At 32.7% G+C, this 57,671-nt stretch carries 47 protein-coding genes, 2 tRNA genes and 1 pseudogene; 31 read left to right on the top strand and 19 right to left on the bottom strand.

Annotated elements, in window-relative coordinates; genetic code table 11:
* Nucleotides 1–387: 387 nt before the first annotated feature.
* The 4 genes from mqo to HX088_RS07125 form a co-directional block, all read right to left on the bottom strand.
* A complete protein-coding gene (mqo, locus tag HX088_RS07140; RefSeq protein WP_188319642.1) occupies nucleotides 388–1,863 on the bottom strand; it encodes a malate dehydrogenase (quinone) in 1,476 nt (491 codons plus the stop codon).
* Nucleotides 1,864–1,983: 120 nt separating this feature from the next.
* Complete coding sequence (locus HX088_RS07135) at nucleotides 1,984–2,499, bottom strand: RDD family protein (RefSeq protein ID WP_188319643.1); 516 nt, start codon at nucleotides 2,497–2,499, stop codon at nucleotides 1,984–1,986.
* A gap of 81 nt (nucleotides 2,500–2,580) precedes the next feature.
* Entirely contained in the window at nucleotides 2,581–3,522 is a 942-nt protein-coding gene (locus tag HX088_RS07130) for a hypothetical protein (RefSeq protein ID WP_284584128.1), read from the bottom strand.
* Nucleotides 3,523–3,578: 56 nt separating this feature from the next.
* On the bottom strand, nucleotides 3,579–4,058 hold the full coding sequence (locus tag HX088_RS07125) for a hypothetical protein (RefSeq protein WP_225532499.1): 480 nt from the start codon (nucleotides 4,056–4,058) through the stop codon (nucleotides 3,579–3,581).
* Nucleotides 4,059–4,206: 148 nt separating this feature from the next.
* Between HX088_RS07125 and HX088_RS07120 the strand changes: the two genes are divergently transcribed.
* From HX088_RS07120 to leuB, 4 genes and pseudogenes are all read left to right on the top strand, one after another.
* Nucleotides 4,207–5,382 carry a 2-isopropylmalate synthase gene (locus HX088_RS07120; protein WP_286483775.1) on the top strand — a complete coding sequence of 392 codons (1,176 nt, stop codon included), beginning with the start codon at nucleotides 4,207–4,209 and terminating at the stop codon, nucleotides 5,380–5,382.
* A complete protein-coding gene (gene leuC, locus HX088_RS07115; protein WP_286483774.1) occupies nucleotides 5,379–6,770 on the top strand; it encodes a 3-isopropylmalate dehydratase large subunit in 1,392 nt (463 codons plus the stop codon). Before HX088_RS07120 ends, leuC begins: the two co-directional genes overlap by 4 nt.
* A 12-nt stretch (nucleotides 6,771–6,782) precedes the next feature.
* Nucleotides 6,783–7,385, top strand: a complete 603-nt coding sequence (gene leuD, locus HX088_RS07110) for a 3-isopropylmalate dehydratase small subunit (RefSeq protein WP_286483773.1) — start codon at nucleotides 6,783–6,785, stop codon at nucleotides 7,383–7,385.
* Nucleotides 7,372–8,496, top strand: a pseudogene (gene leuB, locus HX088_RS07105) (3-isopropylmalate dehydrogenase). Before leuD ends, leuB begins: the two are co-directional and overlap by 14 nt.
* A 432-nt stretch (nucleotides 8,497–8,928) precedes the next feature.
* Here the strand turns inward: leuB and groL are convergent.
* The 9 genes from groL to miaB form a co-directional block, all read right to left on the bottom strand.
* On the bottom strand, nucleotides 8,929–10,554 hold the full coding sequence (gene groL / locus HX088_RS07100; protein ID WP_188319648.1) for a chaperonin GroEL: 1,626 nt from the start codon (nucleotides 10,552–10,554) through the stop codon (nucleotides 8,929–8,931).
* Nucleotides 10,555–10,661: 107 nt separating this feature from the next.
* A complete protein-coding gene (locus HX088_RS07095) occupies nucleotides 10,662–10,940 on the bottom strand; it encodes a co-chaperone GroES (RefSeq protein ID WP_019975019.1) in 279 nt (92 codons plus the stop codon).
* A 154-nt stretch (nucleotides 10,941–11,094) separates the two neighbouring features.
* Nucleotides 11,095–13,341: a zinc-dependent metalloprotease gene (locus tag HX088_RS07090; RefSeq protein ID WP_284584124.1), complete on the bottom strand. Its 2,247-nt coding sequence runs from the start codon at nucleotides 13,339–13,341 to the stop codon at nucleotides 11,095–11,097.
* A 6-nt stretch (nucleotides 13,342–13,347) separates the two neighbouring features.
* Nucleotides 13,348–13,770 carry a hypothetical protein gene (locus HX088_RS07085; RefSeq protein WP_225542709.1) on the bottom strand — a complete coding sequence of 141 codons (423 nt, stop codon included), beginning with the start codon at nucleotides 13,768–13,770 and terminating at the stop codon, nucleotides 13,348–13,350.
* Nucleotides 13,771–13,877: 107 nt separating this feature from the next.
* Nucleotides 13,878–14,228: a preprotein translocase subunit SecG gene (secG, locus tag HX088_RS07080; protein ID WP_171623173.1), complete on the bottom strand. Its 351-nt coding sequence runs from the start codon at nucleotides 14,226–14,228 to the stop codon at nucleotides 13,878–13,880.
* Between the two features lie 4 nt (nucleotides 14,229–14,232).
* Nucleotides 14,233–15,390, bottom strand: a complete 1,158-nt coding sequence (locus HX088_RS07075) for a tetratricopeptide repeat protein (protein ID WP_286483772.1) — start codon at nucleotides 15,388–15,390, stop codon at nucleotides 14,233–14,235.
* A 23-nt stretch (nucleotides 15,391–15,413) separates the two neighbouring features.
* Entirely contained in the window at nucleotides 15,414–15,923 is a 510-nt protein-coding gene (locus HX088_RS07070; RefSeq protein ID WP_225540181.1) for an LptE family protein, read from the bottom strand.
* 1 nt (nucleotide 15,924) lies between these two features.
* A complete protein-coding gene (locus tag HX088_RS07065) occupies nucleotides 15,925–17,196 on the bottom strand; it encodes a sigma-54 interaction domain-containing protein (protein WP_286483771.1) in 1,272 nt (423 codons plus the stop codon).
* 186 nt (nucleotides 17,197–17,382) lie between these two features.
* Nucleotides 17,383–18,828 (bottom strand): tRNA (N6-isopentenyl adenosine(37)-C2)-methylthiotransferase MiaB, encoded by a 1,446-nt coding sequence (miaB, locus tag HX088_RS07060; protein ID WP_171623177.1) that lies wholly within the window; start codon nucleotides 18,826–18,828, stop codon nucleotides 17,383–17,385.
* A gap of 123 nt (nucleotides 18,829–18,951) precedes the next feature.
* On the opposite strand from miaB, the gene HX088_RS07055 reads away from it, so the two are divergent.
* The 7 genes from HX088_RS07055 (at nucleotide 18,952) to porN (ending at nucleotide 28,330) form a co-directional block, all read left to right on the top strand.
* Complete coding sequence (locus HX088_RS07055) at nucleotides 18,952–19,770, top strand: YciC family protein (RefSeq protein ID WP_284584120.1); 819 nt, start codon at nucleotides 18,952–18,954, stop codon at nucleotides 19,768–19,770.
* A gap of 85 nt (nucleotides 19,771–19,855) precedes the next feature.
* A complete protein-coding gene (topA, locus tag HX088_RS07050; protein ID WP_284584119.1) occupies nucleotides 19,856–22,390 on the top strand; it encodes a type I DNA topoisomerase in 2,535 nt (844 codons plus the stop codon).
* The gene (locus HX088_RS07045; RefSeq protein WP_286483770.1) at nucleotides 22,390–23,541 is read left to right on the top strand and encodes an arginase family protein; all 1,152 of its coding nucleotides are present in this window, start codon (nucleotides 22,390–22,392) and stop codon (nucleotides 23,539–23,541) included. The genes topA and HX088_RS07045 overlap by 1 nt, the downstream gene beginning before the upstream one ends.
* A gap of 107 nt (nucleotides 23,542–23,648) precedes the next feature.
* Nucleotides 23,649–25,088 (top strand): T9SS ring complex lipoprotein PorK/GldK, encoded by a 1,440-nt coding sequence (gene porK, locus HX088_RS07040; RefSeq protein ID WP_286483769.1) that lies wholly within the window; start codon nucleotides 23,649–23,651, stop codon nucleotides 25,086–25,088.
* 28 nt (nucleotides 25,089–25,116) lie between these two features.
* Complete coding sequence (porL, locus tag HX088_RS07035) at nucleotides 25,117–25,788, top strand: type IX secretion system motor protein PorL/GldL (RefSeq protein WP_286483768.1); 672 nt, start codon at nucleotides 25,117–25,119, stop codon at nucleotides 25,786–25,788.
* 51 nt (nucleotides 25,789–25,839) lie between these two features.
* Nucleotides 25,840–27,405, top strand: a complete 1,566-nt coding sequence (gene porM / locus HX088_RS07030; protein WP_286483767.1) for a type IX secretion system motor protein PorM/GldM — start codon at nucleotides 25,840–25,842, stop codon at nucleotides 27,403–27,405.
* 22 nt (nucleotides 27,406–27,427) lie between these two features.
* A complete protein-coding gene (porN, locus tag HX088_RS07025; protein WP_225532497.1) occupies nucleotides 27,428–28,330 on the top strand; it encodes a type IX secretion system ring subunit PorN/GldN in 903 nt (300 codons plus the stop codon).
* 250 nt (nucleotides 28,331–28,580) lie between these two features.
* Here porN and HX088_RS07020 read toward each other — a convergent pair whose 3' ends face one another.
* The gene (locus HX088_RS07020; RefSeq protein ID WP_225532496.1) at nucleotides 28,581–29,378 is read right to left on the bottom strand and encodes an endonuclease/exonuclease/phosphatase family protein; all 798 of its coding nucleotides are present in this window, start codon (nucleotides 29,376–29,378) and stop codon (nucleotides 28,581–28,583) included.
* A 329-nt stretch (nucleotides 29,379–29,707) separates the two neighbouring features.
* Between HX088_RS07020 and HX088_RS07015 the strand changes: the two genes are divergently transcribed.
* The 7 genes from HX088_RS07015 to HX088_RS06985 all read left to right on the top strand — a co-directional run bounded on the left by HX088_RS07015 (nucleotide 29,708) and on the right by HX088_RS06985 (nucleotide 34,792).
* Nucleotides 29,708–30,766: an NAD(P)/FAD-dependent oxidoreductase gene (locus HX088_RS07015; protein WP_286483766.1), complete on the top strand. Its 1,059-nt coding sequence runs from the start codon at nucleotides 29,708–29,710 to the stop codon at nucleotides 30,764–30,766.
* Between the two features lie 11 nt (nucleotides 30,767–30,777).
* Nucleotides 30,778–31,239, top strand: a complete 462-nt coding sequence (locus tag HX088_RS07010; RefSeq protein WP_286483764.1) for a hypothetical protein — start codon at nucleotides 30,778–30,780, stop codon at nucleotides 31,237–31,239.
* A gap of 44 nt (nucleotides 31,240–31,283) precedes the next feature.
* A complete protein-coding gene (locus tag HX088_RS07005) occupies nucleotides 31,284–33,200 on the top strand; it encodes an ABC-F family ATP-binding cassette domain-containing protein (RefSeq protein WP_286483763.1) in 1,917 nt (638 codons plus the stop codon).
* Nucleotides 33,201–33,287: 87 nt separating this feature from the next.
* Nucleotides 33,288–33,767 (top strand): DNA-deoxyinosine glycosylase, encoded by a 480-nt coding sequence (locus HX088_RS07000; RefSeq protein WP_286483762.1) that lies wholly within the window; start codon nucleotides 33,288–33,290, stop codon nucleotides 33,765–33,767.
* Nucleotides 33,768–33,934: 167 nt separating this feature from the next.
* Nucleotides 33,935–34,007 (top strand) — tRNA-Gly (locus tag HX088_RS06995).
* A gap of 24 nt (nucleotides 34,008–34,031) precedes the next feature.
* A tRNA-Leu gene (locus HX088_RS06990) sits at nucleotides 34,032–34,115 on the top strand.
* A 68-nt stretch (nucleotides 34,116–34,183) separates the two neighbouring features.
* A complete protein-coding gene (locus tag HX088_RS06985) occupies nucleotides 34,184–34,792 on the top strand; it encodes a DUF6331 family protein (RefSeq protein ID WP_286483761.1) in 609 nt (202 codons plus the stop codon).
* 52 nt (nucleotides 34,793–34,844) lie between these two features.
* Here HX088_RS06985 and rho read toward each other — a convergent pair whose 3' ends face one another.
* Nucleotides 34,845–36,500 carry a transcription termination factor Rho gene (gene rho / locus HX088_RS06980; RefSeq protein WP_286483760.1) on the bottom strand — a complete coding sequence of 552 codons (1,656 nt, stop codon included), beginning with the start codon at nucleotides 36,498–36,500 and terminating at the stop codon, nucleotides 34,845–34,847.
* A gap of 176 nt (nucleotides 36,501–36,676) precedes the next feature.
* Between rho and HX088_RS06975 the strand changes: the two genes are divergently transcribed.
* The 4 genes from HX088_RS06975 to prfA all read left to right on the top strand — a co-directional run bounded on the left by HX088_RS06975 (nucleotide 36,677) and on the right by prfA (nucleotide 42,290).
* Nucleotides 36,677–37,090, top strand: coding sequence for a DUF4293 domain-containing protein (locus tag HX088_RS06975; protein ID WP_171623190.1), 414 nt, complete (start codon nucleotides 36,677–36,679; stop codon nucleotides 37,088–37,090).
* Between the two features lie 259 nt (nucleotides 37,091–37,349).
* Entirely contained in the window at nucleotides 37,350–39,536 is a 2,187-nt protein-coding gene (locus tag HX088_RS06970) for a glutamine synthetase III family protein (protein WP_188319654.1), read from the top strand.
* Between the two features lie 189 nt (nucleotides 39,537–39,725).
* Nucleotides 39,726–41,090, top strand: a complete 1,365-nt coding sequence (locus HX088_RS06965) for a T9SS-dependent choice-of-anchor J family protein (RefSeq protein ID WP_260544340.1) — start codon at nucleotides 39,726–39,728, stop codon at nucleotides 41,088–41,090.
* Between the two features lie 108 nt (nucleotides 41,091–41,198).
* Nucleotides 41,199–42,290 carry a peptide chain release factor 1 gene (prfA, locus tag HX088_RS06960; protein WP_171623193.1) on the top strand — a complete coding sequence of 364 codons (1,092 nt, stop codon included), beginning with the start codon at nucleotides 41,199–41,201 and terminating at the stop codon, nucleotides 42,288–42,290.
* A 63-nt stretch (nucleotides 42,291–42,353) separates the two neighbouring features.
* On the opposite strand, the gene HX088_RS06955 is transcribed toward prfA, so the two are convergent.
* Nucleotides 42,354–42,881 (bottom strand): hypothetical protein, encoded by a 528-nt coding sequence (locus HX088_RS06955; protein ID WP_171623194.1) that lies wholly within the window; start codon nucleotides 42,879–42,881, stop codon nucleotides 42,354–42,356.
* Nucleotides 42,882–43,134: 253 nt separating this feature from the next.
* On the opposite strand from HX088_RS06955, the gene HX088_RS06950 reads away from it, so the two are divergent.
* Nucleotides 43,135–43,599, top strand: a complete 465-nt coding sequence (locus HX088_RS06950; RefSeq protein WP_284584109.1) for a Dps family protein — start codon at nucleotides 43,135–43,137, stop codon at nucleotides 43,597–43,599.
* Between the two features lie 108 nt (nucleotides 43,600–43,707).
* On the opposite strand, the gene HX088_RS06945 is transcribed toward HX088_RS06950, so the two are convergent.
* Together HX088_RS06945 and HX088_RS06940 are read right to left on the bottom strand one after the other, a co-directional pair.
* Complete coding sequence (locus HX088_RS06945) at nucleotides 43,708–44,034, bottom strand: YegP family protein (RefSeq protein WP_188319655.1); 327 nt, start codon at nucleotides 44,032–44,034, stop codon at nucleotides 43,708–43,710.
* A 122-nt stretch (nucleotides 44,035–44,156) separates the two neighbouring features.
* Nucleotides 44,157–46,106 (bottom strand): KUP/HAK/KT family potassium transporter, encoded by a 1,950-nt coding sequence (locus HX088_RS06940; RefSeq protein WP_286483758.1) that lies wholly within the window; start codon nucleotides 46,104–46,106, stop codon nucleotides 44,157–44,159.
* A gap of 325 nt (nucleotides 46,107–46,431) precedes the next feature.
* Here HX088_RS06940 and HX088_RS06935 point away from each other — a divergent pair, with 325 nt between their 5' ends.
* The 7 genes from HX088_RS06935 (at nucleotide 46,432) to HX088_RS06905 (ending at nucleotide 55,112) form a co-directional block, all read left to right on the top strand.
* Nucleotides 46,432–46,893 carry a MarR family winged helix-turn-helix transcriptional regulator gene (locus HX088_RS06935; RefSeq protein WP_171623198.1) on the top strand — a complete coding sequence of 154 codons (462 nt, stop codon included), beginning with the start codon at nucleotides 46,432–46,434 and terminating at the stop codon, nucleotides 46,891–46,893.
* Nucleotides 46,877–49,276, top strand: a complete 2,400-nt coding sequence (locus HX088_RS06930) for a 3-hydroxyacyl-CoA dehydrogenase/enoyl-CoA hydratase family protein (RefSeq protein ID WP_286483757.1) — start codon at nucleotides 46,877–46,879, stop codon at nucleotides 49,274–49,276. The genes HX088_RS06935 and HX088_RS06930 overlap by 17 nt, the downstream gene beginning before the upstream one ends.
* A 42-nt stretch (nucleotides 49,277–49,318) precedes the next feature.
* The gene (locus tag HX088_RS06925; protein WP_171623200.1) at nucleotides 49,319–49,663 is read left to right on the top strand and encodes a four helix bundle protein; all 345 of its coding nucleotides are present in this window, start codon (nucleotides 49,319–49,321) and stop codon (nucleotides 49,661–49,663) included.
* Nucleotides 49,664–49,691: 28 nt separating this feature from the next.
* Entirely contained in the window at nucleotides 49,692–50,873 is a 1,182-nt protein-coding gene (locus HX088_RS06920) for an acetyl-CoA C-acyltransferase (protein ID WP_225540059.1), read from the top strand.
* An 86-nt stretch (nucleotides 50,874–50,959) separates the two neighbouring features.
* Complete coding sequence (locus HX088_RS06915) at nucleotides 50,960–52,762, top strand: acyl-CoA dehydrogenase FadE (RefSeq protein ID WP_260544323.1); 1,803 nt, start codon at nucleotides 50,960–50,962, stop codon at nucleotides 52,760–52,762.
* A gap of 494 nt (nucleotides 52,763–53,256) precedes the next feature.
* On the top strand, nucleotides 53,257–53,937 hold the full coding sequence (locus HX088_RS06910; protein WP_225540061.1) for an SIR2 family NAD-dependent protein deacylase: 681 nt from the start codon (nucleotides 53,257–53,259) through the stop codon (nucleotides 53,935–53,937).
* 35 nt (nucleotides 53,938–53,972) lie between these two features.
* Nucleotides 53,973–55,112 (top strand): M28 family peptidase, encoded by a 1,140-nt coding sequence (locus tag HX088_RS06905; RefSeq protein ID WP_171623204.1) that lies wholly within the window; start codon nucleotides 53,973–53,975, stop codon nucleotides 55,110–55,112.
* Between the two features lie 281 nt (nucleotides 55,113–55,393).
* On the opposite strand, the gene HX088_RS06900 is transcribed toward HX088_RS06905, so the two are convergent.
* Nucleotides 55,394–56,482, bottom strand: coding sequence for a tyrosine-type recombinase/integrase (locus tag HX088_RS06900; protein ID WP_286483756.1), 1,089 nt, complete (start codon nucleotides 56,480–56,482; stop codon nucleotides 55,394–55,396).
* 344 nt (nucleotides 56,483–56,826) lie between these two features.
* On the opposite strand from HX088_RS06900, the gene HX088_RS06895 reads away from it, so the two are divergent.
* Nucleotides 56,827–57,408 carry an MliC family protein gene (locus HX088_RS06895; protein ID WP_165134129.1) on the top strand — a complete coding sequence of 194 codons (582 nt, stop codon included), beginning with the start codon at nucleotides 56,827–56,829 and terminating at the stop codon, nucleotides 57,406–57,408.
* The last annotated feature ends 263 nt before the right edge of the window (nucleotides 57,409–57,671 follow it).

Raw genomic sequence — 57,671 nt, 5'->3', positions numbered from 1 at the left:
CGATACAAAAATCACAGATTTTTACTCGAATTGACGAATAGTTGAGATTCTTCATTAAACTCACAGAATGACAGATTTATTAATGTCTTATGGTTATAACTTAAAACCCGCGTTAGGGATAGTAGTGGAAATCCTTTTGTTTGACAAAGGATTTTGTTTTTAGGTGCTATGTTACTCCAAACAAAAGATTGCAGCGGATAGCCCGACCGAGCGCTAAGGGATTCATATAATTTAATAGGATGCTAGTTGGCGAGGGAACGCCCAGAAAGAAATTATTTAAGTTTAATTGTTGTTGTAAAGTTTAATACAATATTGCTGAAACTAAATTATATAAAAAATCCTGATAATATAAATTACCAGGATTTGTATAGCGTGTAAGAAAAATTTTTATTCTAAAATTTTAAGAACTTTTGTTGTTCTAGCGCGAGAAGCTTCGATTAAATCGGCTTGACCTAAATCTTCACCGTAAGAAGGAATCATTGTTTTGATTGCGTCATTCCAATCGTTTTTCATTAAATCAGGGAAACATTGTTTCATTAAGTTTAGCATTGCACTTACTGAAGTAGATGCTCCTGGAGATGCGCCTAATAAGGCTGACATTGATCCGTCTTGAGAGGTTACGATTTCAGTACCAAATTTTAAAGTACCTTTTCCGTCTTGTTGCTCGATTACTTGAACACGTTGACCTGCAGTTTGCTCAAACCAATCATCTAATTTCGCTTCAGGTAAATATTCTTGTAAAGATTCAACCTTTTTAGCTTTTGATAACATCACTTGTTCGATCAAGTATTTTGTTAAGTCGATGTTGTTTAAACCACAATTCATCAAGAAACCTACATTACCTAAATTTACAGATTTAAATAAATCTAAGTTAGATCCGTATTTTAAGAATTTAGTTGAGAATGTGGCAAATGGACCAAATAACAAAGATTGTTTACCATCAATAACGCGTGTATCTAAGTGAGGAACAGACATTGGTGGTGCACCAATTTTTGCTTTTCCGTATACTTTTGCATGATGTTGTTTGATGACTTCTTCGTTTTGACATATCAACCATTGTCCACCAACAGGGAAACCACCAAATTTTTTCGATTCTGGAATTCCAGATTTTTGCAACAATAAAATTGCTCCTCCACCTGCACCAATAAACACAAAGTCTGCATTTACAGCTTTATTATTCCCCGATTTTAAATCTTTTACTTTTACTGCCCATTTACCGTTGCTAAGACGAGTTAAGTCTTTTACTTCATGTTCAGTTTCAAGTGTGATTTCGTTTTTGTTTTTTAAACCTTGGAAAATTTGACGAGTTAACTCACCAAAATTAACATCAGTTCCTAAATTCATGTGCGTTGCCGCAACTTTTTCAGATTCATTTCTACCATTTACAATCAACGGAGCCCATTCTTTGATTTTTGCAAAATCTTCAGAATATTCCATGTCTTTGAATAAAGGGTGTTGAGATAGTTTTTCGTAACGTTTTCTCAAGAAATTCACATCATCTTCTCCCCAAACAAAAGACATGTGTGGAGTTGGACGTAAGAATTTTTCTGGAGAAGAAACATAATTATTTTCAACTAAGTAAGACCAAAATTCTTTCGAAGTTTCAAATTGTTTTGCAATGTTAATTGCTTTGTCAATGTTTACATTACCATTTTTGTCAATAGGTGTATAATTCAATTCACAAAAAGCAGAATGACCTGTACCAGCATTATTGAAAGCGTCAGAACTTTCAAATCCAATTTTATCTAATTTTTCGAAAACAGAAATCTTAATAGCCGGATTTATTTTTTTAAGAAGTATGCTTAATGTAGCACTCATTATTCCAGCACCAATTAATACTACCTCTTGAGGTTGTTTTTCCATTTTTCAAAAATATATTTACGTTGCAAAGGTATTAATAAATAGCCTTTTTCACGAAATAATATGCAGTAAAAACAATGATTTATTACATAAATTATTGTTTTGAGATGATTTGAAATGAATTTACTTTATCATATTGCTTTCAGATTCTGTATTTCCAATAGTATCAATTATGTCTTCATAAGATAAATCTGCTTCGAAAGCCTTTTTATTAACAACTGTTGTATTCGAAATTTTGTCGTGCCAACCATTTTCTCCTAAAAAAGTAAGTACGTCAAAAGGAATAAGACGACATAGATTGCGGTTAAAATAATCTTTTGTAGTAGGTTCAGAACCATCAATCATTACAACTTTAGTGCCTGTAATTAGTTTTCCTAAAGAACGACCTTTGGTTAAAAATTCAGACAGAAAAATTAATAATATATAGAAAATTGCTGTAATAATTCTGTCGAGAAGTGGATTGATATTTTCTAACTGATATAGAATGTTGCTTTCTGGATTAATTAAGACTATAATTGTTGCGATTATACCAAAAAAAAGCATTGTTACTAAAATAATTGATACATAATCAATTATAAAGTTTAGAAAGCGAATTCCCTTGTTAGCTTTGTGTTCACCAACTTTGTAATCTTGATACATACTATTTTTTTTAATGTTAATTAGTTATAAATATATAATAATGAACGAATAATTAAAATTATTTTGAAGATATTATTTAACCTAAATTTTGTCTTCTATCCAGCGTCTAAGATTAATGTAATTGGTATTTCGTCTTAATAATTCTTGGCTGTCAGCATTTTTTAAAAATTGATCTAATTCTTTAAACGCTTTTACTTTTTCGTTTGGATACAAATCATTCAATTCAATAAAAAACAAACTAATTTTTCGCGTAATGATGTTACTGTTTTTCATTTTCTTGCAAAATTGATGTGTTTTATAGGAATAAGTATCCAAATCTTGATCATTGCCAGAATCATACAAATTCATCATGATTAAAACCAATGTATAAAAATGTAAATCTTCCTGAATACTCGCTTCACTACTGATAATTTTTTGACAATATTCGAACGAATGATCCCAATCGTTGTTTAGAAAATAATAGGCAGCGATTTTAAGGTAAAGTACCGAAATATGGTGATTATCGATTTTATGTTGATGTAATTTTATTTCTCGTAGAATATCTTTAATCAAAAAAGGACTGATATTTTCTTTTGGATTGATAAAAAAGTAATTCAATTTGCTATTGAATTTATTGATGAACCAAAGCGCTTCTACATTATCATTTTGAGGTAAAATCTCATAAGCTGATTCTAACTTATCAAACCAAAATTTAAATTCGTCTGAATTTTTTTTCAGGTACAAAATTTTTAATAGATAGCTGTTTCCTTTAATAAACCAAACGGGATGACTAAGAATACGGTCTTTTTTTTCGTAAAATAATTCCACCCATTTTTTAGAAAATTCATAAGCTGAATCTAAGTTTTGTGTTAACATCGACAACCATACATTTGCCTTGTAAAACCAAAGTTTTTCTTTGAATTTTAAGAGATTGAAATTAATATTTTGGGTTTCTGAATTGAAAAAGTTTTGAATTCTATTTATTTCTTCTTCATCTTTTGCATATCCATTTTCGAGTAGAATACTGTATAATTTAAGCGACAAATTTGATAATTTACTTGCTTGTAATTTCTGTAAACTTAACTCTTCAGATTGTTTAATTAATCAGCACGTCCGTAAATACTTCGAGTAATAAATTGAGATTCTATTATTTTTTCGAGTTCTAAAATATCGTATGCGATTGCTTTTTCATCAAAATCTAAGGCTTGTGATTTGGCTTTGTCTAACATTTTTAGACTTTGTTTATGTAATCCTTTTTGATATAAAATCGTTGCAAAATCAAACTGTTCACGTATTTGCATTCTTGAATTTTGCTGAGAAGGATTCATTCTCAAACTAATTAAAATTTGTTTATATAAATGAGCTTTTAGGTTTGATAATTGTTGTTTAGTTGTAATTTTTTTCTTTAAAATGATTGTTTCATCATATTCATTCAACTTATCTAATACATCAAATAATAACAAAAATTTTGCATCTGCATTTATCTGCAAACGATTAACGTAAAGCTTAAATTGACGTTTTTCGGAACGATTTAAAGACTTTATTAAACTAAATAGAGCATCTTTATTATAATTTGACATTGTAATTAATCTTAAGTTAAGTTGTTGAAAAGCAATATTTTATCACGAGTAAAACAGCTTTAAGAATTGTAAAAGGTATTCTGTTTTAGAAACTTAAAGTTAGCACATTTTTATTTTTACATTACAATAACAATCAAAACAAATTGCTATGAGTGCTGAAAAGATTCAAATTTTTGATACAACGTTAAGAGATGGAGAGCAAGTTCCTGGTTGCAAATTAAACAAAAAACAAAAGTTAGATATTGCTGCGAGATTAGACGAGTTAGGAGTAGATGTGATTGAAGCTGGTTTTCCAATTTCAAGTCCAGGAGATTTCGATGCTGTAAATGCAATATCGAAATTGGTAAAGAATGCAACTGTATGTGGTTTGACTCGCGCAAACAAAAAAGATATAGAGTCGGCAGCAAAGGCTTTGCAATTTGCTCAAAAACCAAGAATTCATACCGGAATTGGTACTTCGGATTCTCATATCATTCATAAATTTAATTCGAATCGTGAGGTAATCATAGAACGCGCTGTAGAAGCTGTTGCTTATGCAAAAACGTTTGTAGATGATGTAGAGTTTTATGCTGAAGATGCAGGACGTACAGACAATGTTTTTTTAGCACAAGTTTGTGAAGAAGTAATTAAAGCGGGTGCTACAGTGCTTAATATTCCAGATACAACCGGTTATTGTTTACCTTTTGAGTATGGAAATAAAATAAAATATTTGAAAGATCATGTTCAAGGAATTGATCGTGTGATTATTTCTTGTCACAATCATAATGATTTAGGTTTGGCTACTGCTAATGCGGTTGCGGGAGCAATAAATGGAGCACGTCAAATTGAATGTACAATTAATGGAATAGGTGAGCGTGCAGGAAATACAGCTTTAGAAGAAATCGTTATGATTTTTAAACAACACAAAGAACTTAATTTTTATACAGATATCAATACTCAAATGTTAACGGAGTTAAGTCAATTAACATCAGAAACTATGGGTATAATGGTTCAACCTAATAAGGCGATTGTAGGTTCAAATGCTTTTGCACATAGTTCTGGAATTCATCAAGATGGTGTAATTAAGAACCGTGAAACTTATGAAATTATTAATCCTGCAGATGTTGGTGTAAACGAATCATCTATTATTTTAACAGCTCGTAGTGGACGTTCAGCCTTAGCGTATCGTTTAAAAGATATTGGTTTTGAGACTTCTAAAAATGAATTAGATGTTTTATATGAACAGTTTTTAGCCATTGCAGATACTAAAAAAGAAGTAGTTCGCGAAGATTTACTTGGATTAATGCATCAATTTAACCAAACAACACAAAGAAAATTTGCATGAGAACATTATTTGATAAAGTGTGGGATGCACACGTTGTTAGCCAGGTGGAAGATGGACCACAAGTGATTTATATTGATAAACATTTGATTCATGAAGTAACAAGCCCACAGGCTTTTTCTGAATTGGAAGCGAGAAACATTCCAGTTTTTAGACCAGATCAAATTGTAGCAACCGCAGATCACAATGTGCCAACAATCGATCAAGATCAACCAATTCGAGATCCATTATCTAAACAACAATTAGAACAATTAGCCATTAATTGCGAAAAAAATAACATTACATTTTATGGTTTAGGACACCCTTATCAAGGAATTGTTCATATCATTTCACCAGAATTAGGAATTACACAACCTGGAATGAGCATGGTTTGTGGTGATAGTCATACTTCTACGCATGGTGCATTTGGAGCAATTGCATTCGGAATTGGAACCAGTCAAGTCGCACAGGTTTTTGCAAGTCAATGTTTGTTGATGAATAAACCAAAATCGATGCGAATTAAAGTCAATGGAAAATTAAATCCGAATGTTCAACCAAAAGATGTGATTTTATATATCATTTCTAAAGTTGGAACAAATACCGGAACAGGATATTTCTGTGAATATGCGGGAGATGTTTTTGAAAAGATGTCTATGGAAGGACGAATGACAGTATGTAATATGTCGATTGAAATGGGAGCTCGTGGAGGAATGATTGCACCTGATCAAACAACTTTTGATTATTTAAAAAACAAACCATTTGCACCGAAAGGAGAGGAATGGGAACAAAAAGTGGCGTATTGGAAAACCTTAGCAAGCGATGCAGATGCTGTTTTTGATGAAGAAATAGAATTTGATGCAGCTGATATTTTTCCAATGATTACGTTTGGAACGAATCCGGGAATGGGAATTTCGGTGAAAGATATGATTCCTTCGAAAGATTCATTAAACGAAAATGAAAAAGAATCGTTTGAAAAAGCATTGAAATATATGGGCTTCCAAGATAATCAATCGATCATCAATCATCCAATTGATTACGTATTTATCGGGAGTTGTACCAATGCGAGAATCGAAGATTTGCGTCAAGTTGCAGATTATGTAAAAGGAAAACAGCGCAATAAAAATGTAATAGCGTGGATTGTTCCAGGATCAAAACAAGTAGAAAAGCAAGCAATAGAAGAAGGTTTGGATAAAATTTTTGAAGCCTCTGGTTTCAAATTGAGAGAACCAGGTTGTTCGGCTTGTTTGGCGATGAACGATGATAAAGTTCCGGAAGGAAAATACTGTGTATCGACTTCGAATAGAAATTTTGAAGGTCGTCAAGGTCCTAATTCAAGAACATTATTAGCAAGTCCTTTGGTGGCAGCAGCAGCAGCAGCAGCAATTCACGGGAAAATTGTTGATATCAATTAAAATTAACACAAGATGGATTCAATCAATCAACTAAAATCATCGGCAGTACCGATTAAAATAGAAAATATAGATACCGATCAAATTATTCCAGCTCGTTTCTTGAAAGCGATTAGCAGAGAAGGTTTTGGAGATAATTTATTCAGAGATTGGAGATTTAATCAAGAGAATGAAAGAATTAATGATTTTCCATTAAATGATACAAAGTTTGAAGGGAAAATTTTAGTTGCTGGTAAAAATTTTGGTTGTGGAAGTAGTCGCGAACACGTAGCTTGGGCAATCAAGGATTATGGATTTGATGTTGTGATTAGTAGTTATTTCGCAGATATCTTTAAAGGAAATGCATTAAACAATGGGATTTTACCAATTGTTGTTTCGGATGAAGTTTTAAATCAAATCTTTGAAATCATCGACCAAAACCCTTCAACAGAATTTGAAATTGATTTAGAAAAACAAACCTTAAAAATTCAAGATCAAACCATCAACTTTGATGTTGATTCATATAAAAAAATCTGTTTATTAAATGGATATGATGACATTGATTTTTTAATCAGTCAAAAAGATAAAATAGAAACTTACGAACAAAACCATAAATCTTTACAACATGAAAACGCATAAAATAGCAGTACTTTCTGGAGATGGAATAGGAACAGAAGTGGTTTCGGAAACAATAAAAGTTCTGAATGTAGTTGAACAACTTTTTAAATATAATTTCGAATTTGAGGAAGCTTTAATTGGAGCTATAGCAATTGACGAAACAGGAAATCCTTTGCCTGACGAAACATTACAATTATGTAAAAATGCTGATGCAGTGTTGTTCGGTTCTATTGGAGATCCAAAATATGATAATAATCCGAACGCTAAAGTTCGTCCCGAACAAGGTTTGTTAAAGCTGAGAAAGGAACTTGGTTTATTTGCAAATATCCGACCGATCAAAGCTTACGAATCTTTGTTGGGGAAAAGCCCATTGAAACGATCATACATAGAAGGTACGGACATGGTTATTTTTCGTGAGTTGATTAATGGGATATATTTTGGTGAAAAATATACGGCTCAAGATGGTTCGCATGCGTATGATACCTGTTCGTATAACAGAAAAGACATCGAGCAAATTACGCATTTGGCTTTTCAGGAAGCCATGAAACGACGCAAGAAAGTTACATTAGTTGATAAAGCAAATGTGTTGGATACTTCTCGTTTATGGCGAAAAGTTGCGATGGATATTAGCCATGATTATCCTCAAGTTGAATTAGATTTTTTGTTTGTTGATAATGCTGCAATGTAACTAATCATCAATCCAAAACAATTTGATGTGATTTTGACTGAGAATATGTTTGGTGATATTATTTCAGACGAAGGAAGTGTGATTGGTGGAAGTATAGGTTTATTGCCTTCGGCTTCTATTGGGACAGAAAATGCATTGTTCGAGCCAATTCATGGATCATATCCACAAGCAAAAGGAAAAGGAATTGCAAATCCGATGGCTTCTATTTTGAGTGCAGCAATGATGTTGCGTTATTTAGGATTAGAAGAAGGTGCAAAAGCAATAGAAAATGCAGTTGAAAATGCAATTAATAATTTGATTGTAACTACAGATTTAGATGAAACGAGTGATTATTCCACTTCTGTTGTGTCAAATTATATTGTTAAGATATTATTGAGCGATCATGATCATCATTCATATTTCAATTTTGAAAATGTATTGATGGGAAAATCGACGATTATATAGTTTTTATTATTTATGACATAATGAAAAAGCCATTCAGAGTTCTGAATGGCTTTTTCTATGCGTTTATTTTTACATTACACTTCTCTTTCAGTATAAGTTAATTATGTATATTAAGAGAAACAGATAAGTTTTTTATGTAGTTATAAGCAGAGTTAAAGAGTTTAATCGACATAACCTTACTGTGTTTTAGGTTGCTAATAATAAGGTTAGGTAGATTGAATTAAAACCTGTGCAGCTTTTGTGCAACTCCTGCTTAGGTTTTAATAAGAAGTAGTGCAGTTTTTATTATAAATGTTATGATGGAATCAAATAAAGGTCTTGTTAAGGCTCTAAATTCTTAACAAGGTTACTTATTTTTTATAAGCAATATCAAAAAAAAACCTTGTCAAAGTATTACTATGACAAGGTTTTGATATTGTTATGAGTTGATGATTACATCATTCCTGGCATTCCACCACCCATTGGTGGCATAGCAGGCTCATCTTTTTTAATTTCTGTCACAACAGCTTCAGTAGTAATTAACATACCAGCAACAGAAGCAGCGTTTTCTAATGCAACACGAGCAACTTTAGTTGGATCAATTACTCCAGCTTCGATCATGTTTACATATTCGTCAGTTTTTGCATTGTATCCGAAATCGCCTGTTCCTTCTTTTACTTTTGCAACAACTACAGAACCTTCACCACCAGCATTGTGAACAATTTGGCGTAATGGTTCTTCGATAGCGCGCGTTACAATTTTAACACCTGTAGCTTCGTCAGCATTAGTTGTTTCGATTGATAAGTTAGCTAAAGCTCTAACAAAAGCAACACCACCACCAGCAACGATACCTTCTTCTACAGCAGCACGAGTTGCATGTAAAGCATCGTCTACACGGTCTTTGATTTCTTTCATTTCAACTTCAGAAGCAGCACCAACGTATAATACAGCAACACCTCCAGCTAATTTAGCTAAGCGTTCTTGTAATTTTTCGCGGTCATAATCAGAAGTTGTTGTTTCGATTTGAGCTTTGATTTGGTTTACACGAGTTTTAATTTGTTCTGCATCACCAGCACCGTTAACAACTGTTGTGTTGTCTTTGTCGATAACTACTCTTTCAGCAGTTCCTAACATTTCTAAAGTAGCCGTTTCTAACGTGATTCCTTGCTCTTCAGAAATAACTGTACCACCTGTTAAGATAGCGATATCTTGTAACATTGCTTTACGACGATCACCAAAACCTGGCGCTTTAACAGCAGCAATTTTTAATGAACCTCTTAAGCGGTTAACCACTAAAGTAGCTAAAGCTTGACCTTCTACTTCTTCAGAAATGATTAAAAATGGACGACCTGATTGAGCAACTGGCTCTAATAGAGGTAAGATTTCTTGTAGGTTAGAGATTTTTTTCTCACATAATAAAATGTAAGGATTCTCTAATTCAGCAATCATTTTATCTGCGTTTGTAACGAAGTAAGGCGATTGGTATCCACGGTCAAATTGCATACCTTCTACAACGTCAACATACGTTTCAGTTCCTTTTGCTTCTTCAACAGTGATAACACCTTCTTTTCCTACTTTAGAGAAAGCTTCTGCGATTAATGATCCGATTGTATCATCGTTATTTGCAGAGATAGAAGCAACTTGTTTGATTTTTTCTGAAGAATCACCAACTTCTTGTGATTGTTCTCTTAAGTTTGCAACGATTCCAGTAACAGCTTTGTCGATACCACGTTTCAAGTCCATTGGATTTGCACCAGCAGCAACGTTTTTCAAACCTTCGCGAACGATAGCTTGCGCTAAAACTGTAGCAGTAGTTGTACCGTCACCAGCAACGTCGTTAGTTTTAGAAGCTACTTCTTTTACCATTTGAGCACCTAAGTTTTCGATTGGATCTTCCAATTCGATTTCTTTCGCAACAGAAACTCCATCTTTTGTTACGTGTGGAGCACCGAAAGATTTTTCTAAAACTACGTTACGACCTTTTGGTCCTAAAGTTACTTTAACTGCATTTGCTAATGCATCAACACCTCTTTTTAAAGCGTCTCTTGATTCAATATCGAATTTAATATCTTTTGCCATTTTTTATAAGTTTTGTTGTCTTAAGTCTTAAGTCTTAAGTCGAATATGATTAAAAATTAAAAATAAGTTACTTTGTACTTAATACATTTTACTAATTACAACTAAATTTAGATGATAGCCAAAATATCAGCTTCACGCATAATTAAGTAGTCTTTACCTTCTAATTTTAATTCAGTTCCTGAATATTTTCCGTAAAGAACTTTGTCTCCAACTGCAACAGTCATTGGTTCATCTTTTTTACCATTACCAACTGCTACAACGATTCCTTCTTGTGGTTTTTCTTTTGCTGAATCTGGGATAATAATTCCTGATGCTGTTTTAGTTTCTGCAGGAGCAGGCTCAATAACCACTCGATCTGCTAATGGTTTAATGTTTAATTGTGACATATTTGTATTTTTATTTTAATAATTGATGGTTTTAATTCAACGAAAAACGTGCCAATAGATAATTTCTGCCATTATGGATAAGTTAATTTCATTCCTTAAAACAAAAATGCCAAGCTGTCAGACAACTTGGCATTTTAAGCAATTTTATATGCGATTATTTTTTAATAATAATTTTCTTTGAGAATTGCTCACTTCCAGTTTCGATAGAAACAATGTACACACCGTTTGGTAGATTAGTTAAATCTAATTGCTGAGTTTTAGCTGATTTTAAGTTATTTGTATAAACTGTTTTTCCAGTTAAATCTGCAACGGTAACTTTCGCTGATACAATTGATTTTGCAAAGTTAACATTAACAATACCATTTGATGGATTTGGAGAAATTGTAGCAAGGTCTTTTGTGTTAAGATCTAATGTTGCTAATTTGTCCGAAACTTCGAAATTCGCTGTATTTACAGCTAAGAATACATTATCAATTGCTTTGATCATAATGCGAGCTTCTTTTGTTAACTGGATATCCGAAGGAACTGTAAATTCGTATGTACCATTATTTGGTGTTGTTTCTGCTAAGACATAATCAAAGTTTTTACCACCATCTACAGATAATAAAATTTTCACATTTTGTGTGTCAATTCCATTTGCATCAGTTCCTGCTACATCCCAAGTAATAGTTGCTGGTAAATTATGTGTCCAATGATCTGTTTCAGATTGAGAAGTTACTTTAAATGGTCCAACATTTTTCACGTTTAAAGTAATATTTTCACGTGCTGTTTGTCCGCCTTTAGGATTATTATCTCTAACTAAAATAGAGAATCTTAACGAACGAGATACACTTGGAATTACTTCCCAAGTCATTGGTGTTGGATTTGTTTCAAAAGTTAACTTTCCTTCAACGATGGATTTTAAATTAGGGAAATATCTATAACTTTCTGTTGTAGGATTAAGTGATCTAAAAGTAGGTCCTGCTGTATTAGTTGATACTGGCGGTTGTGTTGCGATTTGAGTATCTATTTGTTCCCAGTTATACGTGATGGCATCTCCGTCTTGATCTGTAGCTTTAGCGTCTAATACAAATGCAGTAGAATGTGGTATACCGTACGATAGTTTATCGATTTGAATTACAGGTTCATTATTTCCTGAATCTGTGTTTACCGAACAACTTCCTGCTGCTGAAGTGATAAAAGTGTAGATGTTATTTACACTAACTGTTGAGAAATATGGATCACTATTGTTTTGTATATTAGGAGGACAAATACCTGCATAAGCCATAATTGTGCTTCCACTTCCAGGTTCTACAGCTGTTGCTCCAGAACGATTTCCACCACACGAATTATTGAAAGTATGAGGAGCACCAAATTGATGTCCCATTTCATGTGCTACATAATCAATATAAAAAGGATCGTTGATAGGAGAATTTAAACCAGTAACTCCACCAGCTTTATAAGAACCGCAAGGGCTTTTTAGATAGGCTACTCCGCCACCTCCAGTTGAAAAGACATGACCTACATCGTAATTCTCTACACCAATTTCTCTATCGATAACAGTTTGGTTTTGCCCCAACATAGTTGATCCGTTATTGTTTGTGTATTCATCGCTGGTGATAAAAACAATTTTATCATTGTTTTCTACCAATTCCATTGTTACACCAAATTCTCTTTCATAAACACCATTTACTCTGGTCATTGCTACATTCATAGCAGACATTACAGCAACTCTTTTTTCTTCTTCTGTTCCTCCTGCTAATCCAGCTCTATTAAAATGATATCTCGAGTATTCTATTGTCGTAGCAAGCGCTAAGCGGTATTTTCTTAATTTACCATCGTTTGCAATTTTATTTACAGGTAGATCATTTGTTATTTGATTGATCAAATTCTGTTGATATACATTATCTGTATGACAGACGAAGTTTGTGTTATCATCAACATTTTTTCTGCTGTAAGAAATATAAGTAGATAAATCTTCTGTGTATGCATCGATATAAGAAATTTCATTTCCTTTGTTTATCATTGCACTCAAACCATGATAAGGCGAATAACTAAATCGGATAGTAGATTTTCCGTCAACAGATTTTCCAACATACGATTTAATCATGTTATATTTTTCTTGTAGCTTAGGAGCCATGATTGATGATTCTTCTACAAGATATTTCGTCAATTCACCCGATTCATTCGGAATGTAAACTAAATTTGGTTGATTACTTCCCTTATTTGCTACAGAATTTAAATCGTTTACTAAACTGCTAACATCTAATTTAAATAATTTAAATTCTTTTGGAACAGTAGATCTTTCTACTAAATTGGTTGGTTGATAATTCTTATTCTTCAATTCTTGCCAGTGATTAACTTGTGCAAAAAGAGAAGTTCCTCCCATAAGTAGAGATAAGATAATAAATTTTGATTTCATAAATTTTTAATATTCAAGTGTTAAATAATTAATTTCTTTTGGAATTTCTATAAATAATAAGTTGACAGATTTGTCAGCTTCATCTTTAATTTTCTCTAATTTTAAAATGTTTTTTTTAGAAACATTTTTTAACTCTAAGATTTCATAACGTTCAATATCTGCTTTACAAATAACGGCTACATTTTTGGTTGTAAAGTCTATAATTTCTAAAGGCGAATTTCTTTCTCCAGGAACAATTAATGATTTTTGAAACGTGTCAAAATCTTTCATGTTTGTGAAAACGTTAATTTCATTTTTACAGCCATTTCTGTCAAAAGCAATTCTAAAAACATTTAATTCATCTTTAGAAATTGTTTTTAAAACCTTTTGTTGTCCGCAACCAATAAGAAAAATAGATATTAATATTATAAGAAAGTAATAGTGCTTCATATTGAATGTTTAAAACTAAATTAAGAATAATAATTTAATTTGAAGTAAAAAAAAAGCGAATCATTTATCTGATTCGCTTTTTGATCTATGTTTTTTCTAAAAAAAAATTACTTCACTGGTTGAGCTGGTAATTGATTTTGACTTGCTCCGTCTTGTGTTGGTTGCGTTGGTAAATTATTAGCTGGTGCCGTTACATTTGGTTTAATAGGTTTTATTGCATTTGGATTCTCGTGTGTAATTCCTGCTCCAATTATTAAAACAATAACAGCGATAAATAATCCCCAAGTTGTATTGTCTAAGAATTTATTTGTTCTTTGAACTCCAAACATTTGGCTTCCTCCTCCGCCACCAAAAGTAGAAGATAATCCACCTCCTTTAGGGTTTTGAGATAATACAATTAATACTAATAATATACATAAAATCATGATCATAATCATGAAAAACTGAAATAGTCCCATTTTATTATTTAGAGTTTTTTAAATTTTCAATTTCTTTAATTCGATTTGCAAATAAACTATTTTTTTCTGGATATTTCAAAATTAATATCTTATAAGCTTTAATTGCCTTATCATATTTTTTTTGCTCAATGTAAATTTGAGCCAAGGTTTCGGTCATCAAATCCGAATATTCTTCTGTGTTTTGAACAAAATTTGATGGGGTATTAGCTGGCGTAATATCTGTTTTTTTCATCGGAACGATTTTTGGATTTTTTTCCAAAAAGTCGTCAATCAACTTATATTTTATTTCTCGTTCAGCAATTTCTTGTTCTTCTTCAATCTCTTTTTGAGTTTTTGATTGAGAAGGAACTTTTTTTAACCAATCGGTAAAAGAAAACGTTGATTCTGAGTTATTATTATCTCCAATTTCAACTTTCTGATCATTTACTTCTGGTTTCGATTCTTCGATAACTTCAATTGTTTCAGCTAAAATTTCTACCTCATTTTTGACAGAATTATTTTCAATTAGTTCTATTTCAGAAGTTTGTTGTACAGCATTTGCAATATCATTTATTGAAGTTTTATCTTCTTTAGAAGTCGAAATTTCTACTACTTCGTTTGTGATTTCAGCGACTTCGTTTAGTTCATCTTCCGAAATAATATCAACCACATGATCTGTTCTCAATTCAGATTCTTCGGTATAATTTTCGATCATTTCATCAACAATATCTTCATTGACATCGTCGGAATTATCTTTAGAAATGATATTATTGACAAATTGCTCTCTGTTTTCTTCTATATTCTCATCAGTTACTTCGGTTGTATCGTTGTTTTGCTCAACAATTTTAGCTGTAGATTCATCTGAACTAACTTCAGAATTGATTTTATTTTCAACTAATTCTTCCTCTTTTTCGTCTTCAATAATCAAAGGGATTGTTTCTGTTTCTTTTTTTATTGGTTCAGAATTGATGTAATGATATAAATCGACACGATTACTACTTTGAATTGATGTTTTGTTTAAATAATCTTCAAAAGATGGATGATTTTCTTTTTTTAAACCATAAAGTAACAAAGCACGTAAAGTATAAAAATAAGGATATTTTTCCACTTCTTTTTTTAGAAGAGGAATGTCCGATTTCTCAACTTCGTACGGATGTGCTACTAAATATTCAATTCTAGTCATTGCTCAAATATAAGGTTATTTTTTTACCAATCCATCGCAATCGACGCAAAAACTTGGTCGCGAATATCATCAATAATTAAAGGAACAATTGACGATTCTACTGCACTTAGCATTGCGTTTCCGTCATATAATTGGAAAGCAGAAAATGTTCTGTCGTAGCTTTTTGATTCGTCTTTATTGTTGATGTATCGTACTTTTACATAAATCGTCAAACGGTTTTTCGCTGCAATATCATTCGATTGAATTGCTTCTGGAACAACGTCATATCCTGTAATTTCACCTTCGATAATTAAATCAGAATTTTCGTTCGAATTTAATTTTAATTTCGTTCTACTTCTGAAAATATCTTGAATAGCAATTGTTAAATCTTGACTTAACGTGGGATTTTGTTGCGGTGCATAATTCGGAAAAGTAGCGACATAAATTGTGTTCCAATCTGGTTGAATTGCAGCTCCTGAAAGCGAATATTTTATACAACCTGTTAAACTAAAAACAGCAAAAATGCTAAGAATAACTTGTTTTAATTTGTTCATATTACAAATGATATTGTTTGATTTTACGGTACAATGTACGCTCAGAAATTCCTAATTCGTCAGCCGCCATTTTGCGTTTACCTTTGTGTTTTTCTAATGCCAATTTGATCATTTCTTTTTCATTATCTTGTAAAGAAAGCGATTCTGGCTCCTCAATTGGACTTACATCATACACGTCGTTCGAATAATCGTATTGTGGTTGTTGATATGCAGGTGCTTTTGAAGCTGAATTTGTTGGAACTAAATTATAGTGATTTGGAACAAAATCTTCTTCCGTATCGCTTTGATCTTGGTAAACACGTTGAATCAATTCTTGTGTGTTGCCATTAAAATCATCGACATCTTTGTGTTTAATCAAATCTAAAGTTAATGCACGCAAATCGTTCAAATCTTTTTTCATATCCAATAAAACCTTGAACAATAATTCACGTTCCATAAAATCAGAAGAACTTCCGTCTTTTGATTTATTTGTAACCGTTAACATATTTGAATTATTAGGTAATAATTCGATGATTTTTTCTAACGAAATCACACGTTCTTTTTCTATGACCGAAACCTGTTCAGCAAAATTTCGTAATTGACGAACATTTCCTGGCCAAGAATAATTTGCAATATAATTTTGAGCTTCTGGCGATAGCTCGATGTGTGGCATTCTATATTTATTCGCAAAATCTGAAGCGAATTTTCGAAACAATAAATTAATATCTTCTTTGCGTTCGCGTAAAGCAGGAATATCAATTTGAACAGTATTTAATCGATAATATAAATCTTCTCGAAATTTTCCTTTTTCAACTGCTTCTTTTAGTTTTACATTGGTTGCTGCAACAACACGAACATTGGTTTTCTGCAATTCAGAAGAACCAACTTTCATAAATTCACCAGACTCTAAAATACGTAACAAACGTACTTGCGTTGCTAAAGGTAATTCACCAACTTCATCTAAGAAAATTGTTCCACCATCAGCAACTTCAAAGTACCCTTTTCTCGTTTGAGTAGCTCCAGTAAACGCTCCTTTTTCATGCCCAAATAATTCAGAATCGATTGTTCCTTCTGGAATTGCACCACAGTTTACAGCAATATAATTGTTGTGTTTTCGAGCAGACTGATTGTGAATAATTTTTGGAATAAACTCTTTACCAACACCACTTTCTCCGATTACAAGAACAGAAATGTCGGTAGGTGCAACCTGAACGGCCTTTTCTAAAGCGCGATTCAAGGCTACATTATTTCCAATGATTCCAAAACGTTGTTTGATTGTTTGTAAAGAATCCATGTTTTATTTTTTTAGGTTTTTGAAAAATGATCTATCAAATTTCAATTATTGTCTTATTAAAACCGTCATTTCGGGTAAAAATCTATTCTCGATACAATTTTTAATCATTTCATTAATAAAAATCACTCGAATTGACGAATTTTATTGTTGTATATAATTGACAGATTGATTGTTAAAAAGAATTAATTATCCTTCAATCATTTCACCAATTAAGGTTGCAGTTGTACAGCTATTTGCTTTTACGTTGACAAAATCTCCAACTTTAGTTCCTTCGACTTTAGGGAATACTAAAACTGCATTTTGGGTATTGCGTCCGTACCAGAAATTTTCGTCACGTTTAGAATTTCCTTCAATTAATACTTCATGTACTTTTCCTACATAAGCATTCATACGTTCAGCAGAATGTTTTTGTTGCATTTCGATGATTTCTTGTAATCGACGTTTTTTATCTTCTGGTAGAACATCATCTGGCATTTTTTTGTGTGCAGGTGTTCCTGGACGTTCAGAATAAGCGAACATATAACCGAAATCATATTTCACATATTCCATTAACGATAAAGTATCTTGATGTTCTTCCTCTGTTTCTCCACAGAAACCTGCAATCATATCATGAGATAAAGCACAATCTGGAACGATGCGTCGAATTTTATCAATTAATTCGAAATACTCTTCACGCGTGTGTTGACGATTCATACGTTCTAAAACAGTTGTAGAACCTGATTGAACAGGTAAGTGAATGTATTTACAAATATTCTTATGTTTCGCCATCATTTCTAATACGCCTTCTTCCATATCTTGTGGATTAGAAGTAGAAAAACGTAAACGAATGTTAGGAAATTGCGTTGCAACCATGTCTAATAATTGTGCAAAATCTACTGCTGTTGCTTTCTGAATGTCTGTTGCATTTTTGAAATCTTTTTTTGGACCTCCACCATACCATAAATATGAATCGACGTTTTGACCTAAAAGTGTGATTTCTTTGTATCCATTTTCTGCTAATTCTTTACACTCATTTAAGATAGAATGTGGATCACGAGATCGTTCACGACCACGAGTAAAAGGAACAACACAGAATGTACACATGTTATCGCAACCACGAGTAATCGTAACGAAAGCAGTTACGCCGTTTCCTCCTAAACGAACAGGAGAAATTTCTGCATACGTTTCTTCTTTTGATAATTGTACATTTACTGCATCACGACCATCTTCTACATCATTCAATAAATTTGGTAAATCACGGTATGCATCTGGTCCAACAACGATATCAACTAAATGTTCTTCTTCAAGAAATTTATGTTTTAATCGTTCTGCCATACAACCTAAAACACCAATTTTAAGACTTGGATTTTGTTTTTTGATGGCGTTCAAAGTTGCCAAACGTTTACGAACAGTTTGTTCTGCTTTCTCTCGAATAGAACATGTATTTAATAAGATTAAATCTGCTTCGTCAACTTTTTGTGTTGTTTGGTAACCTTCGTTATTTAGAATAGAGGCAACGATTTCACTATCTGAGAAATTCATTTGACATCCGTAACTTTCTAAGAATAATTTCTTTGTAGCATTACGTGTAGGAGCAGTCATCAAAGCTTCTCCTTGTCTTGCTTCATCTATATGTTTTTCTTCTGTATGCATTCTAAAATGGATATTTTATCGTGCAAAAATAATAAAACTATGTGACATATTGGCAGTAAATTTTTCTTTTGCATTTTATTAACATTTTGTAGATTTGAGAAAACGAAATACTTAAAAAAAAATATGGATAAGAGAGTACAAGATCGAATAGAAGAAAAGCTTCAGAATGGCTTTCAGCTAAAAGCTGGTCAAGTTGTTGAAAAAGCGGGCGATATTTTTAAAGGAATTGCAGGTTATGCGATTTTAGCGGTGTTAATTTATTTTATCACTTTGTGGATTTTGAATATGTTGGTAGGACTTGTTTTTCCTATTTCTATGGATGAAGAGGAGATTCAAGCAATTACAAGTAGTGGTGATCCAGAAGCTGTAATGGAAATGTACCAAGAAATTTTTTCGAGCACTTCTGCAATGGTGTCTATTTTCTTGACGAATATTTTATCAGCTGTTTTGTATCCAATATTATATAGTATTTATACAATGGCTTATAAATATGATTATAAAAAGAATCCAGAATTGAGTGATATTTTTATTCATTACAAAGATGGAAAGTTCTTGAATCTTTTTCTTGTTACATTAGTCGTTCAAATTGTAGGTAGTATTGGGTTAACGTTATGTTTAGTTCCAGGTTTTATTGTTTATACGATGTGGATGTTAGCAGTTCCATTAATTATTTTTGCATCAGCTGATGTAAAAGAAGCCTTAAATTATAGTATGAAGTTAGCTTTCAAAAACTTTGGAAGTTTCTTTGTTGTCTTATTATTAGGAATAGCAATTATAATTCTTGGTTTTATTTTATGTTGTGTAGGACTTATTCCAGCAATTCCATTTGTGTACGTGATGATGTATATACTGTATAGGGAAGTGGTTGGTTTTGACGATCAACAATCAGAAATAGAACAAATCGGAACAGATATTTATAAGGACAATCCTTATATGAAATAGATAAAATTATGGAGCAGTTGAAAATCATTTTTGGCTGCTTCATTTTTTTGTTATTAATTTTGCAGAAATTTTTTAAGAAAACAATATGTCTAAAAATCTCGTTATTGTTGAGTCCCCAGCAAAAGCTAAAACCATTCAAGGTTTTTTAGGTGATGATTTTATCGTGGAGTCAAGTTTTGGTCACGTAGTCGATTTACCAAAGAAAGGAATGGGAATCGAAATCGAGAATCATTATAAGCCAATCTACGAAGTAACACCTGATAAAAAGGATGTTGTAAGTAAACTAAAAAAATTGTCTTCTAAAGCCGAAACAATTTGGTTAGCATCCGATGAGGACCGTGAAGGAGAGGCTATTTCTTGGCACTTATATCACGTTCTTGGGTTAGAAAAAAAGGATACAAAACGTATTGTTTTTAATGAGATTACGAAAAAAGCTATCCAACGTGCAGTAGATAATCCACGTGAAATTGATGAGAATTTGGTAGATGCACAACAAGCTCGTCGTGTTTTGGATCGATTAGTTGGTTTTGAGATGTCACCAATTTTATGGAAAAAAATCAAACCAGGTTTATCAGCAGGACGTGTTCAATCGGTTTCTGTTCGATTGATTGTGGAGCGCGAAAAAGAAATTCAAAACTTTGTTCCAGTTTCATCATACAAATTCATCGCAATTTTCGAAACAAATGAAGGAAGAACATTAAAAGCAGTTTTAACAAAAGAATTTTCAACGTTAAAAGAAGCTGAAGATTTCTTAGCAACATGTGTTGGAGCAGATTTTAAAGTAAATGATTTACAGAAAAAACCTGCAAAACGTACGCCTTCAGCACCATTCACAACATCTACATTGCAACAAGAAGCTTCTCGTAAATTAGGTTTTTCTGTTTCGAGAACAATGCGTGTAGCGCAACAGTTGTATGAATCTGGGCATATTACCTATATGAGAACGGATAGTGTGAATTTATCTGATGATGCATTAACTGCAGTTAAAGCAGAGATAGAATCTGCTTACGGGAACAAATATGTTGAGATCAGAAAGTATAAAAATAAAAACTCTTCCGCACAAGAAGCGCACGAGGCAATTCGTCCTACGCATTTCGAAAATCATTCGATAAATGCAGACGATTCGATGCGTAAACTATACGAATTAATTTGGAAACGTACAGTTGCTTCTCAAATGGCAAATGCCGAATTAGAGCGAACAATCATTGATATTGATAACAACAAAAACAACTTTATTTTTCAAGCAAAAGGAGAAGTGATTGTTTTTGATGGTTTCTTAAAAGTCTATCAAGAATCGCATGATGACGAAGATACGGATGATGACAAAGTATTGTTGCCAAGCGTAAAAGTAAATGAGCAATTGAAAGCGGATGAAATTAACGGTACGGAACGATTTTCTCGTCCTGCTGCTCGTTATACAGAAGCATCTTTGGTAAAAAAATTAGAAGAATTAGGAATCGGTCGACCTTCAACTTATGCCCCAACAATCTCTACAATCCAAAATAGAGGTTACGTAGAAGTTGGTGAATTGGATGGACAAGAACGAATATACAATACGTTAACATTAGTTGATAATCAAATCAAAAAAGCACAACAAAAAGAAATTTTTGGTGCAGATCGTCGCAAATTAATCCCAACTGATATTGGAATTGTGGTAAATGATTTCTTGGTAGATTATTTTACAAACGTGTTGGATTATGATTTTACTGCTCGTGTTGAAAATAGTTTTGATGAGATTGCAGAAGGTAAATTGAATTGGACAAAAATGATTGATGAGTTTTATACAAAATTTCATCAAACGGTAGAAGATGTTCAAGAAAATGCAGATCGTGCAACAGGAGAACGAGAGTTGGGAATCGATCCAACTTCAGGTAAAAAAGTACATGCACGTATTGGGCGTTTTGGACCAATGATTCAGATAGGAGAAGCAGAGGATGAGGAAAAACCACGTTTTGCGAGTCTTCAAAAACATCAATCGATTCATAATATTACATTAGAAGAAGCATTAAAATTATTCGAATTACCAAAAACTTTGGGTGAGTATAAAGCGCACGAAGTTGAGGTGAATATTGGACGTTTCGGCCCTTACGTAAAGTTTGATGATAAATACATTTCGATTCCGAAAGAAGAAGATCCAATGGATTTATTATTTGAACGTGCGGTAGAACTAATCGAAGAAAAGTTAAAAGCCGATGCGCCGATTGCACAATACGAAGGATATGATGTAACAAAAGGTAAAGGACGTTTTGGACCATTTATCAAATGGAACGAATGGTTTATCAATGTTCCAAAAAAATACGATTTCGATCATTTATCACAAGCGGATATTATCGAATTGATTGAAGATAAAAAACGCAAAGAATCTGAGCGTGTTGTTCGCGAATGGGCAGAACAAGAAATTCGTTTAGAAAAAGCGCGTTGGGGACGTTTCAATTTAATTCAAGGAAAAATTAAAGTTGAATTACCAAAAGAAACAAATCCAGAAGCGTTGACTTTGGCTGAGGTAGAAAAATTGATAGAAGCAGCTAAACCTGTAAAGAAAACTGCTACAAAGAAAGCTCCAGCTAAAAAAGCAACTGCCAAGAAAACGACAACTAAAAAACCAACGACTAAAAAGTAATGTACAACGACTTTTTAAAACCCGTTTCTGAAGAATTACAAGATTTTGCGAAGTGTTGTAATTCTTTTGCGTTAGGTACATCAATTAAATTTCGTAAAGATGTTCTTGAAACAGCAGAAAATACGAATGATAAAATTGCAATAATTGGTGTGACTGAATCTCGTTCGAAACAAAAAGATTTGATCGAAGACGTAGATTTTAGCTTAATTCGAACTCAATTGTACGAATTACAAATGGGCAATTGGTCGATAGATTTGTACGATTTTGGTGATGTTAATTACTATGAAGATAAACATGAAACCGAGAAAGTTTTTAGAGAAGTAACAAAAGGATTGATCCAAGACGGATTTAGTGTAGTTATTTTGGGAGGAAACCCAAGTTTAGGATACCAGCAATATCGTGCTTATGATGAACTTGTTGATAAAATAAATTATTTAACTATTGATCACAAATTACGTTTAGGCAAAGATGAAGCTCAAACAACGGAGACTAATTATTTAACTAAAATTATTTCGAACGAACCTTTCAATTTATTGGATTATACAAATATTGGTTTTCAGACGTATTTCGTAGCGCAAGAAAAATTGGATTTGTTGGATCAGTTAAATTTTGAAGCTGTTCGTTTAGGAGTTATTTCAGAGAATCTAAAAGAAATAGAACCTTATTCAAGAGATATTCATGCCGCTTTGCTTAATCTTTCAAGTTTGCAAGGTTCAGATTTTTCTTCTTCAAAAAATATGACACCAAATGGTTTTACATCGCGCGAAATTTGTGCCTTAACAAGATATTTAGGCTTCAGCAATAAATTGACTTCTCTTTACGTTTGTGACTATATCGAGAACTATAAAAAACTAGATCATTTGCTTATTGCACAGATGATTTGGTATTTTATTGATGGAAAAAATCATCGCCCAGAGATAAAAAGTTTTGACGATACACAATATTTTGAGAAAATTTTTGTTCCTACAGAAGGATATAATTATATTTTTTATCGAAATACAGTAACTAATCAATTGTGGATTGAAGTTGACAACACAATTGATGGAGAACGAAAATTTGAAATTATTTCGTGTTCAGAAAAAGATTATGAACAGGCCTTGAATGGAGAAATACCAAATAGATGGTGGAAGTATTTCAAAAAATTTTATTAAAAATAAAGAATAATTGTAAAAATCAATTAATAAAATGCCTTAATTTGTAGCCTTATTAATTGAGAACTAAAAGTATAAAACCTGTATAAAAATAAATCTATAGCAGAATGAATAGAATTTTGGTAAGTGCATTGTTGCTATCTCTTTCTTTATCATCATGTAAAATGTTGAAAAACAGAGGGAGTAGTGATAGAAATGATGGACAGATAGTTTCGAAAACCTCTTCAGCCTGGACGCCAGTTCGTCCAAAAGGAATGGTGCCGATTCCGAGTGGATCGTTTGTTTTAGGACAAACAGATTATGATTTTACAAAAACAAATGACGCTCCAGTGAAAACTGTTACTGTTACAGGTTTTTTTATGGATGATACAGAAATTACAAATTCTGAGTATCAGATTTTTGTGAATTATGTAAAAGATTCTATCGCTCGTACCGCTTTAGCAAATAAGGCTGAAGCATTAGGGTTTGACCCAATGAATCCAGGTGCAGATGGTGATGGAATAGGTGCTTTTGCATATGTTTCTGGTTCCGAAGATGGAGAAGGAACACCATATGATGAGTATCTTAAAAATAGTAATACAGGTAGAGATGGATATTCATTGGACGCAAAAAAAATAAACTGGAAACAACGCCTAGAGTGGGATAAATACAAATATCCAGATGTAGATTACGCGGAGGTAATGGAAGGAATGTACTATCCACCAGAAGAACGTATGAATGGAGAGAGACGTATCGATACGCGTAAATTAAATTATTCATATGTAACAGTTGACCAAGCTGCTGCTGCGAAAAAACGTGGAACGTTTCGCGTAGATTTTAGAAAAGAATTTAGTTTAAATATTTATCCAGATACAACAGTTTGGGTAAGAGATTTCAACTACTCGTACAATGATCCAATGCACCAAGATTATTTCTGGCACAAAGCTTATGCAGATTATCCTGTAGTTGGAATTAATTGGAATCAGGCGACTGCTTTCTGTGATTTCCGCACAAGATATCACAATACAGCTTTAAATAATAAGAAGAAAAGAGGAAGCCAAGTGAAGGTAATTAGCTATCGTCTACCAACAGAAATTGAATGGGAATACGCAGCGAAAGGAGGTTTAGAAAACGCTCCATACCCTTGGGGAGGTCCTTACTTAACAGACGATAGAGGTTGTTATTTAGCGAACTTCAAACCAAAACGTGGAGATTATTTAGAAATCAACGACGGAAAGAAAACAGGTTATATGTACACAGCACCAATCAAAACTTTCAAAGCGAATGGATATGGTTTGTATGATATGGCGGGTAACGTAGCTGAATGGACAAGTTCACCTTATAACAGATCTTCTTACACCATGTCTTCAACACTTAATCCTTCAATTACAATGTCAGGAGAAGTAAATAGAAGCGTACGTGGTGGATCTTGGAAAGATGTCGGTTATTTATTAATGACTTCATCAAGAGATTGGGAACACAAAGATTCAGCTAGAAGTTTTATTGGCTTCCGTACAGTTCAATCTTTCCCAGAAGGATCAAAAGTAAATTACAGAAAAACTAAATAACCTATTAAAAAAAAATAAAAAGCATCATATGGCATTACAAGCTTCAAAACAAGAACGTCTTACAAATTTTTTGTATAATTTCTTTGCCGCAGTAGTAATTATCGGGGCATTATGTAAAATTACTCATACAAATTTAGGGCCAATTTCAGCCAATTTAATCTTAACCATTGGATTAGTAGCTGAAGCATTCGTTTTCTTTTATTCAGCATTTTTTGATAAACCTCAAGGTAGCTATGAATGGGAAAAAGCGTATCCAGAATTATTAAGTGGTGAGCCAGTAGAAAGAAAGACAGCTGCAGTTGCAACAGCAGGAAACAACTTAACAGCTGAATTAGATAAAGTTTTAGCTGATGCTAAATTAGACAAAGAAGTGTTTGAAAGATTACGTGGATCATTAGATAAATTTGGATCTGCAGTAAACGAATTAAATACAACGACAACAGCTGTAGCTTCTACAGAACAATACAGCAACGAAATTGCAAAAGCATCTAATAACATTAGCCAATTGAATGCAGTCTATGCTGAGCAAATTTTAAATAGCCAAAAACAAGTAGAATTAAATAAACAATTTATCGAAGAGATGCAAAAATCTTCAGGTAGTTCAGAGCAATTCTTAAAAGAAATGCAAGAGCTTTCTTCGAATATTAATGCATTGAACAAAGTATATGGAGGTATGCTTTCTGCAATGAAAAATAACTAATTCATTGATCCGATAAATTAAACTAATTATTCATTAATTCTATAAATTATTATGGCAGGAGGTAGACTAACCGGACGTCAGAAGATGATTAACCTGATGTATCTCGTGTTCATTGCAATGATGGCTTTGAACGTGGATCGTGAGGTTTTGAGATCGTTCGAAACGATAAATACTTCTTTAGAGTCAACAACGACTTTAACGAAAACAAATAACGATACCTTCTATGATCAAATTGATCTAAAAGTGAAGGATGATTCAACGTACGCAAAAACTCAAGCTCAAGCTGCTGAGGTAAAAAGACAAACAAATGAGTTTGTAGCTTACATTGATGGTTTGAAAAAAGAATTAAAAGGGTCTGATTATGTCTCAGGATCAGAAGAAACTGATTATAATGCTTTATCAAACACGGAACCAGTTGTATCTCTATTTTTTAAAGGAAAAGGAGGTGATTCTGGAAATGAGAAAGCCAAAGAATTCACAGGAAAAGTTGACGCATTCAGAAATTTCTTAATGACTTTTGCAAAACAAAGTCCAGATGCTAAAAATGCTGAAGCTCGTATCAACGAATTTTTTGGAACGAAATCAAAAACTAAAAAACAAACTTGGGTAGAGGAAAAGTTTAATGATCAACCAATGATTGCATCGTTAACAAATTTATCTAAGATGCAAATGGATGCTCGCACAGAAGAAGGTAACTTGGTAAGAGCATTATTATCTGGTAAATTAGAGGAGAAAATTGAATTGGATGCGTTCCAAGGTTTATTCTTATCTCCAGGAGTTGTTAAAGTTGGGGACGAAGCTGTTCTTAATGTTGTCTTAGGAGCTTATGATAATTCGATTAAAGGTTCTGTTTCTACAAGTGTTGGAAACGCAGAAGTAATAGATGGTAAAGCATCAATCAAATTAAATACAGGATCTGTAGGTATGCATCAATTAACTGGTAGCATTACTTATGTATCGAATGGGCAAACTAAAAAGGTTGATATCGCACCTTCAACATATCAAGTTGTTGCGCAAACTTTAGATAAAAAAGCTGCTGAAATCATTGAGAAAGATCCAACAGGAGGTTCTATTGTTGCCGATAATCTACGTGTTGTTTACCGTGGAGTATCCAACCCAATCTCTGCAACAATTAATGGAGCAAATGGACCAGTAAGTTTAAATGCTTCATCAGGTTCTGTTTCTGGAGCAGGAGCTAACAAATGGAATTACACGCCAGGTGGAGGAAGTGAAGTAACATTCACTGCTACAACGAAAGCAAGTTCAGGTAAAACATTATCTGTTCGTGAAACCTTCCGTATCAAACCAGTTCCACCAGCACGTGGTGTTATTTTAGGAAAAACGAGTCCAGCTATTCCAGATAATGGAATTGCAGCACAAACAATTCGTGTAGACTGGCCAGATTTCTTATTCCCAATTTCAGGAGAAGTAACATCATTTAATGTTCGTGTACCAGGTCAAGCTACAGTACGTGTTACAGGAAGTAAAATGTCAGGAGCCGCAGGTGCAATTTCGAAAGCGAAAAAAGGAGATATAATTGGTGTATTCGATATTAAATATCGTACTAATTCTGGTCAAACAGGAGAAGCATCATCAATTGCAATTCAAGTACAATAAACAAAAAAATAAAATTTAGCATATGAAATATCTTTTGTTTGGTTTAATGAGTTTTTTCTCAACCCTTACAATGGCGCAAAATGTTCTTAATGCTGTTTCACCAGAACAGTTGAGAAAAGACCGCGAAAATAGAACAAGAGTTGATGAAGCTGGAGATACTGTAAGTACGGCACAAGATCCAATGAAATATGGCTTTATCGAGGATAAAGATGTTTTATGGTCGAAAGTTGTATGGGAAGTCATTGATTTGAACGAGCGTCTAAATCAACCTTATTATAGATCTGGTGATGAATTAGTACAGAATTCAAAATCATTGTATGATGTTTTAGTTGACGGAGTTCGTACTAAAAAAATTAAAGAAGTATACGATGATGAGTACTTTCAGACTAAAATGAGTTTTGATCAAATCATGGCTCGTAACGAAAAGAAAGATACTCAACAGTATTACTATGATATGATTGCAGCAGGTGAAAATCCTGACGAAGCAGCTATTTTCAATTACAAAGTAAAATCTGATGATATTAAAATGGTGAAAACGAAAGGTCTTTGGTACATTGATCGTCGTTTAGGAGAATTAAAATATCGTTTGTTAGGATTAGCGATCATGGGACCAGATGCACAATCTTTGGGAACTGAATTTGCAGACGGAACGTATGTCGATTTATTTTGGATTTGGTATCCAGATGCACGTAATGTTTTGGTAAATGCAACTGTTTTCAATCCAAGCAACTCTAATTCCGCGATTACTTATGATGAGATGTTAAATGCAAGACGATTTAGTTCTGTTATTTACAAAGCGCAAACCATGTATGGAACGAAGATGATTGAGGATTATATTCCAAATGATTCGAAGGGACAATTAGAAGAACATCATAAAATTAGAAATTCTATTATTCAGGCAGAAGCCGATATGTGGAATTATTAATAAAATGTTATAAAACTAAAGCTCCAATCTCAAGATTGGAGCTTTTTTTATTTAAAATAGTTTAATTCCTCTACAATATTTTTTTCCAGAATTTAGTTATTCCCTAAAACCTAAAACCTAAAACCTAAAACCTAAAACCTAAAACCTAAAACCTAAAACCTAAAACCTAAAACCTAAAATCTAAAATCTAAAACCTAAAACCTAAAATCTAAAATCTAAAATCTAAAATCTAAAATCTAAAATCTAAAATTTAATTCGCATCACCTTTTTCAATTCCATCTCCTATTTTTTCTTCAACTTCTATTTTTTCTTCTTGATCTAACTTCATTTCTCCTGAATCATCATCACTTCTTAAAACGACTTTTAAGCCAATTGGGAAATGATCTGAACCAATATTATCTTCTCTAATCATTTCAATTAATCGAAATTGAGAGCTCAAGAAATAGTGATCTAAAGGCCAACGTAAAAACCAATGATGCGCATGAAAAGTATTGAACATTCCACGACCTCTTCGAGGATCTAAAAGTTGAGATGTCTTCAAAAACAGGCGGGTTGTTCTACTCCACGCAACATCATTTAAATCACCAAATACGATACATGCTTTTCCGTATTCTTTGGCTTGTTTTCCGATCATTAAAATTTCAGCATCTCTTTCAGTACTTTCTTCATTTTCTTGTGGAACAGGTGGTGTAGGATGCAAACCATACAAACGTACAATCTGATTATTATACTCGATGTCAACAATAATTGAAGGGATTTCAGTGCTAATTAAATAATTAATCTCTTGGTTTTTAATGGGTAATTTCGAGTAGAATAATAAACCATAAGTATTGTCTAAAGGAACTTCTATCTTATACTCATAATCATTTGTAGCTTCACGTATTTGATTCATCCATTCATTATTCGTTTCCAGAAGAAACACAATATCGGGATTTCGTTTTTTGATTAATTGAACTAAATTCTGGTATTTTGTATTGTCTTGCAAAACATTGTAGACTAATAAATTTAAAGGTTTTTCATTCGGTTTTAATTCAACTTGATTGATCATTTTTTTTCCAAAAGGCGAATAGGGAAGAATGACCCAAAGCAAATAAATTGCTGAAAAAATAAGACATACGAACAAACTAATCGTAGTCGAATTTTTCTCTACAAAAATGAATAGAAATGAAGTGAGAATAACTAAAATAAGCTTTTGAAAACGTGGGTAATCAAAAACTCTTACCGACCAATGATTATGTTTGAAAAAAGGAATAATTACCGAAATAAGAATAAGGCAAGAAAGAAAAATAAAGAGTATTTGCATAATATGGATGTTTTTTGTATAACAAGATAATAAAAATAGAAACATTATCTACCTTTGTTCTTAAATTTTATCAATTGAACAAAGTAGAGTATATTATCGTAGGACAAGGTGTTGCAGGAAGTTGTATGGCGATGAAATTATTGCAAGAAAATAAATCTTTTGTAGTGATTGACAATCATTTTCATAAAGCATCGGCAATTGCAGCAGGAATATTCAATCCGGTTGTGCTAAAACGTTTTTCAATTGTTTGGAATGCGACAAATCAAATTAATCGTTTGCGCGAAGTTTTTGGTCAGTTTGAAGAATTATTGAACGAAAAATACATCTACAATTTTCCAGTTTATCGTGTTTTTAATGATGAACAAGAGAAAAAAACATGGCTAAAAAAAGCAATGACTCATCCAGATTTAGTTGATTATTTAGCGACAGACACAGAGCAATTGAATGATTTTTCAGCAATCAATAACCCTATAGGTTCGGGAGAAGTTTTGCACACTGGTCGAGTTGATTTGACTAATCTTTTGAATGATTTCAAAAATTATTTGATTGAACAAAATCAATATATTGATGAAGAATTTGACTTTGAATCCTTGATTATGCACGATAATCACACGAACTATAAAAACATTGAAGCAAATAAGATTATTTTTGCCGAAGGTTACAATGTTTTAAATAATCCATATTTCAAAAATCTACCCGTTATTGGTGTGAAAGGAGAAGTGTTGAAAATAGAAACAAAAGCCACACTGCCTGAAGCTGTAGTAAAAGGAAAAGAATTTTTGATGCCTTTAGAAAATAATCAATATTTTGTTGGTGCAACCTACGATCGTGATCATGTCAATTACGAAAATACAGCAGAAGCCAAACAATATTTGGTGGATGGGGTTCAGAATTTTTTCAAAGAAGATTTTGAAGTTGTGGCACAGCACGCATCCATCCGACCAACAGTAGTCGATCGTCGCCCAATTATTGGTGCGCATCCAATATATCAGCAATTGATTTGTTTAAATGGAATGGGAACGCGTGGAACGATGCTGGCGCCAGTCATGGTCGATGAATTGTATGATTTTTTAGAGAACAATCAAACTATCGATAAAGAAGCCGATATTAAACGTTTTTATGATCGATTTTAAATTTTCTTCTGATGAACAACTTTAACATTAAAATATTCGTACTTCAACTCGTTGCAAGTATTTTGTTATTCTTAGGAATTCAACAATTTTATGTCTTGGCAGAATTAGATTTGATTGAATTAATTCATTCGATGGGAAAAGATAATTTTGCTTTTTTGGTACGTAAAAGTGATGAGTTTGGAATTAGTGAAAAGCTAAAACATTTGGCGATAATGAAATCGATTTTGAGTTTCGTAGGAATAGTTTTAGGTTATATTGTAGCATCTATTATTAACCATAAACGTAATTACGATTGGAAAATTTCAGTTGTAATTGTAGCAGTGTGTTTCTTTGTTTTTCAATTCAAATTAATACATCTTCCAATCAATTTTATTCAAACAAATAATTTGGCAATTGCCTATTTTGTGCCTGCTACAATTTCTGTTGTTATTAGTTTTCTGTTGTATTTTTTTAGTTATCGTATAAAACCTTAAACTTCATTGTATTCAACTATCAAAAAACATTGTATTTTTGCAAAATGTTATTAGTACAAAATTTAGGAGTTTATTTTGCGGGTAGATATTTATTCGAAAACGTTTCGTTCCGCATCAACAAAGGAAATCGTGTTGGTTTAGTAGGTAAAAATGGGGCTGGAAAATCGACGTTACTTAAAATTTTAGCCAAAAGTCAACAGGCTTCAGAAGGAGAAGTTGTCTACGAAGGAGACGTAACAATCGGGTATTTATCGCAAGATATTGATTTTGTACAAGGAAGAACTGTTTGGCAAGAAGCTGATTCTGCTTTCGAACAATTGGTTGAAATACAGAATCGTATTGATTTTGTCAACAAAGAATTAGCCGAAAGAACAGATTACGAATCGGACGAATACGGAAAGTTAATCGAAGATATTTCGCATTTAACAGAACGTTTCGGGCTTTTAGGTGGTTACACAAAAGACGCTGAAATTGAACAAATTTTAATTGGTTTAGGTTTCAAAAGTTCAGATTTTCATCGCTCAACAGAAGAGTTTTCTGGTGGATGGAGAATGCGCATTGAATTAGCAAAGCTATTGTTGCAAAAACATGATGTGATGCTTTTAGATGAGCCTACAAACCACTTGGATATCGATTCGATTATCTGGCTAGAAGATTTCTTGAAAGATTATCCTGGTGCAGTTGTATTGGTTTCGCACGACCGTCAATTTTTGGATAATGTAACCAACCGTACGATTGAAATTGCGAATCGTCACATCTCCGATTTTAAAGCAAATTATACACGTTATTTAGAATTGCGTGAAGATCGCCGCGAAAAATTAGAACAAGCGCAAAAAAATCAGGAACAGATGATTAAGCATACGGAAGATTTGATTTCGAAATTCCGTGCAAAAGCCAACAAAGCTTCGATGGCACAATCATTAATCAAAAAATTAGACAAAATAGATCGCATCGAAATTGAAAATGATGATGTAACCAAAATGAATATCCGATTTGTGGATGCAGTTCAACCAGGAAAAATTATTTTCGAATTAGATGATGTTGGTGTTGCATTTGGTGATCATCAAGTTTTTGATCATGTTTCATTTTATGTTAATCGTGGTGAAAAAGTAGCTTTTGTAGGACAAAACGGTCAAGGGAAAACAACTTTATCTCGTGCAATTATCAATGAACAACCTTATACAGGAAGAATTAAACATGGTCATAATGTTGAGATTGGTTATTTTGCTCAAAATCAAGCACATGTTCTAAATGATAAATTAACCGTTTTAGAAGAGGCAGAAAATTCTGCAACAGAAGAAACACGTAAACATGTTCGCGATTATTTAGGAGCTTTTATGTTTGGAGGCGAAGCGGTAGAGAAAAAAGTTTCGGTACTTTCGGGAGGCGAGCGAAATCGTTTGGCTTTATGTAAATTATTGTTGCGTCCATTTAATGTTTTAATTATGGATGAGCCGACGAACCACTTGGATATAGTATCGAAAGAATTGTTGAAAAAAGCTTTACAAAAATATACAGGAACATTAATCTTAGTTTCGCACGACCGCGAATTTTTAGAAGGGTTAGTAAACAAAGTGTTTGATTTCCGTAATGGTCAAGTCAAAGAATATCTTTCTGGAATTGATGATTATTTAGCGCAAATTAAAGCGGGTAATTTCCGTGAAGTCGAGAAAGGAAATTCTTTAGCTGCACCAAAAGAAGAAAAGCCAATTGAGGTTAAAATAGAGCAAGCTAAACGTGTTTTATCGTTTGAAGAAGAGAAGGAGCAGAAACGCCTAAAAAATAAATTGTCTCGTATAGAAACAGAGATATCAGATTTGGAAACGAAGATTGCGGATTTAGAAAATAAATTACACGCAGGTTCTCAAACCCAACAAGAATTGGATAAATATGCAAATTTGAAAAATGATTTAGATAAGAAAATGTTAGAATGGGAAGAAATATCTGAGCAAATTTTCTAAAATTATATCGTTCAAAAATATTATTTTATTAAAGTGCTGCAGTTTTGCAGCACTTTTTTTGTACATTCTATTTTAGAATAAGACAAAATGCATAAACAATCTTTTGCTGCAATTACATCAGAACAACCAAAAACATTAATTCTTGGCTCTTTACCTGGGGATTTATCGTTAGAAGTCAATCAATATTATGGGCATCCGCGTAATAGATTTTGGAAAATGATGTTTGAGATTTTCAAGACAGAATTTTCAGAAGATTATGAAATAAGAAATCAACTTATTTTACAAAATAAGTTAGCGCTTTGGGATGTTGCGCATTCTGCTGAACGAAAAGGAAGCATGGATGTGGATATGAGAAATGTTTCGCCAAATCAAATTGATGAATTTTTGAATGAACATCCTACAATCGAGAAAATAATTTTCAATGGAAAGAATGCGTATCAATTATTTTGGAAATATTTTGAAAAAAAAACATTCATAGAGTATATTTCTGTGCCAAGTACAAGTCCTGCAAATGCCCAATTTTCTTACGAACGATTGATTGAAATCTGGAAAAAAGCAATTATTTAGGATAATCTTTTCATGTTCAAAATAATTAATCAAAGAAAAATAAAATTATTTTTTAGCTTAAAAATTTTATGATGAGAAACTTAGCTTTATATGTAAAATAATTATAAAAAAATGTTTCCTAAAAGTTTTGTAATTAAAAAAGCTGTTCTATATTTGCACTCACAATCGCGGGAATAGCTCAATTGGTAGAGCGTCAGCCTTCCAAGCTGAATGTTGCGAGTTCGAGTCTCGTTTCCCGCTCTGACTTCTTTCTTAGAAGTGGATGCCTTGGTGGTGGAATTGGTAGACACGCAGGACTTAAAATCCTGTGTCCATTAGGACGTGCGGGTTCAAGTCCCGCCTGAGGTACAAAAAAGCTCAAGAATTTATTTTCTTGGGCTTTTTTTGTATATCTTTATTTTTATAAATTAATTTGTATGACTCTAATAAAAGAAATACAACAAAGTTTTGAAGATTCTGAAGTAGATAAAGCATATTATTTATTAAATAACATAGATTTCTCTAAGCTTTCCAATGAAAAACGTATTATTCAAAGTTCTTTAATTCAACTTTCTCAAGGAAAAATTGATTCTTTGTATATGTTTCTTAAATTAATTTATAAGAAAGAGAAGGATATTATTCAAGCAGCTGTATTTTCAAATAAAAATATTCATTGTATTGATGATATTAAGATTGATGAAGATAAATACATAAAATGGATACCTTTAGAAAAGGATATTAAGTCTATTAATATTGATAATTTATTAGTGAAAACTTATAGCTTTTGGGAATCACTTTCTACTGAATGTGTTTTTGAGTGTTGTGGAATAAGTGCTTGTGATTTTACTTCCGATACAATAAGTAAAACTGTTAAATCTTTCGATGTTGAAGAACTTTTAATAAATTTTAATGATCTAATTATAGAAATAGAATCATTTCAAAATAATGAAATTTATAGTAATTATCTAAATCAATATTTTAATAAAGATGTGTTTTTAGAACTAGTTCAGCATATTAAATTTCAGATAGAATTAAATCTTCAATAAAAAAACCATCTAAATTGCTTTAGATGGTTTTGAATTTATGTTAAGAACAATTTTAACCGTTCATAGAAATTAAAAACTCTTCGTTGCTACGAGTGTTTTTAATTCGTTGATGTAAGAAATCCATTGCTTCAACAGGATTCATATCTGCTAGCATATTTCTTAAAACCCACATGCGTTGTTGAGTTTTATCGTCTAATAATAAATCATCTTTACGCGTAGAAGAACTTACTAAATCAATCGCAGGGAAAATACGTTTGTTCGAAATCTTACGATCCAATTGTAATTCCATGTTACCAGTTCCTTTAAATTCTTCGAAAATAACTTCATCCATTTTAGAACCTGTATCAATCAATGCAGTTGCGATAATTGTAAGAGAACCTCCATTCTCGATATTACGTGCAGCTCCAAAGAAACGTTTTGGCTTGTGTAATGCATTTGCATCAACACCACCAGATAAAACTTTACCAGATGCAGGAGAAACCGTATTGTAAGCACGAGCAAGGCGCGTAATAGAATCTAATAAAATCACTACATCATGTCCGCATTCTACCATACGTTTAGCTTTTTCTAAAACGATATTTGCAACTTTTACGTGACGATTTGCTTCTTCATCAAACGTAGAAGCAATTACTTCTCCGTTTACAGAGCGTTTCATATCTGTTACCTCTTCTGGGCGTTCGTCTATTAATAAAACAATCAAATATACCTCTGGATGATTCTGTGCTATTCCGTTCGCAATATCTTTTAATAAGGTAGTTTTACCAGTTTTTGGTGGTGCTACAATCATCCCACGTTGACCTTTACCAATTGGTGTAAATAAATCAATTACGCGATTTGATAACGATTTTGAATTACTAAGATTGAATTTCTCGTTAGGGAAAAGTGGAGTTAAATGCTCAAAAGCGATACGATCTCGTACATAATCGGGCGTTCGTCCGTTAATTTCTTTGATTTTAATTAAAGGAAAATATTTTTCACCTTCCTTTGGAGGGCGAACTTCTCCTGTAATTGTATCTCCCGTTTTTAATCCAAATAATCTAATTTGAGATTGAGAAACATAAACATCATCAGGAGATGATAAATAATTGAAATCTGACGAACGTAAAAAACCATAATTGTTATCTGGTAAAATCTCTAAAACACCTTCTGTTTGGATAATTCCATCAAATTCATAATTCGCAGCGCGGTATTTATTTTTTTGATTTTGTTGGTTGGGGTGATTGTTTTGTTGAGACGGTTCGTTTTGATTACGTTGATCAGATGGATTGTTTCTCTTCTGATTGTTATTTTTTTTCAGGTCTTGGCTTTTGTTCGCTCGTTCCTGAAATTTATTAACACGAGGATTTTTCTCCTCATTTTTGTCTATTTCTTCTGAAGTATTATCCATCTTTTCGATTTTGACTTCTTCTTGAATAGTCTCTTTTTGATGAGTTTCTACTTCTGGATTTTGAACTCTTTTACGTTTCGGTTTCTTCTCTTCAACAAGAAGATTTTCGGTTTTCTCTTGTGCTTTTTCTTTTACAGCAGGTTTCGTTTCTGCTTTTGTTTTAACACTTTCCTCAACTTTTGGTTGAGTATTAATAAAAGCTAAGACAGTATCTAACAGCTCGCCTTTTTTTAATTTTTTATACCCATCGATTTTTAATTGCTCTGCAACTTGTTGTAAATCTGGTAATTTGAATGATTTTAATTTTTCGATATCAAACATAATCCTATAATGAAGGTATTAATGTGTTTATATTTTTTTTTATTCAATAAAGTAATTGGGAATCATAACAATAGAATTGTTACAAAGCGAATAAATTTGAGATTTATTAATGCAATAGTACGAATAATTATAAAAACTCAAAAAGTTTTTTTACATTTGTATTCGAAATTTAAGAAATGATTCAAAGAAAGCAAAGTATATATTTATTCTTAAGTGGAATAATTTCGAGTATATTCGCCATGAATTTTGATAAACTATTTGATATTCCATTACAATGGTTGCAAAATCCAGAGAAAGGAGATTACATTTTTTCATTAGCCTTTTTCTCATCAGCTTTAATTTCGTTTTTAACCATTATGTTTTTTAAAAAACGAAGCTTACAGATTAGCTTGGGATGGTTAAATATTATTTTGAATGTTTTATTAATTGGTTCTTTTGTTTACTGTCTATTAACATTACCTGGAGAAGGAAATTCTGAGAAAGGTATTTGGGCATTAGTTCCTTTAGCTTCGATTGTGCTTCTGTCAATTGCCAATCGTTTGATTAAGAAGGATGATGATCTTGTAAAATCAGTAGATAGATTCAGATAGACCAAAAACTTTTTATATTATGAGTGTCTAAAAGCAGTTTCAACGTGTTGAAACTGCTTTTTTCGTTTCTATTAATTACATTTTAATATAAAATAAAGAAGAATTTTACTTTTTTATTTTATTGACTGTTTAAAACAGGGGTGTCGAAGTGTTATATTATATTAATTTTCAATTAACCCCTAAAAAATAGGGGGTAGTTTTATTTTGTGTTTATTTTTTATTTATTTTTGTACCATAAAACAACATAAATTATTTCTTTATGACATCATTTCGTTTTGAAGCTTTAAAAGCCGCAAGTAATCGTAAGCCGGTTAGCGTTCCTGATTTAGGTAAAAAATCAGATATTTTTGCAAGTAATGTATTTAATGACAAAGTAATGCGTCAGCATTTAACTTCGGAAGCATACAAAGCAGTACGTTCTGCAATGGATTATGGTACTAAAATTGACCGTAAAATGGCAGACTTTGTAGCTTTAGGTATGAAAGAATGGGCGATGAGTAAAGGAGTTACGCATTATACACATTGGTTTCAGCCTCTGACAGGAACTACAGCAGAAAAACATGATGCGTTTTTTGAAACCTCATTTGATGGAGCAGATCCAGTAGAAAAATTTAGTGGATCATTATTGGTTCAACAAGAGCCAGACGCATCTTCTTTTCCGAATGGAGGAATCAGAAATACCTTCGAAGCACGCGGGTATACAGCTTGGGATCCTACTTCTCCTGCATTTATTTTTGGAACAACATTGTGTATTCCTACCGTTTTTGTTTCGTATACAGGTGAAGCTTTAGATAATAAAGCCCCATTGTTAAGAGCACTTTTGTCTATAGATGAAGCGGCTACAGAGGTGGCGAAATTTTTTGATAAAAATGTAAAGAAAGTTACACCAACTTTGGGTTGGGAACAAGAATATTTCTTAATTGACGATGCTTTAGCAGCTTCTCGTCCTGATATTTTACAAACTGGTAGAACATTGTTAGGTCATGTTTCGGCAAAAGGACAGCAATTAGAGGATCATTACTTCGGATCGATTCCTACTCGCGTGTTGAATTATATGCGCGATTTAGAGAACGAATGTATGTTGTTAGGAATTCCTGTCAAAACACGTCATAATGAAGTTGCTCCAAATCAATTTGAATTAGCGCCAATTTTTGAAGAAACAAATTTAGCGGTTGACCACAATTCATTATTAATGGATGTCATGCAAAAAGTAGCAGAGCGTCATCATTTTAAAGTGTTATTTCACGAAAAACCGTTCAAAGGTGTTAATGGATCTGGAAAACACAATAACTGGTCGTTGGCAACTGATACAGGAGTGAATTTATTAGCGCCAGGCAAAACGCCAAATAGTAATTTACAGTTCTTGACATTTTTTATTAATACAATAAAAGCGGTTTCAATTTATGAAGAATTATTACGTGCATCTATTGCATCAGCTTCTAATGATCATCGTTTAGGTGCAAATGAAGCGCCTCCTGCTATTATTTCAATTTTTATTGGTCAGCAATTGACAAAAGTATTGGAAGAATTAGAAGGTGTTTCGACAGGGAAGTTATCTCCAGAAGAAAAAACGGATCTAAAATTAAATGTCGTTGGGAAAATTCCAGATGTATTATTAGATAATACAGATCGTAATCGAACTTCTCCATTTGCATTTACAGGAAATAAATTCGAGTTTCGTGCGGTTGGTTCTACAGCAAACTGTGCAAACGCAATGACAACTTTGAATGCTATTGTTGCCAAACAATTGATGGATTTTAGAAAAGAAGTTGATACGTTGATTGAAAGCGGTTTGAAAAAAGATGAAGCAATTTTTAACGTTTTACGCGAATACATCAAAGAAACCAAACATATTCTTTTTGAAGGTGATGGATACAGTAAAGAATGGGAAGAAGAAGCGGTTCGTCGTGGATTATCAAATCATAAAACAACTCCAGCAGCTTTAAAAGCAAAAATTTCTCAAAAATCGTTGGATTTATTTGCGGAAGTAAATGTGATGAATCATACAGAAGTTGAGGCTCGTTACGAAATCGAATTAGAGGATTATATCAAGAAAATTCAGATAGAGGGACGTGTTTTAGGTGATATAGTAAGAAATCATATTATCCCAACTGTTTTTAAATATCAAAACTTGTTAATCAAAAATATTAAAGGATTCAAAGATATATTCGGAGACGACTATGAACAATATGCTGGAGAGCAATTAATTATTTTGAAGAAAATTTCGATGCACGTTAACGAATTAAATGCAAAATTACACTTGATGATGGATGCACGTAAGGAGGCAAATGTGGTGGAGTCTTTAGAAGAAAAAGCTCACGCTTATTGTGATAAAGTAAAACCTTATTATGACGAAATTCGTTACCATGCAGATAAGTTAGAGTTGATGGTGGATAACGAATATTGGGTTTTAACAAAATATAGAGAGTTATTGTTTACCCGATAATATTTTTAATGATATAATACAAAGCCGATGATTTTTCATCGGTTTTTTTGTTTAAACAAGTGATATATGTCATTTATTTTGAATTGTTATAAATTAAGCGTTTTGATAAGGCAATATTGTGTTTTATATTTTTTTTTCTATAAGTTTATAGTAACATTAATATTAATTAACACTTAAAATGAATTTTTTATGAAAAAAATTTTATGTTCTTTATTGACTTTATCGTCTCTTGCAACGCTATCAGCACAAATTTTTGAAGAAAATTTTGATGGGAATGGACCAGGTATTAGCGCATGGACAGTTATAGATAATGATAAGAATAAGCCTGCGTCTGCAGTGAATTTCATAACAAATGGATGGAATTCTATTGATCGACAAGGAAATAATGGAAATTATGGTGGACCTATGGGAAACTTTGCAGCAATGAGTACTTCATGGTACAGTCCAACAGGAACATCAGACGATTGGTTGATTTCACCAGTTATTGATCTTAAAGATGCTAAAGATCCTGTTTTAGAATGGAAAGCTAAAGCGCAAGACCCAGATTTTTCTGACGGTTATAAAGTCATGATTTCTACAGGAGGTAATGCAATAGCTGATTTTAAAACTGAAATATTAAGCGTGTCAGCTGAAGATAGTGATTGGAAAAAAAGAACTTTCAATTTAAAAGACTATGCAGGACAGCAAGTAAGAATAGCATTTGTTAATAACTCTACTGATATGTTTATGTTATTAATTGATGATATAAAGGTGACAGAATCTTCAGGAGGAGGTGATCCAGATCCAACAAGTGATGTTATTTGGTCAGATAATTTTGACGATGTAGATATTTCTGATTGGAAGTTATCAGATAAAGATGGAGACAAATTTAATTGGACAGCTGTTCAATCAACAGATGCATCAGGTAACCCTGTTGGCAGTCCATTAATTACTTCGGCATCTTATATTAATGATTATGGTCCTTTAACTCCAGATAACTGGATAACATCTCCAGAAATTGATTTAACAAATGTAGACGGTAAAGCAACTTTGAAATATGGAGTTTTTGCTTCTGATCCATTGTATAACAAAGAGAATTATGCCGTTTATATTTCTACAACTAACGATACTTCTAATGAATCAGATTTCAAACAGGTGTTTACCGAAAAAGACTTGCCTGGTACAGAAACTGAAAGATCAGTAGATTTAACAGAATTTGTAGGACAAAAAATCTATATTACATTCAGACACTTTAATGTATCAGATATGTACAGAATCAATATTGATAATGTATCCGTTGAAGGAAAATTGAAAACATTAGGAACATCAACTGTTAAATCAGATAAAGCTGTTAGTGTGTATCCAAATCCAGTTCAAGATTCATTCAAAGTAAACTTAGACTCAAATGCAGATAAATCTAAAGTAACTTTAGAATTATTTAATCTAAATGGAGCTAAAGTTAAAACATTTAAACACGCAGATTCTTACGATATTTCATCTTTACCAAAAGGAGTTTATATTTTAGAAATTAATAATGGCACAAGCAAAGTTGTGAAAAAATTAGTTAAAAAATAATTTTTAACTAAGATTAGAATACAAAACCGATGATTTTTCATCGGTTTTTTTTATTCAAATTTTCTGAATCACTTGAGTTATTGTATCTTTGCAATCCAATAAAAGTATATGGCAGATTTAGGTCTATTAGATAAATTAAGAGCAATTAAACAACGATTTGATGAGGTGGCAGATTTGATCATCCAACCAGATATCGTGACAGATCAAGCTCGTTATGCAAAATTAAACAAAGAATATTCTGATTTAAGAGATTTCGTAGAGATTCAAAAAGTATACGAAGGATACTTAAATGCGATTGAAGAAGCAGACGAAATCATTAATGACGGTTCTGATGCAGAAATGGTTGAATTAGCTAAAATCGAAAAAGATGAAGCAATCAATGCAATTCCTGCAATGGAAGAAGAGATCAAAATGATGTTGATTCCAAAAGATCCAGAAGATGATAAAAACGTTATCGTTGAATTGCGTTCTGGTACAGGAGGAGATGAAGCAGCAATTTTCGTAGAAGACATTTACCGTATGTATTCGATGTATTTTAAAGAAAGAGGATGGAAACATGAAGTTTTGAATACTTCTGATGCATCTGGAAAAGGATACAAAGAGTTGGTGATGCAAGTGGAAGGGAATGCAGTTTATGGAACGATGAAATACGAATCAGGAGTTCATCGTGTACAACGTGTTCCAGAAACAGAATCTCAGGGGCGTGTGCATACTTCGGCGATTACTGTTGCGGTTTTACCAGAAGCCGAAGAAGTGGATGTGGTGATTAATCCAGCAGATTTAGAATATCAAACAGCTCGTTCGTCTGGTGCGGGAGGACAAAATGTAAATAAGGTTGAAACGAAAGTTCAATTAACACACAAACCTTCAGGTATCGTAATTGTTTGTCAAGAAGCGCGTTCGCAACATAAAAACCGCGAGAAGGCATTGCAATTGTTACGTACAAAATTGTATGAAATAGAATTCGAGAAAAAACATTCAGAGCGTTCGGCTCAACGTAAATCTTTAGTGTCAACTGGAGACCGTTCGGCTAAAATTCGTACATACAACTATCCGCAGGGACGTGTAACGGATCACCGTATCAATAAGTCGATTTACAATTTGGATAACTTTATGAATGGAGATATTCAAGAAATGATTGATGCGTTGAAAGTGGCAGAAAATGCAGAAAAATTGAAAGGATCAGAAGAAGATTTCTAATATTCATCTGATTAATATAATAAACAAAAATCCATCTCAATGACTGAGATGGATTTTTGTTTATTATAAACCTATAGATACACCCATAAAAGGTTGAAATCCGCTAGAGAATATACTTTCATTTTCTTTGTATAATACGTTATACATAACACCTGCTTGAAATCTTACAGGTCCAGAAGATTGATAACCAGCACCTAACCATAAAGCAGATTCATCTAAATTTGTTTCGTAATTATAGTTATAACGTTCGTTATACTTTTGTTTCCCTGTGTAGTACATATAGTTGGCTCTAAGAAAAAGATTTTCGACTGGAAAAAAGTTAACATAAGGTCCAGCATTAAATAAATTCAATTTAGCATAATCGTCTTTTGCATATTGATAACCGGCTGTAGCACCAAGTTCTAAATTGTTAGCAATCATGTAACCAACACTTGGAGAAACATTGAAACCAAAATAACCATTATTACCAAAAGATAATCCAAGACCACCACCAAATCGCCAATTGTTATTAAATGGTTGGTTTTGATTTATTTGAGCATAAATAGTACTGCTTAGGGTTAAAGAAATGATAAATAAGAGTAACTTTTTCATAGAAATTTAATTAATATTTAACGTTTAAAAATGGCTATAATTGAAAAAACCACTATAAATTTGTCCTATCAAAAATAATAATTCTGTTTTTCAATAAACATCATTATTAATTTTAATTGTAACGAGTCGTTCATAGTTTTTTATTATAAAAGAATAGATATTAGGTTTAATAAATCTATAATTTATTGCTTTTCTGGTTTTATCTTTGCAGTAGTAAAGTTAATCAAAATAGACAATATAAAAATTTAAACAAATGAAATTATTATCGCCAGAAAAAAAACAAAAAATCGCTGATATTTTAATTAAATTATTAGCAGACGAGCATATTTTATATTTAAAAACAAGAAATGCACATTGGAATATTGAAGGTCCAGATTTTCAAACCATACATGTGTATTTTGAAACGTTATATAACGAGTTACAAATTGTCATAGACGATGTTGCGGAAAAAATACGTCAAAAAGATGTATACGCACCAGCAACAATGGCAGAGTATTTGCAGTTAGCTCATTTGTCAGAGGCAAGAAAAACAGAAAACAAAGATAGTTTAAGTTTTATTGCTGATTTGCTACACGACCACGAAGTGATTATAGACTTTTTGGCGCAGGCTGTAGTAGAAATTGATGAGTTCAACGATATTTCAACTTCGGATTTCTTAGTTGGTTTATTAGAACAACATCAAAAAACTGCTTGGATGCTTAGATCGCATCTTAAATAAAGTGAACATTATTTTACTTCATAAGTTTTTAGTGTTAATTCATATTAGTGTTAATTAGGTTGAGCCTTGGATTTTCCAAGGCTTCAGCTTTTTATAGAAGTTTGTATTTTAACCCTCTACTTCTTTTACTTCTGCATCTAACGCATTTGTTTTTACAGAAGCTATTCCATTTTTAGCACCAGATTCTGTTTCGTACGATTGGCTTGTTCCAATAATTTGTCCGTTCGTAGCTTTCAAATTGAAATGCCATTTTCCAGAAGTTCCTTCTTTCAATTCAAATTTAGAATCATCTTGCGAATTTTTACGGACTGATTCGATTCCGTTTTCGCAACTTGCTTTTTGTTTGTACCCTTCGCTTGCCAAAATATTTTGTCCGTTTTTAGCTTTCAAACGAAAACGATATTCTCCTGCTTTGTCTTGATAAATTTCAAACATAATAAATAGATATCTAATGGTTTATGATGAATATAAATATATAAAATTTATTTGATAGTTTGAATGATGAAAAATAGGTTCAATAAAAAAATCCTGAAATTAATTTTCAGGATTTCAAATTTTTATTCGATTCTCTTCAAATTGTCAACATTGTTTTTATGAACATATAGCGGTATGTGTTCGATTACAACGTCATTTTTCTCAAGTCCAAAAGATTTCGGTATGTTAAATTCTATTTTCTTTAAAATGTAATATATTTTTAAAGTAAAGAATTCTTTCATGCTTAGTTTGGTTTCAATTGAAGGGAATTTTTCAATTAATACAAATTTCATGTCAGGATCTTGATTGTATTTTTTTAGACAAGGATTCAAGTATTTTAATTCCAATTCTCCATTTGCATACATATCATTGATTACTTTTTTGATATATTGTTCTGTTTTGGGTTGAACTTTAAATCCAATATTAAACGTAATTCGGTATATTTTTTGCTCAACAATTGGCAGAATTTTATAATTTAATGTATAAGGTTCGCTATCACGACTAATGTTGACAAACCAATATACATCTGCACGTTTTGGTCGCTTTGATAGGATAGATTGAATACTGTATTTTTCAATGTTTTTTGGATTGGTAGATTTGGTTAAATAAAACAAGAAAGTCGAATATTTGTTTATGGTTTTGTCTTCGCTTAATTCTGTTAATACATTGGCATATCGCTTTATTTTGACAAATTCGAGGTTGCGTGAATTGAGAATTTTACCATAAAAACTACAATACATAATCACGAAGAACAACCATCCCATTAATAGGGCTAAATAGCCACCATCTACAAATTTTACGACATTCGCGATAAAGAAAGAGCTTTCGATAGCGACAAAAATAGATAAAATAGCAACTATAAATAGTTTGTTGAATTTGGTGTAATAATTTAGATAATACGATAACAAAAAAGTAGTCATTAACATGGTAATGGTAATTGCAAGTCCATAAGCGGCTTCCATGTGAGAAGAGTCTCGGAAATATAAGACGATAAATACACAACCTGCCCACAATAAGAAGTTGATTGTAGGAATGTAAACCTGACTTTTGTGTTCGTTAGGTTGAATAATCAATGTTCTTGGCCAATAACCTAAGTTAATAGCTTCGTTGATCAAGGTAAATGAACCTGTGATTAAAGCTTGAGAAGCAATAATAGCTGCACCAGTAGCAATACAAATTCCAGGAATTAGAAACCATTCTGGCATCATTTCGTAAAAAGGATTTCGTCCGTCTAACATTGGATTATCTTGATGCATCAACCATGCTGCTTGACCTAAGTAATTTGTAACTAAACAGATTTTAACGTAAATCCAACTGATTCTGATGTTTTTTCGACCACAATGACCTAAATCTGAGTATAAGGCTTCTGCTCCAGTTGTACACAAGAAAACGGCTCCAAGTATCCAAAATCCATGAGGATAATTCATTAAAAGATTGTAAGCGTAGTAAGGATTTAAAGCCTTAATAATACTTGGATGATGTACGATGTGTAAAACTCCTAACCCCAAAAGCATCGTAAACCATAAAACCATAAATGGTCCAAATATTTTACCTACTTTATTTGTTCCAAATCGTTGGAAGAAAAATAACATCGAAAGGATAAAGATAACGATAGGAATAGTAGGGAGGTGTTCTAAACCACTTAACATCCGAAGTCCTTCTACAGCGGAAGAGACGGAAACAGGTGGAGTGATTATACCGTCTGCAAGTAATGCAGAAGCGCCAATAATCGTTGGAATAATTAAGTTTTTACCTTTTTTCTTGATCAGCGAATACAACGAAAAAATTCCTCCTTCGCCATCATTATCTGCTTTTAGTGTCAACCATACATATTTGATCGAAGTCTGAAAACATAAAGTCCAAAAAACACACGAAACGCCTCCGTAGACAATTGCTTCATCAATTACACGATTTTCTCCAATTATCGCTTTCATTACATATAAAGGACTTGTTCCAATGTCACCGTAAATGATTCCAAATGCGATTAATAGAGTTGCCGCTGTTACTTTATTCATTGTATGGTTTGATTCCATAAGCAATATTTTAAAATTTCTACGAATGTATGCTGTTGAAAAGAGATTTTACAATCTTATTTATTTATAATACAAAAGCTACTTTATATTTATTTTCGATTTTAATCATAGCGTATTTTTACACCAATTCTTTTCTTTTGGTTAATTATGAATAAATTTAAGTATTATTTATTCATAGTATTTATTTTTAAGGGATTATTTTAAACTAATATCTTGCTGAAAATTAATAAATTGTAATGAATTGCATTAAGATAAATTAATTTTTGAAACTTTGTTATGCTTGCATAATAAAAAAAGATTATATTTGTTATACATACACTAAAATATGTTAAGAGAAGATTTAACGATAGATTATTTATTGCGTTCAACATGGCTTTCTGTACAAAAAATGTATAACGAGCAAGCAGGAGCTTACGATTCAACTATGGTGTATGCTTTTACATTATTATCAATAGATCCAAAGGGAGGTACGCCAAGTACATCTTTAGGACCTAAAATGGGAATAGAGCCAACGAGCTTATCACGTACATTGAAAAACTTAGAAGCAAGAAAATTTATCGTCAGAAAACCAAATCCAGAAGATGGTCGAAGTGTTTTAATCACATTGACAGAGGAAGGTTTACGAATGAGAGATATTTCAAAACATTTTGTTTTGCAGTTTAATGAATCAATTAATAATCACATCGATCCAGAAAAAATGCAAATTTTCTTGGAAGTGATTTATAAGATTAACCAATTAATATCGGACAAAAAAATATTTAAAAACAATTATGAGAAGACACGTTAAACATGTAACTGTATTAGGATCAGGAGTAATGGGGTCTGGTATTGCATGTCATTTTGCAAATATCGGAGTCGAAGTCTTGATGTTAGATATGGTTCCTCGCGAGCTTACACCACAAGAGCTAGCGAAAGGACTTACTTTAGAGAGTAAAGTAGTTCGTAACAGAACTGCTCAAACTCATTTAGACGCTGCTTTAAAAAGCAATCCTTCACCAATTTATGACAAAGCATTTGCTTCTCGTATAACCGTAGGAAATTTTGATGATGATTTCGAGAAAATTAAAAACTCGGATTGGGTAATAGAAGTTGTGATCGAAAGATTGGATATTAAACAATCTATTTTCGAACGTGTCGACAACTTCCGAAAACCAGGAACTTTAGTGACGTCGAATACTTCTGGTATTCCAATTCATTTGATGGCGGAAGGTCGTTCGGAAGATTTTCAGAAACATTTCTGTGGAACGCACTTTTTTAATCCACCACGTTACTTAAAATTATTCGAAATTATTCCAACTCCTCAAACAGATCAATCTGTTGTTGAGTTTTTCCAAAATTATGCATCTTTATTTTTAGGTAAAACACCTGTTTTATGTAAAGATACACCAGGTTTTATCGGGAATAGAGTGGGAGTTTACTCGATGGCAAAAGTGATGGAATTGGCGCAAGAAATTGGATTAACGATTGAAGAAGTTGATACGTTAACAGGTTCTATTTTGGGTCGTCCAAAAACGGGGACATTCAAATTGGGTGATTTGGTTGGTTTGGATACTGCATATAATGTAACAAAAGGTTTACAGCAAAATGCAGCAAACGACGAAATGATTCAAGGTCTGAAAGATTCAAAATTCTTGAATTTCTTAATCGAAAATAAATTCTTAGGCGATAAAACCAAAAAAGGATTCTATTACAAAGAGATTGACAAAGACGGAAACACGAATCGTTTTGCGTTAAATCTTGATACATTAGAATATCGTCCGATGGTACGTGCAAAAGTTACAGCTGTAGAAACTGCTAAAAATGCGGGTTCTATGCGTAATAAATTAGGTGTTTTATTGAAAGATACAGGAAAGGCTGGAGAATTAATCCGTAAACATTTTGCGTCATTATTTGCTTATGTTTCGCAACGTGTTCCAGAAATAACCGATGTTCTTTATCCAATAGATGATGCGTTAAAAACTGGTTACGCTTGGAAATATGGACCATTCGAAACATGGGATTTAGTTGGTTTACAAAGCGGAATTCAATTAGTAGAATCAGAAGGTTTCAAGGTTTCGGATTGGGTAAAAGAATTGGCAGAAACTGGAGCGGATTCTTTCTATAAAATTGAAAATGGAAAGAAATTATTCTATAATCAATCTTCAAAACAATTCGAATTAATTCCTGGTCAAGATGCATTTATCGTATTGGATAACATTAGAAAAACCAACGAAATTTGGTCAAACAAAGAATGTTCAATTCAAGATTTAGGTGATGGTATCATTAATATCGAATTCCGTTCTAAAATGAATTCTCTTGGAGGAGGAGTTTTACAAGGAATTAATAAAGGAATCGAGTTAGCTGAAAAAGATTATCGTGGAGTTGTGATTGGTAACCAAGGCGACAATTTCTCTGTTGGAGCTAATTTAGCAATGATTATGATGATGGCTGCTGAGCAAGATTGGTGGGAGTTGAACATGGCAATCAAAATGTTTCAAGATACCATGATGCGTGTTCGTTATTCATCTATTCCAGTCGTTGTTGCTCCTCATGGAATGACACTTGGTGGAGGTTGTGAAATGTCGATGCATGCCGATAAAATTGTAGCTGCTGCCGAAACTTACATTGGTTTGGTTGAGGTTGGAGTTGGTCTGATCCCAGGTGGTGGAGGTTCAAAAGAATTTGCGCGCCGTGCAACAGAATTTGCATTGAAAGATGATGTAAAAGTAAATCATTTGCGTGATAATTTCATGAATATCGCAACTGCTAAAGTAGCAACTTCAGCTTATGAAGCAAAGAATATGGGAATTATTCGTGAGCAAGATATTGTTGTGGTAAATGCAGAACGCCAAATTGCAGAAGCGAAGAAGCATGCAATTATTATGGCAGAAGCAGGTTACACACAACCAATTCAACGTAAAGTAGAAGTGTTAGGAAAAGAAGCGATGGGAATGTTCTATGTCGGAACAGATTCTATGGTTGCTGGACGTTTTGCTTCAGATCACGATCGTTTGATTGCAAATAAATTAGGATATGTAATGACAGGTGGTAACTTATCTGAATCGACTTATGTTTCAGAACAGTACTTGTTAGACTTAGAACGCGAAACTTTCTTATCACTTTGTGGCGAAAGAAAAACGTTAGAGCGTATCCAACATATGTTGAAAACAGGTAAACCTTTAAGAAACTAGTATTTTGATTTTTGTATTAAGTAAAATGTAAAAAGTATTAAGATGAATAACTATAAAGATTTACTTGTTTGGCAAAAATCAATTGATTATACAATTTATGTTTATTCAATTTTGAAATCTTTTCCTAAGGAAGAAATATATAGTTTGACATCACAAATAAAAAGAAGTTTAATATCAATTCCTTCGAATATAGCAGAAGGAGCTGGTAGAAATAGTAAAAAAGAATTTAATCAATTTTTATCTATTGCTTTAGCTTCGAGTTTTGAATTAGAAACTCAATTAATTATTGCATTAAAACTTAATTATATTGAAAATGATGAATGTTTGAAAGAATTGAATCATATACAAAATATGATAGCTAAGTTAAAAAAGTCACTTAATACATAATACAACAATACATAATACTTTTAATAAAATGAAACAAGCATATATAGTTACAGGATATAGAACAGCTGTAGGAAAAGCACCAAAAGGAACATTACGTTTTACGCGTCCAGATGAAATGGCTGCTACAGTAATTAAGCGTTTAATGCAAGATTATCCAACTTTAGATCCAGCACGTATCGATGATTTGATCGTAGGCTGTGCGATGCCCGAGGCAGAACAAGGATTGAATATGGCACGTCTTATCTCGTTAATGGGATTAGATACAGATAAAGTTCCAGGTGTTACAGTAAATCGTTATTGTGCATCAGGTTCGGAAGCAATTGCATTAGCAGCTGCTAAAATTAGAACAGGAATGGCAGAATGTATCATCGCAGGTGGTGCAGAATCGATGTCGTATATTCCGATGGGAGGTTATAAGCCAATTCCAGAAACAGCTTTAGCAAAAGATCATCCAGATTATTATTGGGGAATGGGATTAACGGCTGAAGAAGTTGCGAAGGAATTTAAAGTTTCTCGCGAAGACCAAGATTTGTTTGCATTCAATTCGCATCAAAAAGCGTTAAAAGCAAATGCCGAAGGAAAATTTGCTTCTCAAATCGTTCCAATAGGAGTTGAATATAACTTCTTAGATGATAAAGAAAAAGTTCAAACCAAGAAAATAGATTTCAAAGTGGACGAAGGTCCTCGCGCTGATACGTCTATTGAAGGTTTAGCAAAGTTACGCCCTGTATTTGCACAAGGAGGATCGGTTACTGCTGGTAACTCTTCGCAAATGTCTGACGGAGCTGCTTTCGTAATGGTAATGTCAGAAGATATGGTAAAAGAATTAGGTCTTGAGCCAGTTGCTCGTTTAATGGCGTATTCTACGGTTGGCTTAGCACCACGTATTATGGGAATGGGACCAATGTTCGCTATACCGAAAGCGTTGGAACAAGCAGGTCTTAAACAAGAAGATATCCAATTAATTGAATTGAATGAAGCATTCGCTTCGCAATCTGTTGCGATAATGCGCGAGTTGAATCTGAATCCTGATATTGTTAATGTAAATGGAGGTGCAATTGCTTTAGGGCATCCATTGGGATGTTCTGGAACAAAATTAACCGTTCAATTGTTACATGAAATGGAAGCGCGTAAAGCCAAATATGGAATGGTTACCATGTGTGTTGGAACAGGTCAAGGGGCAGCTTCAATTTTCGAATATCTAAAATAATACACAGAATTGAGAGGTTAGATTATAGATTTCAGATTTATCTAACTTCTCATTTCTAAAATCTAATATCTAAAACAACAAAAAATATGTCTACAAATCCAAATAGATTAATAGGAGGTCAATACTTAATTAAAGATGCCTCTTTTAACGACATCTTCACTTACGAAGATTTATCAGAAGAACAACAAATGATTTTGCAATCAGCAAAAGAATTTATCGATAAAGAAGTAGTTCCGAATAAACACAAAATCGAGAAAAAAGATTATGCGTTAATTGAAGAATTAATGCGTAAAATTGGTGAATTAGGATTATTAGGAATTTCTGTTCCAGAAGAATACGGTGGAATGGGAATGGGATTCGTTACTACAATGTTAGTTTGCGATTACATTTCTGGAGCGACAGGGTCTTTAGCAACAGCTTTCGGTGCACATACCGGAATTGGTACAATGCCAATCACTTTATACGGAACAGAAGAGCAAAAACAAAAATATTTACCAAAATTAGCAACAGGAGAATGGTTTGCTTCATATTGTTTAACTGAGCCAGAAGCAGGTTCTGATGCAAATTCGGGAAAAACAAAAGCTGTTCTTTCTGAAGATGGAAAAGAATACATCATCACAGGTCAAAAAATGTGGATTACAAATGCTGGTTTTGCAGATTTATTCATTGTTTTTGCACGTATCGATGAGGATAAAAACATCACTGCTTTCATCGTAGAAAAAGATAAAGCGGGTGCTGGTTTTTCTTTAGGAGAAGAAGAAGATAAATTAGGAATTGTATCTTCATCAACACGTCAAGTTTTCTTTAATGAAGTTCGTGTTCCAGTTGAAAATCTTTTAGGAGAAAGAAACGGAGGATTTAAAATCGCAATGAATGCATTGAATGTTGGTCGTATCAAATTAGGGGCGGCATGTTTAGATGCTCAACGTCGTATTTTAGATTATTCTTTACAATATGCAGCAGAACGTAAACAGTTCAATACATCAATCAATACATTTGGAGCAATCAAAGAAAAATTAGCTGATATGGCTGTTTCTGCGTTTACTTCAGAAGCGGGTGCTTATCGCGCGGCAAAAGATGTAGAAGATGCAATCGAAGATAATATTGCGAAAGGAATGCCACATAACGAAGCAGAGTTAAAAGGTATCGAAGAATATGCAATTGAAGCTTCTATTTTGAAAGTTTGGATTTCTGATGCAGCTCAAGTTTCTGCCGATCAAGGAATTCAGATTTACGGAGGAATGGGGTATTCGAAAGAAATGCCAATGGAAGCAGCTTGGAGAGATGCGCGTATCTCAAGAATTTACGAAGGAACAAACGAAATCAATACCTTATTATGTATTTCGATGTTGGTGAAACGTGCATTCAAAGGAAAATTAGATTTAATGTCTCCAGCAATGAATGTTGCCAACGAATTAATGTCAATTCCATCTTTTGATGTTCCAGATTATTCAGAATTATTTGCACAAGAAAAAGAAATTATTTCTAATCTGAAAAAAGCATTCTTTATGGTTGCGGGTTCAGCATTACAAAAATTTGGAGCTGAATTAGAACAACACCAACAATTGATTATTGCTGCTTCGCGTATCATGCAAGAAATTTATATGGTAGAATCTGCGATGTTACGTGCAGAAAAAATTGCAAATACAAAAGGTGCTGACGCTGCGAAAAATGCAGAAAAATTAGTTCAATTACAGTTATTCAAATCTGTTGAGATTATCAAATCAGAAGCAACTCGCGGAATTATTTCTTTCACAGAAGGAGATGAGCAACGTATGATGTTATCAGGTTTAAGAAGGTTTACGCGTTACAACGAATATCCAAACATAGTGAACTTAAAAACTGAAATCGCAGATCTTTTAATCAAAGAAAATAAATACACGTTTTAATACTATTTTAAAGTTAAATTATCTAAAGCAGTCAATTTTGACTGCTTTTTTTATATTTAATAGCTTGAATATTAATTTGGTATATCGTTTGATGAATATAAGTCAAGTACTAGTCTTTATATAAGTTAGTTGAGTTTTCATGGTACTTAAGTTTTAGTAGAGAAAGGCCTCAGTTGTGTTCCAATTGAGGTTTTTTTTGGTTAAATAATAATGTTTATTCATTAAAAATAAATAAGTTAAGTGTGTTTTTATATCTAAAAAATTATTTCAGAAGAATGTTTCATAGTAACTTTAATAAAAATATTAATCCATAAAACCAAAGCTTATGTTAACTAACGCTATTATTCTTACGCTAACCATGTTTGTTACATTTTGTGTGATGTGTTTGGTGAAAATAGATGAATTAAGAAAGATGAAATAACCTAAAAAACTCCATTTGTAAAAGTGGAGTTTTCTTGTTTTATAACGTTATATTTACGTTATAAAACAATACAATGAAAAAGAAATTGGTGGTTTTAACGGGAGCAGGAATTAGTGCCGAAAGTGGACTATCTACTTTTAGAGATGCAAACGGATTGTGGGAAAATCACGATATTATGGAGGTTGCTTCTATTGATGGTTACCTTAGAAATCCGAAATTGGTTCAAGATTTTTACAATCAACGTCGCAAACAATTGTTCGAAGTTGAACCAAATGCAGCGCATTTTTTTCTAAAAGAGTTAGAACAGGATTTTGATGTTTCGATTATCACTCAGAATGTAGACGATTTGCATGAGAGAGCTGGTTCTTCTAAAGTGATTCATTTACATGGTGAGTTAAGAAAAGCACGTAGCGAAAAAAACGAAAAGTTGATTGTTGATTGGAATAACGAAATCAAACTTGGCGATTTAGCAGAAGACGGAAATCAGCTTCGTCCGCATATTGTGTGGTTTGGAGAAATGGTTCCTGAAATAGAAAATGCAATTGATGAGGTTTTGACAGCAGATATTTTGATGATTATTGGAACATCGATGCAAGTATATCCCGCTGCTTCGCTCAAAGATTATGTAAAACCAAATGTGCCTATTCTGTATATTGATCCTTCAGATTCTTATACCGATTCTTCAATTATTCATATCAAGAAAAAAGCAACAGAAAGCTTAGATGATTTAAAAACTATTTTGAATAAATTTTAGAATTTTACGTTTTAAATTGTTTAAAATCATAGTTCATGAAGTATATATTTTTACCTTATTTTGTTCTTTTAGCTTCTATAACGTTAAATGCACAAGAAGTTAACACTTATTACCAATCAATCGTAGATCAAGTGAAATATGATTCTGTTCAACAAAAATTACAAAAATTTCAAGATTTTGGGATTAAATCCGTAGGATCTTCGGCGCATGATTACACCTTCAGTTGGTTAAAGTCTTATTATGTAAAATATGGATATACTCAGATTGAGCAGCAATCGGTAAATGTTTTTGGAAATGTTGGGTATAATCTTATTGTAACAAAAATGGGTAAAAAATACCCTGACGAATTCATTATTATTGATGGGCATTACGATACTTTAAATGGACCTGGAGCAAATGATAACGGCTCGGGTACCGTAACTTTATTGGAAATTGCTCGATTAATGAAAGATATTGAAACCGATTATTCAATCAAATTTATACATTTCACAGGAGAAGAACGTGGTTTGATCGGAAGTCAAGAATATGTTAATAAAATTGCGGTTCCTCAAAGTCTAAAAATTAAAGCTGTACTCAATATAGATGAGGTTGGTGGAGTAGCAAACAAGGCAAACACGACAATTATTTGCGAACAAGACGAAAGCAATCCAACATCGAATAATGCAGCTTCGTCAGAATTAACCAATCAAATGGCAACTATTTTCCCCTTGTACACATCGCTTCAAACTAAAATATCGAATGCTTACAGTTCCGATTATATGCCTTTTCAAGCAGTTGGTTATCCGATAACGGGACTTTTCGAGCAAAATCAAACTCCTTATGCGCATACCTCTCAAGATATAATCGATCATTTAGATCTCACTTATCTTACAGAAGTGGCCAAAGGAGCATTAGCAACATTGTTGCATTTTTCTCAAGCACAAGAGAAGTTGAATACAACAAATCATCCGATTTCTACTTTACAGGTATATCCAAATCCAGTAAAGAACTACCTTTATTTTTCTCAGACTTTGCAGCAGCCAAGAATTACCATATACAATGAAGTAGGAGTGCAGGTTTATGATAAAAAATTTCAAACAGCTGTCTCGCAAATAAATTTAGAACACCTTACGACTGGTGTTTATTTCATCAATGTAAACTCAAATCAATACCACTCTAAAATCATAAAAAAATAAATTGTTGCTCCTCATTGCTGTAATAAATTGTCTTTTTTAGCTAAATAGTTACTTTTTTTGTCTAATGGGGAATTAATTCTTCGATATACGAGCATCGAACAAACCATATAGAATGGATATAGAATGGATATAGCGTGGATATAGAATGGATATACAACCGATATAGAAAAAGTGCATTTTAGTGCATACAACCTCCATTTAAGTTAATGGTTAACCAATTAAATTTATCATTCGTCACTTCTAATGAATTTGTTTATTTAGAGATTAAAATTTCATTTTTTCTACAAATGATCTAACGGACTGATGATTTTTCGTTTGGCTGTATCGGTTAAACCGGTGTAAATCATGGTAGTTTTAATATCTTTATGACCTAATAAATCTTGCACAAATCTAATATCGGTTCCTTGTTCAATAAGATGCGTGGCATACGAATGTCGCAGGCTGTGGACCCCTACTTTTTTATTTATATTGGCTTTTTTCATGGCATTTTTAAATACTTGCTGAACCGATCGAACCGAATATTGTGCACCACTTTGCCCTTCGAACAAATACGTTTTTGGTCGGTATTCTTTATAATAAGCTCGTAATTCTTCTAAAACCGATTCAGGCAAAACGGCATACCGATCTTTTTTACCTTTTCCTGCGCAAATTAGCACCTGCATACGCTTACTATCAATATCGGTAACTTTAAGATGTACCAATTCACTCACACGCAATCCCATACCGTAGCACATTTTAAGCAACAGCAAATGCTTTTTATTCTCAATAGTTTTAAGCATTTTTTTAATATCGTGCGTTGAAATAGCCTTGGGTAAAATACTTGGTTTTTTAGGCCGAGGAATATCCATAAAAAATCGTTCACGATACAAAACCTGTTCAAAATAAAACTTAACAGCATTCATACGGCTGTGGATTAGATTTTCGGATAATTTTAAGGTATCGATACAATAAAGAAAATATCCACGAAGTTTTTCTGTAGACAAATCGTACACGGGATAGGTCTTAAGAAGTTTAAGCAGTTGAATAAATTCGGTTGTATATGTTTTAATGGTATTTACACTATATCCTTTCAGCTTTAGTTGATCGGTATAGCGTTTAAGCTCTATTTGATTAATGCTGGCAACCTGTGTAAGGGAACTTTTAGCAGAATGTTTTACCGGCAAATTAAACAACTTCCTTGATTGCTGCGTATCTGCTACATACCATTTTCTAACTGATTGACTCCAATTTACGTTTACCACATTTTTAAGCTGACTTATCAGTACTGCATTATAGGGAAAATGAATCCAAATAACTTTTTTCTCCTTATGAATTCCCTGCGAGAATTGATAATTCAAATAATTAAATTTAACAATATTATTTGCGTCCATAAAATTCGTATTTTGTATTGTAACAAATATAAAATTACACAAAATTTCTATAATAAATACTAAATACGCAATTAATAACTACACTTAATTTACTCATTTTCAATAAACAGTATTTATTTTAACTTTTTATTTGGTTTTTATAGAAAGTTGCGTATATTTGAGAGTTAGCGGTAATTTTACCGAGCCAATCGTGTATAAAGGAACACTAACGAATAAATAAATAAATAAATGAAAATAATTAGACGACATTGGTATAATATTTGAAATTCTCTTGCAACAGCAGTTTAACAAAATAGCGACCCCGAAAAGCTTTACGAGTAGGATAATATAAATTTTTAAAAAAAATGAAAAAGCAGATTTTAATCATTACATCATTATCAGTAGGATTAATACTAAGCTCTTGTAATCAACAAACAAAACAAGAGGAAAAAGAAGAAACTAAAACTGAAACAACAGCATCTTCGCCAAATGAAATCGCCAACCAATCACTAACCGACAAACAAGGGAACAAACTTGATATGGTTTTTGATAATGCAAAAGATGTTGTAACTATTTCATTTAATGGTGAATCATCAGAACTTGCAAGTCAAAAACCTGCATCAGGAATTTGGTACAAAAACGACCATTACGAATTAAGTGGAAAAGGGAACGACATCCAACTCTTGAAAGATGACAAAGTAATTTTTGAACATCAAGACGATAAAGTCGAAATAGTTGCGAAGAATGACAAAGGAGATGTATTGAATTTGACGTTCAATAACACGGAAGGAACTGTAAAAGCGTATCTTAACGGAGGGGAACAAATTGATCTTGTAGAACAAAAATCTGCTTCGGGTATTTGGTATAAAAATGAGACCTATGAACTTTCAGGGAAAGGCGACAAATACCAACTAAAAAAGAGCGGAAAAACAGTATTTGAAAATTAAACTACCGCTAACAAGGTATTGCCAAAAGCGGGGCTGAATGTTCAATACTCAACTTTTGTACTACAATTCCGCAAAAACCATTTTTTATTTGCTTCGAAAAATGTAAATTAGCAAAAAAAAAATGGTTTTGCTAACTGCGGTGCTGAACTCAACATTTGTTCCTTGATTTCCCCGCCTTCGGCAATACCCAAACCGTTAGCTGCAAGGCTACACAACAACGCTAATAGACAAACATCCCTTGAAATAATAGGGAGCTGACCCGA

The organism is Empedobacter sp. 225-1 (assembly GCF_030328185.1).
Lineage (GTDB): Bacteria > Bacteroidota > Bacteroidia > Flavobacteriales > Weeksellaceae > Empedobacter > Empedobacter stercoris.
The sequence above is the reverse complement of the archived record's forward strand: the minus strand, read 5'-3'. Positions and strand labels throughout refer to the sequence as shown.

Bases quoted from the DNA above. Each gene is read 5' to 3' on its own strand.
- HX088_RS06900 (WP_286483756.1), bottom strand. From the start codon at position 56,482: ATGGACGCAAATAATATTGTTAAATTTAATTATTTGAATTATCAATTC.
- HX088_RS07125 (WP_225532499.1), bottom strand. From the start codon at position 4,058: ATGTCAAATTATAATAAAGATGCTCTATTTAGTTTAATAAAGTCTTTA.
- miaB (WP_171623177.1), bottom strand. From the start codon at position 18,828: ATGCATACAGAAGAAAAACATATAGATGAAGCAAGACAAGGAGAAGCT.
- HX088_RS06950 (WP_284584109.1), top strand. From the start codon at position 43,135: ATGAAATTATTATCGCCAGAAAAAAAACAAAAAATCGCTGATATTTTA.
- HX088_RS07000 (WP_286483762.1), top strand. From the start codon at position 33,288: ATGCATAAACAATCTTTTGCTGCAATTACATCAGAACAACCAAAAACA.
- HX088_RS07065 (WP_286483771.1), bottom strand. From the start codon at position 17,196: ATGGATTCTTTACAAACAATCAAACAACGTTTTGGAATCATTGGAAAT.
- HX088_RS06920 (WP_225540059.1), top strand. From the start codon at position 49,692: ATGAAACAAGCATATATAGTTACAGGATATAGAACAGCTGTAGGAAAA.
- porN (WP_225532497.1), top strand. From the start codon at position 27,428: ATGAAATATCTTTTGTTTGGTTTAATGAGTTTTTTCTCAACCCTTACA.
- mqo (WP_188319642.1), bottom strand. From the start codon at position 1,863: ATGGAAAAACAACCTCAAGAGGTAGTATTAATTGGTGCTGGAATAATG.
- groL (WP_188319648.1), bottom strand. From the start codon at position 10,554: ATGGCAAAAGATATTAAATTCGATATTGAATCAAGAGACGCTTTAAAA.
- HX088_RS07075 (WP_286483772.1), bottom strand. From the start codon at position 15,390: ATGACTAGAATTGAATATTTAGTAGCACATCCGTACGAAGTTGAGAAA.
- HX088_RS07135 (WP_188319643.1), bottom strand. From the start codon at position 2,499: ATGTATCAAGATTACAAAGTTGGTGAACACAAAGCTAACAAGGGAATT.
- leuC (WP_286483774.1), top strand. From the start codon at position 5,379: ATGAGAACATTATTTGATAAAGTGTGGGATGCACACGTTGTTAGCCAG.
- secG (WP_171623173.1), bottom strand. From the start codon at position 14,228: ATGGGACTATTTCAGTTTTTCATGATTATGATCATGATTTTATGTATA.
- HX088_RS06965 (WP_260544340.1), top strand. From the start codon at position 39,726: ATGAAAAAAATTTTATGTTCTTTATTGACTTTATCGTCTCTTGCAACG.
- HX088_RS07085 (WP_225542709.1), bottom strand. From the start codon at position 13,770: ATGAAGCACTATTACTTTCTTATAATATTAATATCTATTTTTCTTATT.
- HX088_RS07010 (WP_286483764.1), top strand. From the start codon at position 30,778: ATGAACAACTTTAACATTAAAATATTCGTACTTCAACTCGTTGCAAGT.
- HX088_RS07045 (WP_286483770.1), top strand. From the start codon at position 22,390: ATGTACAACGACTTTTTAAAACCCGTTTCTGAAGAATTACAAGATTTT.
- HX088_RS06895 (WP_165134129.1), top strand. From the start codon at position 56,827: ATGAAAAAGCAGATTTTAATCATTACATCATTATCAGTAGGATTAATA.
- topA (WP_284584119.1), top strand. From the start codon at position 19,856: ATGTCTAAAAATCTCGTTATTGTTGAGTCCCCAGCAAAAGCTAAAACC.
- HX088_RS06910 (WP_225540061.1), top strand. From the start codon at position 53,257: ATGAAAAAGAAATTGGTGGTTTTAACGGGAGCAGGAATTAGTGCCGAA.
- HX088_RS07070 (WP_225540181.1), bottom strand. From the start codon at position 15,923: ATGAACAAATTAAAACAAGTTATTCTTAGCATTTTTGCTGTTTTTAGT.
- HX088_RS07005 (WP_286483763.1), top strand. From the start codon at position 31,284: ATGTTATTAGTACAAAATTTAGGAGTTTATTTTGCGGGTAGATATTTA.
- HX088_RS07055 (WP_284584120.1), top strand. From the start codon at position 18,952: ATGGATAAGAGAGTACAAGATCGAATAGAAGAAAAGCTTCAGAATGGC.
- HX088_RS07020 (WP_225532496.1), bottom strand. From the start codon at position 29,378: ATGATCAATCAAGTTGAATTAAAACCGAATGAAAAACCTTTAAATTTA.
- HX088_RS06970 (WP_188319654.1), top strand. From the start codon at position 37,350: ATGACATCATTTCGTTTTGAAGCTTTAAAAGCCGCAAGTAATCGTAAG.
- HX088_RS07120 (WP_286483775.1), top strand. From the start codon at position 4,207: ATGAGTGCTGAAAAGATTCAAATTTTTGATACAACGTTAAGAGATGGA.
- HX088_RS06940 (WP_286483758.1), bottom strand. From the start codon at position 46,106: ATGGAATCAAACCATACAATGAATAAAGTAACAGCGGCAACTCTATTA.
- leuD (WP_286483773.1), top strand. From the start codon at position 6,783: ATGGATTCAATCAATCAACTAAAATCATCGGCAGTACCGATTAAAATA.
- HX088_RS06975 (WP_171623190.1), top strand. From the start codon at position 36,677: ATGATTCAAAGAAAGCAAAGTATATATTTATTCTTAAGTGGAATAATT.
- HX088_RS06985 (WP_286483761.1), top strand. From the start codon at position 34,184: ATGACTCTAATAAAAGAAATACAACAAAGTTTTGAAGATTCTGAAGTA.
- HX088_RS06915 (WP_260544323.1), top strand. From the start codon at position 50,960: ATGTCTACAAATCCAAATAGATTAATAGGAGGTCAATACTTAATTAAA.
- porM (WP_286483767.1), top strand. From the start codon at position 25,840: ATGGCAGGAGGTAGACTAACCGGACGTCAGAAGATGATTAACCTGATG.
- rho (WP_286483760.1), bottom strand. From the start codon at position 36,500: ATGTTTGATATCGAAAAATTAAAATCATTCAAATTACCAGATTTACAA.
- porK (WP_286483769.1), top strand. From the start codon at position 23,649: ATGAATAGAATTTTGGTAAGTGCATTGTTGCTATCTCTTTCTTTATCA.
- HX088_RS06935 (WP_171623198.1), top strand. From the start codon at position 46,432: ATGTTAAGAGAAGATTTAACGATAGATTATTTATTGCGTTCAACATGG.
- prfA (WP_171623193.1), top strand. From the start codon at position 41,199: ATGGCAGATTTAGGTCTATTAGATAAATTAAGAGCAATTAAACAACGA.
- HX088_RS06955 (WP_171623194.1), bottom strand. From the start codon at position 42,881: ATGAAAAAGTTACTCTTATTTATCATTTCTTTAACCCTAAGCAGTACT.
- HX088_RS06925 (WP_171623200.1), top strand. From the start codon at position 49,319: ATGAATAACTATAAAGATTTACTTGTTTGGCAAAAATCAATTGATTAT.
- HX088_RS06930 (WP_286483757.1), top strand. From the start codon at position 46,877: ATGAGAAGACACGTTAAACATGTAACTGTATTAGGATCAGGAGTAATG.
- HX088_RS06905 (WP_171623204.1), top strand. From the start codon at position 53,973: ATGAAGTATATATTTTTACCTTATTTTGTTCTTTTAGCTTCTATAACG.
- HX088_RS07095 (WP_019975019.1), bottom strand. From the start codon at position 10,940: ATGTCACAATTAAACATTAAACCATTAGCAGATCGAGTGGTTATTGAG.
- porL (WP_286483768.1), top strand. From the start codon at position 25,117: ATGGCATTACAAGCTTCAAAACAAGAACGTCTTACAAATTTTTTGTAT.
- HX088_RS07090 (WP_284584124.1), bottom strand. From the start codon at position 13,341: ATGAAATCAAAATTTATTATCTTATCTCTACTTATGGGAGGAACTTCT.
- HX088_RS06945 (WP_188319655.1), bottom strand. From the start codon at position 44,034: ATGTTTGAAATTTATCAAGACAAAGCAGGAGAATATCGTTTTCGTTTG.